Source organism: Klebsiella sp. 1SOBk10mer, assembly GCF_046602535.1.
Taxonomy (GTDB): domain Bacteria; phylum Pseudomonadota; class Gammaproteobacteria; order Enterobacterales; family Enterobacteriaceae; genus Klebsiella; species Klebsiella quasipneumoniae.
This window is the reverse complement of record NZ_JBKIUP010000017.1, coordinates 1-53,034: the sequence shown is the minus strand read 5'-3', so window position 1 is coordinate 53,034 and position 53,034 is coordinate 1. Positions and strand designations below refer to the sequence as shown.

Annotated in this window: 47 protein-coding genes and 11 pseudogenes; 33 read left to right on the top strand and 25 right to left on the bottom strand. The window is 49.9% G+C overall.

Going from position 1 to position 53,034, the window contains the following annotated elements; translation table 11 throughout:
- Together ACLH1I_RS24625 and ACLH1I_RS24620 are read left to right on the top strand one after the other, a co-directional pair.
- Positions 1-108: pseudogene (locus ACLH1I_RS24625) on the top strand (IS481 family transposase); the annotation flags it as partial.
- 718 nt (positions 109-826) lie between these two features.
- Positions 827-1,087 (top strand): hypothetical protein, encoded by a 261-nt coding sequence (locus ACLH1I_RS24620; RefSeq protein WP_017901409.1) that lies wholly within the window; start codon positions 827-829, stop codon positions 1,085-1,087.
- A 109-nt stretch (positions 1,088-1,196) separates the two neighbouring features.
- Here the strand turns inward: ACLH1I_RS24620 and ACLH1I_RS24615 are convergent, their stop codons facing one another.
- The 4 genes and pseudogenes from ACLH1I_RS24615 to ACLH1I_RS24600 form a co-directional block, all read right to left on the bottom strand.
- Complete coding sequence (locus ACLH1I_RS24615; protein ID WP_032413375.1) at positions 1,197-1,667, bottom strand: RES family NAD+ phosphorylase; 471 nt, start codon at positions 1,665-1,667, stop codon at positions 1,197-1,199.
- Positions 1,664-2,107 carry an antitoxin Xre/MbcA/ParS toxin-binding domain-containing protein gene (locus tag ACLH1I_RS24610; RefSeq protein WP_032413443.1) on the bottom strand — a complete coding sequence of 148 codons (444 nt, stop codon included), beginning with the start codon at positions 2,105-2,107 and terminating at the stop codon, positions 1,664-1,666. The genes ACLH1I_RS24615 and ACLH1I_RS24610 overlap by 4 nt, the downstream gene beginning before the upstream one ends.
- 99 nt (positions 2,108-2,206) lie before the next feature.
- Positions 2,207-2,719, bottom strand: a pseudogene (locus tag ACLH1I_RS24605) (DUF4113 domain-containing protein); the annotation flags it as partial.
- A 100-nt stretch (positions 2,720-2,819) separates the two neighbouring features.
- On the bottom strand, positions 2,820-3,005 hold the full coding sequence (locus ACLH1I_RS24600) for a DUF2188 domain-containing protein (protein WP_071571073.1): 186 nt from the start codon (positions 3,003-3,005) through the stop codon (positions 2,820-2,822).
- A 19-nt stretch (positions 3,006-3,024) separates the two neighbouring features.
- Between ACLH1I_RS24600 and ACLH1I_RS24595 the strand changes: the two are divergent.
- Positions 3,025-3,249: pseudogene (locus ACLH1I_RS24595) on the top strand (transposase); the annotation flags it as partial.
- 133 nt (positions 3,250-3,382) lie between these two features.
- Here the strand turns inward: ACLH1I_RS24595 and ACLH1I_RS24590 are convergent.
- The 6 genes and pseudogenes from ACLH1I_RS24590 to ACLH1I_RS24565 all read right to left on the bottom strand — a co-directional run.
- Positions 3,383-3,508, bottom strand: a pseudogene (locus tag ACLH1I_RS24590) (transposase); the annotation flags it as partial.
- A 57-nt stretch (positions 3,509-3,565) separates the two neighbouring features.
- On the bottom strand, positions 3,566-3,913 hold the full coding sequence (locus ACLH1I_RS24585; RefSeq protein WP_032413377.1) for a hypothetical protein: 348 nt from the start codon (positions 3,911-3,913) through the stop codon (positions 3,566-3,568).
- A 136-nt stretch (positions 3,914-4,049) separates the two neighbouring features.
- On the bottom strand, positions 4,050-5,228 hold the full coding sequence (locus ACLH1I_RS24580; RefSeq protein WP_032413379.1) for a cystathionine gamma-synthase family protein: 1,179 nt from the start codon (positions 5,226-5,228) through the stop codon (positions 4,050-4,052).
- 46 nt (positions 5,229-5,274) lie between these two features.
- Positions 5,275-6,273, bottom strand: a complete 999-nt coding sequence (gene doeB, locus ACLH1I_RS24575; RefSeq protein ID WP_032413381.1) for a N(2)-acetyl-L-2,4-diaminobutanoate deacetylase DoeB — start codon at positions 6,271-6,273, stop codon at positions 5,275-5,277.
- Positions 6,274-6,285: 12 nt separating this feature from the next.
- Entirely contained in the window at positions 6,286-7,476 is a 1,191-nt protein-coding gene (gene doeA / locus ACLH1I_RS24570; protein ID WP_032413383.1) for an ectoine hydrolase DoeA, read from the bottom strand.
- 493 nt (positions 7,477-7,969) lie between these two features.
- Positions 7,970-9,379, bottom strand: a complete 1,410-nt coding sequence (locus tag ACLH1I_RS24565; protein ID WP_032413385.1) for a PLP-dependent aminotransferase family protein — start codon at positions 9,377-9,379, stop codon at positions 7,970-7,972.
- Between the two features lie 191 nt (positions 9,380-9,570).
- Here ACLH1I_RS24565 and ehuB point away from each other — a divergent pair, with 191 nt between their 5' ends.
- The 8 genes and pseudogenes from ehuB to ACLH1I_RS24525 form a co-directional block, all read left to right on the top strand.
- Positions 9,571-10,425 carry an ectoine/hydroxyectoine ABC transporter substrate-binding protein EhuB gene (gene ehuB, locus ACLH1I_RS24560; RefSeq protein ID WP_032413386.1) on the top strand — a complete coding sequence of 285 codons (855 nt, stop codon included), beginning with the start codon at positions 9,571-9,573 and terminating at the stop codon, positions 10,423-10,425.
- A gap of 124 nt (positions 10,426-10,549) precedes the next feature.
- On the top strand, positions 10,550-11,209 hold the full coding sequence (gene ehuC, locus ACLH1I_RS24555) for an ectoine/hydroxyectoine ABC transporter permease subunit EhuC (protein WP_032413447.1): 660 nt from the start codon (positions 10,550-10,552) through the stop codon (positions 11,207-11,209).
- Positions 11,206-11,862, top strand: coding sequence for an ectoine/hydroxyectoine ABC transporter permease subunit EhuD (ehuD, locus tag ACLH1I_RS24550; protein WP_048281129.1), 657 nt, complete (start codon positions 11,206-11,208; stop codon positions 11,860-11,862). Before ehuC ends, ehuD begins: the two co-directional genes overlap by 4 nt.
- 14 nt (positions 11,863-11,876) lie before the next feature.
- Complete coding sequence (gene ehuA, locus ACLH1I_RS24545) at positions 11,877-12,659, top strand: ectoine/hydroxyectoine ABC transporter ATP-binding protein EhuA (protein WP_032413390.1); 783 nt, start codon at positions 11,877-11,879, stop codon at positions 12,657-12,659.
- A gap of 71 nt (positions 12,660-12,730) precedes the next feature.
- Entirely contained in the window at positions 12,731-13,489 is a 759-nt protein-coding gene (locus tag ACLH1I_RS24540; protein WP_032413392.1) for an amino acid ABC transporter ATP-binding protein, read from the top strand.
- Positions 13,490-13,583: 94 nt separating this feature from the next.
- On the top strand, positions 13,584-14,603 hold the full coding sequence (locus ACLH1I_RS24535) for a pyridoxal-phosphate dependent enzyme (protein WP_032731846.1): 1,020 nt from the start codon (positions 13,584-13,586) through the stop codon (positions 14,601-14,603).
- Positions 14,600-15,544, top strand: a complete 945-nt coding sequence (locus ACLH1I_RS24530; protein ID WP_032413397.1) for an ectoine utilization protein EutC — start codon at positions 14,600-14,602, stop codon at positions 15,542-15,544. Before ACLH1I_RS24535 ends, ACLH1I_RS24530 begins: the two co-directional genes overlap by 4 nt.
- A 352-nt stretch (positions 15,545-15,896) precedes the next feature.
- Positions 15,897-16,016: pseudogene (locus tag ACLH1I_RS24525) on the top strand (transposase); the annotation flags it as partial.
- Between the two features lie 219 nt (positions 16,017-16,235).
- Here the strand turns inward: ACLH1I_RS24525 and ACLH1I_RS24520 are convergent.
- Positions 16,236-17,251 (bottom strand): annotated as a pseudogene (locus ACLH1I_RS24520) (IS110 family transposase).
- Between the two features lie 66 nt (positions 17,252-17,317).
- Here ACLH1I_RS24520 and ACLH1I_RS24515 point away from each other — a divergent pair.
- Together ACLH1I_RS24515 and ACLH1I_RS24510 are read left to right on the top strand one after the other, a co-directional pair.
- Positions 17,318-18,291 (top strand): annotated as a pseudogene (locus ACLH1I_RS24515) (IS3 family transposase); the annotation flags it as partial.
- A 210-nt stretch (positions 18,292-18,501) separates the two neighbouring features.
- A complete protein-coding gene (locus ACLH1I_RS24510; RefSeq protein ID WP_023288364.1) occupies positions 18,502-19,038 on the top strand; it encodes a hypothetical protein in 537 nt (178 codons plus the stop codon).
- Between the two features lie 137 nt (positions 19,039-19,175).
- Here ACLH1I_RS24510 and ACLH1I_RS24505 read toward each other — a convergent pair.
- Positions 19,176-19,452, bottom strand: a pseudogene (locus ACLH1I_RS24505) (IS3 family transposase); the annotation flags it as partial.
- Between the two features lie 344 nt (positions 19,453-19,796).
- Here ACLH1I_RS24505 and ACLH1I_RS24500 point away from each other — a divergent pair.
- Positions 19,797-20,537: pseudogene (locus tag ACLH1I_RS24500) on the top strand (tyrosine-type recombinase/integrase).
- An 821-nt stretch (positions 20,538-21,358) separates the two neighbouring features.
- On the opposite strand, the gene ACLH1I_RS24495 reads toward ACLH1I_RS24500, so the two are convergent.
- A complete protein-coding gene (locus ACLH1I_RS24495) occupies positions 21,359-22,369 on the bottom strand; it encodes a RepB family plasmid replication initiator protein (RefSeq protein ID WP_017900946.1) in 1,011 nt (336 codons plus the stop codon).
- A 729-nt stretch (positions 22,370-23,098) separates the two neighbouring features.
- Between ACLH1I_RS24495 and sopA the strand changes: the two genes are divergently transcribed.
- Together sopA and ACLH1I_RS24485 are read left to right on the top strand one after the other, a co-directional pair.
- Positions 23,099-24,265, top strand: coding sequence for a plasmid-partitioning protein SopA (gene sopA, locus ACLH1I_RS24490; RefSeq protein ID WP_023287153.1), 1,167 nt, complete (start codon positions 23,099-23,101; stop codon positions 24,263-24,265).
- A complete protein-coding gene (locus ACLH1I_RS24485; protein ID WP_004117790.1) occupies positions 24,265-25,236 on the top strand; it encodes a ParB/RepB/Spo0J family plasmid partition protein in 972 nt (323 codons plus the stop codon). Before sopA ends, ACLH1I_RS24485 begins: the two co-directional genes overlap by 1 nt.
- 942 nt (positions 25,237-26,178) lie before the next feature.
- On the opposite strand, the pseudogene ACLH1I_RS24480 reads toward ACLH1I_RS24485, so the two are convergent.
- Both ACLH1I_RS24480 and ACLH1I_RS24475 read right to left on the bottom strand, forming a co-directional pair.
- Positions 26,179-26,407: pseudogene (locus ACLH1I_RS24480) on the bottom strand (type II toxin-antitoxin system Phd/YefM family antitoxin).
- Between the two features lie 78 nt (positions 26,408-26,485).
- A pseudogene (locus ACLH1I_RS24475) lies at positions 26,486-26,779 on the bottom strand (DUF4113 domain-containing protein); the annotation flags it as partial.
- An 84-nt stretch (positions 26,780-26,863) separates the two neighbouring features.
- On the opposite strand from ACLH1I_RS24475, the gene ACLH1I_RS24470 reads away from it, so the two are divergent.
- The 10 genes from ACLH1I_RS24470 (at position 26,864) to ACLH1I_RS24425 (ending at position 33,975) form a co-directional block, all read left to right on the top strand.
- Positions 26,864-27,304, top strand: coding sequence for a transposase (locus ACLH1I_RS24470; RefSeq protein ID WP_048298755.1), 441 nt, complete (start codon positions 26,864-26,866; stop codon positions 27,302-27,304).
- A complete protein-coding gene (tnpB, locus tag ACLH1I_RS24465) occupies positions 27,301-27,651 on the top strand; it encodes an IS66 family insertion sequence element accessory protein TnpB (RefSeq protein WP_048298754.1) in 351 nt (116 codons plus the stop codon). Before ACLH1I_RS24470 ends, tnpB begins: the two co-directional genes overlap by 4 nt.
- Positions 27,652-27,681: 30 nt before the next feature.
- On the top strand, positions 27,682-29,274 hold the full coding sequence (locus tag ACLH1I_RS24460) for an IS66-like element ISKox1 family transposase (protein WP_048298753.1): 1,593 nt from the start codon (positions 27,682-27,684) through the stop codon (positions 29,272-29,274).
- A gap of 46 nt (positions 29,275-29,320) precedes the next feature.
- Positions 29,321-30,549 (top strand): IS3 family transposase gene (locus tag ACLH1I_RS24455; protein ID WP_093515582.1). Its coding sequence is split into 2 segments (ribosomal slippage): positions 29,321-29,636 and positions 29,636-30,549, totalling 1,230 coding nucleotides; the frame shifts between segments, so codons are not numbered across the junction.
- Positions 30,550-30,569: 20 nt separating this feature from the next.
- Positions 30,570-31,013, top strand: a complete 444-nt coding sequence (locus tag ACLH1I_RS24450; RefSeq protein WP_020477096.1) for a hypothetical protein — start codon at positions 30,570-30,572, stop codon at positions 31,011-31,013.
- 9 nt (positions 31,014-31,022) lie between these two features.
- Positions 31,023-31,430, top strand: a complete 408-nt coding sequence (locus tag ACLH1I_RS24445; RefSeq protein WP_004186937.1) for a hypothetical protein — start codon at positions 31,023-31,025, stop codon at positions 31,428-31,430.
- Between the two features lie 42 nt (positions 31,431-31,472).
- A complete protein-coding gene (locus ACLH1I_RS24440; protein WP_048298752.1) occupies positions 31,473-32,432 on the top strand; it encodes a DNA replication terminus site-binding protein in 960 nt (319 codons plus the stop codon).
- Positions 32,429-33,187: a hypothetical protein gene (locus ACLH1I_RS24435; RefSeq protein ID WP_048298751.1), complete on the top strand. Its 759-nt coding sequence runs from the start codon at positions 32,429-32,431 to the stop codon at positions 33,185-33,187. Before ACLH1I_RS24440 ends, ACLH1I_RS24435 begins: the two co-directional genes overlap by 4 nt.
- Positions 33,184-33,507 (top strand): hypothetical protein, encoded by a 324-nt coding sequence (locus ACLH1I_RS24430; protein ID WP_004197568.1) that lies wholly within the window; start codon positions 33,184-33,186, stop codon positions 33,505-33,507. The genes ACLH1I_RS24435 and ACLH1I_RS24430 overlap by 4 nt, the downstream gene beginning before the upstream one ends.
- Before the next feature lie 150 nt (positions 33,508-33,657).
- Complete coding sequence (locus tag ACLH1I_RS24425; RefSeq protein ID WP_004026552.1) at positions 33,658-33,975, top strand: hypothetical protein; 318 nt, start codon at positions 33,658-33,660, stop codon at positions 33,973-33,975.
- A 65-nt stretch (positions 33,976-34,040) separates the two neighbouring features.
- Here ACLH1I_RS24425 and ACLH1I_RS24420 read toward each other — a convergent pair whose 3' ends face one another.
- On the bottom strand, positions 34,041-35,177 hold the full coding sequence (locus ACLH1I_RS24420) for a tyrosine-type recombinase/integrase (RefSeq protein WP_014386529.1): 1,137 nt from the start codon (positions 35,175-35,177) through the stop codon (positions 34,041-34,043).
- Positions 35,178-35,353: 176 nt separating this feature from the next.
- Between ACLH1I_RS24420 and ACLH1I_RS24415 the strand changes: the two genes are divergently transcribed.
- On the top strand, positions 35,354-35,608 hold the full coding sequence (locus tag ACLH1I_RS24415) for an Hha/YmoA family nucleoid-associated regulatory protein (protein ID WP_016946352.1): 255 nt from the start codon (positions 35,354-35,356) through the stop codon (positions 35,606-35,608).
- 85 nt (positions 35,609-35,693) lie between these two features.
- A complete protein-coding gene (locus tag ACLH1I_RS24410) occupies positions 35,694-36,761 on the top strand; it encodes a hypothetical protein (protein ID WP_016946353.1) in 1,068 nt (355 codons plus the stop codon).
- Positions 36,762-36,910: 149 nt separating this feature from the next.
- On the opposite strand, the gene ACLH1I_RS24405 is transcribed toward ACLH1I_RS24410, so the two are convergent.
- On the bottom strand, positions 36,911-37,936 hold the full coding sequence (locus ACLH1I_RS24405; protein ID WP_177952218.1) for a hypothetical protein: 1,026 nt from the start codon (positions 37,934-37,936) through the stop codon (positions 36,911-36,913).
- 160 nt (positions 37,937-38,096) lie between these two features.
- Positions 38,097-38,981, bottom strand: coding sequence for a RepB family plasmid replication initiator protein (locus ACLH1I_RS24400; RefSeq protein WP_004186900.1), 885 nt, complete (start codon positions 38,979-38,981; stop codon positions 38,097-38,099).
- A 1,227-nt stretch (positions 38,982-40,208) separates the two neighbouring features.
- On the opposite strand from ACLH1I_RS24400, the gene ACLH1I_RS24395 reads away from it, so the two are divergent.
- Positions 40,209-40,691, top strand: coding sequence for a hypothetical protein (locus tag ACLH1I_RS24395; RefSeq protein WP_169510637.1), 483 nt, complete (start codon positions 40,209-40,211; stop codon positions 40,689-40,691).
- Positions 40,692-40,934: 243 nt separating this feature from the next.
- Here ACLH1I_RS24395 and ACLH1I_RS24390 read toward each other — a convergent pair whose 3' ends face one another.
- The 6 genes from ACLH1I_RS24390 to ACLH1I_RS24365 all read right to left on the bottom strand — a co-directional run bounded on the left by ACLH1I_RS24390 (position 40,935) and on the right by ACLH1I_RS24365 (position 46,164).
- Positions 40,935-41,249 carry a hypothetical protein gene (locus ACLH1I_RS24390; RefSeq protein WP_058837182.1) on the bottom strand — a complete coding sequence of 105 codons (315 nt, stop codon included), beginning with the start codon at positions 41,247-41,249 and terminating at the stop codon, positions 40,935-40,937.
- A 1,117-nt stretch (positions 41,250-42,366) separates the two neighbouring features.
- Positions 42,367-42,672: a chorismate mutase gene (locus tag ACLH1I_RS24385; RefSeq protein ID WP_023328947.1), complete on the bottom strand. Its 306-nt coding sequence runs from the start codon at positions 42,670-42,672 to the stop codon at positions 42,367-42,369.
- Positions 42,673-42,847: 175 nt separating this feature from the next.
- Positions 42,848-43,816 (bottom strand): IS5 family transposase, encoded by a 969-nt coding sequence (locus ACLH1I_RS24380; RefSeq protein WP_077263866.1) that lies wholly within the window; start codon positions 43,814-43,816, stop codon positions 42,848-42,850.
- Positions 43,817-43,857: 41 nt separating this feature from the next.
- The gene (locus ACLH1I_RS24375) at positions 43,858-44,505 is read right to left on the bottom strand and encodes an isochorismatase family cysteine hydrolase (protein WP_023328945.1); all 648 of its coding nucleotides are present in this window, start codon (positions 44,503-44,505) and stop codon (positions 43,858-43,860) included.
- Positions 44,506-44,508: 3 nt separating this feature from the next.
- Positions 44,509-45,300 (bottom strand): N-formylglutamate amidohydrolase, encoded by a 792-nt coding sequence (locus tag ACLH1I_RS24370; protein WP_040217067.1) that lies wholly within the window; start codon positions 45,298-45,300, stop codon positions 44,509-44,511.
- A gap of 12 nt (positions 45,301-45,312) precedes the next feature.
- The gene (locus tag ACLH1I_RS24365) at positions 45,313-46,164 is read right to left on the bottom strand and encodes a MurR/RpiR family transcriptional regulator (protein ID WP_043875152.1); all 852 of its coding nucleotides are present in this window, start codon (positions 46,162-46,164) and stop codon (positions 45,313-45,315) included.
- A 171-nt stretch (positions 46,165-46,335) separates the two neighbouring features.
- Here ACLH1I_RS24365 and ACLH1I_RS24360 point away from each other — a divergent pair, with 171 nt between their 5' ends.
- From ACLH1I_RS24360 to ACLH1I_RS24350, 3 genes are all read left to right on the top strand, one after another.
- Complete coding sequence (locus ACLH1I_RS24360) at positions 46,336-47,706, top strand: glutamine synthetase family protein (protein ID WP_043875145.1); 1,371 nt, start codon at positions 46,336-46,338, stop codon at positions 47,704-47,706.
- A 68-nt stretch (positions 47,707-47,774) separates the two neighbouring features.
- Entirely contained in the window at positions 47,775-49,241 is a 1,467-nt protein-coding gene (locus ACLH1I_RS24355; protein ID WP_049165011.1) for an APC family permease, read from the top strand.
- Positions 49,238-50,560, top strand: coding sequence for an aspartate aminotransferase family protein (locus tag ACLH1I_RS24350; protein ID WP_040217071.1), 1,323 nt, complete (start codon positions 49,238-49,240; stop codon positions 50,558-50,560). The genes ACLH1I_RS24355 and ACLH1I_RS24350 overlap by 4 nt, the downstream gene beginning before the upstream one ends.
- Before the next feature lie 66 nt (positions 50,561-50,626).
- On the opposite strand, the gene ACLH1I_RS24345 is transcribed toward ACLH1I_RS24350, so the two are convergent.
- Positions 50,627-51,346 (bottom strand): SDR family oxidoreductase, encoded by a 720-nt coding sequence (locus ACLH1I_RS24345; protein WP_040217073.1) that lies wholly within the window; start codon positions 51,344-51,346, stop codon positions 50,627-50,629.
- A 292-nt stretch (positions 51,347-51,638) separates the two neighbouring features.
- Here ACLH1I_RS24345 and ACLH1I_RS24340 point away from each other — a divergent pair, with 292 nt between their 5' ends.
- On the top strand, positions 51,639-52,541 hold the full coding sequence (locus ACLH1I_RS24340) for a LysR family transcriptional regulator (RefSeq protein ID WP_004181695.1): 903 nt from the start codon (positions 51,639-51,641) through the stop codon (positions 52,539-52,541).
- Positions 52,542-53,034 lie beyond the last annotated feature (493 nt).

The window sequence follows — 53,034 nt, the reverse complement described above, 5'->3', positions numbered from 1 at the left end:
TATCTGGTGCTGTATAACAGCAAAAGGCCACATAAATCACTCGAACTGATGACGCCAGTGGACTATATTTTACGTGAGAGTAAAAATTGCAATATGTGGTGGACCCATACATCTCCTTGCCTTACGGCAGCTAAGAGGCTACTCTGTTGGTGTCTAGTCAAGCAGATGGCCTCGTGTGGTTGGTTAATGAAAATTAACGTCCTACGGGGCTTTCTTCTTTCTGCCTCACAACATCAAAACACTCAAACATCATGAGGCAAAAAGCCTCAAGCGCCGACACCATTATACCGTGTTTACTCCCATCCTCCCAGGGCTAATAAGCTGGTAAGTTAATAACTTTTAAGATGGTTTCCGCCGTGTTTCTGCCCTGCATCCCGGCATCTGCTGGAGTTCAGTCATGAATTTTCCCCTCTGTCGATATGCTCCGGTTACCACTTCTGCGCCGACCAATGTAACGGTTCTGTGCAGACGCAATGCAGTGCCAGGACAACCCCCTTGTTCGCCAGCTGCGCCCATGTCTGATGTTAACCAAACGACTCAGCTACCTGTTTGAAGATTTACGCCAAAATAGAGGTCTACGCTTATGACAAAATTCTCCAGGCAATATCAGATATCAGTAGCGTCATATCCGAAAGAGATTTTTAAAGTCACTTTTCCTGATTGTATTTCTTTCAAAATTTAATGAAGGTAAGGTTATTTAGCCAATTGACGCGCCACTTGAATAAGTTATTATTACTTACAGTCACTCTGAACTATCAGCAATTTTACAGGCTCAACAATGCCTGTAGAAATATCTTTGTATCGGTATTATTTTAAGGAATCAATTATGACACTCACTGCATATTACCAGCTAAGGAATACAAAGGCCGCAGGTCTTGGTTTCGAATTGCTGACCAGTGAACCGGGAGCCTTTATTGTGCTGGAAGAAAGCAGTTATGAGAAACCGTATGAAATTGCCCGCTATGGGCATAACGGGAGTGCAGGCGATCGTTCGAATGCGTTCAGTTGCGCGATGAATAAAGCCCGTAGCCTGCAGAATTACAGTGGAGCAAAGCTGGATTACAACGTTTACGAAGAAACTGCCTGAATCATCCTGTAATAGCTGTGTGTAGTCTTTGCCCGCCGCTGACGGGCTTTTTTATGTGACACCGGACAGGAGCGCCAGGCATCATGACAACGCCCTCTCCTCCTTTGCTTCACTTCCTGTCAGGTTTAAGACGACTATCAAACCGGAACGCTATCTGTTGAGCCTTCTGCACGATCCCGTAAAACTCAGGGTGCTCAGGATTTAACAGATAGTTGAACTCTACCGGCGATAAGGCTGAGGGAACACGCAGTGCAACCGAGCTCCTGGTAAATGACCAGGCATCTCCGTAATCAGCCAGTTCCTGAGGCGCATCCTCATCAGCCCAGTTGTCCGGTAATTCATCCATGTTTGCGCTTTGGATCAGTTCATCAGGCACATCGATACTCAGTAGCGTGAAAGAGTCCATTATCTGTGCCGCATGCAGGTGTACCAGCGTCTCCAGCATCGTTAGTGATGCTGTTTCGGAGACATATACCATTGACACCCCCACGCTATTCCAGCGCCCACCAGCCTCTTTCGCACCATATCCGGTCCAGGCCGTAGAAAGATACTTTGTTTTCGTCAGCCTGTAGAGGATCACGAGTACACCCCATGCTCCAGACGCGTAATCAGCTTAATGACCTCATAGGCTCCCGTTTCGGATGCCATCAGGTCTGCTGGCACTTTCCAGCTCAATGCCCGGTTAGGTTCGTTCAACCACTTCTGTGCGGCTTCCCTGTCGCCTTCAAACAAATCTACCGCCCGATCAATGACGCGGATAATACGTACCAGACGTTCACTTTGTTCCGGGTTAAAACGTGCCTTCACACTGCGGCTAAATGTGGTTGACGGGATACCGGACATTTTTCTCAGGTCATTCTGGGTTATTCTGGCCCAGTCAGTTATCCGGTTCGCCACCTTCCCGTCCAGACCTTCATTTATTTGGCCCAGAAGCGCTACGCCATCAGCATTATTTAACCCGGCAACCTGCCAGAGGCGCTGTGGTCTGGCTGGAGTTGAGGACAAACTAAATGTTTTCATAGCAAACCTCCATTTGGTCTTCTCATTATACCCAAATAGTAGCACCAGAGCAAATATCAACCACCAGCAGACGGAAGGCATTTTTCCTGATTGCGATACTCAGAGTGTAGCGATCGGTATCGAGTCCCACCTCGTTGTATAGGCTGGAGAGAGCATATCTCTCTTCATTGACCACGCCGGTGCGATGCCCCGACCGGCAAACCATACTTTGCCTTTGCCTGAGTTGTTTATCGTATCCAGTACGTTCATGAGCGCGTCACTGTTTGCATACGACCTCCCTTCATCAAATAACGATAGCTGGGTAACTCCGCAGGGACGGAAATCGTTGAGCATGACTCCCGCCTTTGCATAGTTATGTCCGTCTTTCCAGATTTTATCCAGAGCCCGGCCCGCCGCCGCGATAATGTCCCGCGTATCACGTGATGGAATGCAGAGCTGTTCGCTGGAGACTTTGCTGTAATAGGGTTCATGTTTTGAAAAAGTCGAGGTTTTTATGAAAGCTGATACCTGACCGCAGTACTGACGTTCCTGGCGCAATTTTTCCGCAGCACGTTCAGCATACTGGCAAATTGCCTGCCGCATGGATTCATACGTTGTTATACGCTGCCCGAAACATCAAGAAAAAGATTGTGCTCATTAAATGAATAGATTAGGCTTTCTATTGAAATTGATAGAAAAAAGAGGCTGCATAGCCTTTTTTTTTCCTCACTTCTCATCCTTTATGGGGGAATGGATCTTTTCCATGGGAGTCTCTATCTCTGATTTGTCCATTTGGTCGATGAATAACCAGTTCACTTTCCTGATTGCGGGAGATTGAACGAGCCGCATCTATTGCTTCCTGTTGTGTACGATGGGTAGATGTTACCCGTTCATTACCCTCTCCACGGCTTTGTTGAATAAATCGAACTTTTGCTGAGTTGAAGGATCAGATCACGCATCTTCCCGACAACGCAGACCGTTCCGTGGCAAAGCAAAAGTTCAAAATCACCAACTGGCCCACCTACAATAAAGCCCTCATCAACCGTGGCTCCATAACTTTCTGGCTGGATGATGAAGCTATTCAGGCCTGGTATGAGTCGGCAACGCCTTCATCACGGGGAAGACCTCAGCGCTATTCTGATCTCGCCATCACCACCGGGTTGCGGAGGCTATGGCCCTGGTACGAGCGCTGAACAAAATGACGAAAGCAGGTATGCCTGAAAGCGTGCGTATTGCCTGAAAACACAACCCGCTACGGGGGAGACTTACCCGAAATCTGATTTATTCAACAAAGCCTATCGCAAGGTAAATCACCTTCCGAACTGAATCGTCCGTTGGGAATATTTTCCGCTTTTTTATCGCCTGTCGGATCACGCTGTTGAGTGATTCTATGGCGTTAGTCGTGTAGATCGCCTTGCGGATATATTGGCGGGAGCCCTGAACCCTGAGCATCTTTACCAATCCCGGCATCATTGACGTTTAAAACAGGCAGATTTTCCTGGACATTAACAGAAGTCTGAATATATCAGCAGTAGATAAGTAAATGATTTTGGTTTTAAAATCTAACGCTCGCATCGTGTGATCTTGATGCGTTGCTGCCCACTGATGTAAGCATTCGGCAATGCTTGCCAATAGATCGTTATCAGGTTCTATGGTAATCGCAACGGCTACCAACTGATTCACGCTGGTTTCCTTTCCTGAGTATTTTTCTTTTAATATGCGTTTTGCCGATATGCCTCTTTTATCATCTTTCGCGTAAAAAATAGGCAGAATTGTGTTGGCGATGTGTGTCGAGGTGATAATGGATATTTTACAATCTGGTTCCATAAGATGACTCCTGATTACAGTGACCAGTATCATACTTCAGGTTGCGTACTTGTTAGCCCTGTGCCCGGCCCATCCATGGGCCTTGTTTTTTTACCGATACTGAGGAAATTACCCTTCGGCATGTTTTTCCCGGAAACTAAACCCGATCCAGTGCCTGGCGCAGATCCTCAATCAAGTCTTCGAGATTTTCAATCCCGGCGGAATAGCGGATCAATCCCTCGGGAATGCCGGCGTTAGCCCGTTCCTCGGCCGTTAATTCCACGTGACTGGTTGTACAGGGAGGGCCAACCAGCGTGCCAACCGAGCCAAGACTGGCGGCTTTATGAGCCAGCTTCATGTTTTCCAGAACGGTAATCACGGCGGGAAATCCCCCTTTAAGAGAGAAGCTCATCATCCCGCCAAAACCGTGCATCTGCTTTTTCGCGATATCATAATGCGGGTGCGTCGGCAGTCCGGGATAAAAGACCTGTTCGACTTTCGGATGCGCCGACAGCCAGCTGGCGATCTTCATGCCGTTTTCGTTATGTCTCTGCATACGTAATTCCAGCGTTTTCATGCCGCGCAGGATCATATAGGCCGAATGGGCGTGGAGCGTGGCGCCGGTAATTTCCCGATAATGAAAGATGGTGCGGATCAGAGATTTTTTGCCGACCACCAGCCCGCCCATGACATCCGAATGGCCATTCAGATATTTCGTGGCGCTGTAGACCACTAAATCCGCACCCAACGTCAACGGACGTTGATTGATAGGCGTGGCGAACGTGTTATCGACGATAACGATACCCCCGTGTTCATGGGCGACGTTTGCCAGACGTTGGATATCGACAATTTTTAACGTCGGGTTAGTCGGCGATTCTAGATACAGAACCTGACAGCCTTTTTTAATTTCATTTTCAATGGTATCAAAATCCGTGGTATCGCACAGGCTTACGTCAATATTCTGCCGTGGCAGGAATTCGATAAAAATTTTATTGCTGCCGCCGTAAGTATCTTTAATCGCTACGACACGATCATGCGCTTTTAATAAGGAAAATAAGGTGTTGCTGATTGCAGCCATACCGGTAGAAAAACTGGTGGCATCTTCTCCGCCATCGAGCAGGGCAATTTTTTCCTCTAAGGGACGAACGGTTGGGTTAGTATTCCGGGAATAAATATGGCCGGCTTTTTTGCCAAGGGCAACGTCGAACCATTCGGCCATATCATCGTAATTGAAGGTAACGGAGTTGAAAACCGGAACGCAAATTGCGCCTTCGGCAAAGGCTTCGGCTTCGCCGCCCCAGATGGCGGTGGTTCCTTTATGAATATTATCTTGCATAATAGACTCCTTATCACAGTCTAATACATGAGTATCGGGTAAATTTTTACGCGCTGACGATTTCACTAATAACCAGCATATTATCGCCGCTGTGGATCACCCCGGGGAAATGCCTACCGGTTACCAGCCCTGAGCATTTTGCTGTATATTCGATTGGCTTAACGCCGGTACGTTTCATATCATGAACACGAGCCACGACATCACCTTTCTTCACCATGGCGCCAAGGTCATGACAAATCTCAAATAATCCGTCATGTTCGCTGGTAATGAAACAAGCGCTATCATCTTGTTTCAAATATACGGTAGGCGATAATTGTAATTCGCCATTCAGAATTCCCGCACGGATAAGCACATTGGTAATCCCACGTTCCGCAATCGCGACGGTTTTCGCGGAACTGGAGCCGCCGCCGCCAAGTTCGGTGGTGACAAAAATTTTCCCGGCGTCTTCAACGGCGGTGTCAAACATACCGACGGAATCCAGTTCCAGCATTTGCAACGAATAGGGCGCCGAGAACGCCGCAACTAATTGTTCGGTTTCCTGTTGCAGCGCTTTATCTTGCAGAATATGGCTGGCGGCAAACGGCAGAAAATCGAGGGTTTTACCGCCGGAATGAATATCAATGACGATATCGGCTAACGGCAATAAAGTATGCTGGAAATAATCAGCAATTTTTTGTGTGACGGTACCGTTAGGGACGCCAGGGAAACTGCGGTTCATATTGCCATGATCAATCGGCGATGTGCGGGTTGCCGCCAAAAATGCCGGTGTATTCATGAACGGCACAATAATAATGCGGCCGTTAACATTCTGAATATCGATAGTATTGGCAAGTTTACTTAATGCAACCGGTCCTTCATATTCATCGCCATGATTGGCACCGGTTAATAAGGCCGTTTTCCCCTGACCATGATTAATGACGGTGATGGGGATCATAATCGCACCCCAGGCCGATTGGTCACAGGAATAAGGCAGTTTTAAATAACCGTGATGAATACCATCAGCAGCAAAGTCGATGGTCGAAGATATTGGATTTTTAGCTGACATAGTCAATACCCATTAATCTTTAATAAAGAGTTTACGCGGATAATTGCAGAAAGTTTCGACACCAGTATCGGTAATTAAAATACTTTCAGTAATTTCTAAACCCCAGCTATCCATCCACAGTCCTGTCATGAAATGGAAGGTCATTCCTGGCTGAAGTTCTGTATGATCATCACTACGTAAGCTCATGGTCCGTTCGCCCCAATCAGGAGGATAACTGATGCCGATCGGATAACCGCAACGGTTATCTTTATGAATGCCATATTTTTCTAAGACGGAAAAGAATGTCCGCGCGATATCCCCGGTGGTATTGCCAGCTCTGGCGACGTCGAGAGCGCATTCAGTACCTTCGAGAACCGCTTTTTCCGCATCAAGGAAAAATTGCGGCGGCTTGCCAAGATAAATGGTGCGCGACATCGGGCAATGGTAGCGTTTATAACAACCGGCGATCTCGAAAAAGGTGCTGGTATTATTCAGGATCGGCGAATCATCCCAGGTCAAATGAGGTGCGGAGGCATCTTTTCCCGATGGCAATAGCGGGACGATGGCCGGATAGTCGCCGCCAAAATTGCCGACGCCGCGGATACCGCTATCATAAATTTCAGCCACCAGGTCGCATTTACGCATGCCCGGCTCGATACGTTCATAAATCCGGGTATGCATACTTTCGACAATACGCGCGGCGACCCGCATATATTCGATTTCCTGTGCCGATTTCACTGCCCGTTGCCAGTTTACCAGCGCCGTCGCATCCACAAAGCGAGCTGCAGGAAGATGCGCTTGCAGAGAGGCAAAAGCTTTCGCGCTGAAATAGTAGTTATCCATTTCTACGCCAATGGTCATTTTCTCCCAGCCGTGGGCCGCAATCACCTCTTTGGACAGATAATCCATGGGATGGCGGACAGGCGACTGAACATAGAAATCGGGATAGCCAATCAGGTGATCTTCCTGCATATAAACGGTGCGTTTCGCACCATTAACATCCTGCCCCCGCCCGTACCAATAGGGGTCGCCTTCCAGCGGCAACAGCACGCACTGGTGAACGTAGAAGCTCCAGCCGTCATAACCGGTCAGCCAGGCCATGTTCGATGGGTCCGTTACGATCAGTAATTCGATTCCCTTATCCTGCATAGCTGCACGGGTTTTGGCTAAGCGCCGCTGGTATTCTTCGCGGGTAAAGGGAAGCTGGATGTTAGCCTCGGTCATAGTCATCTCTCTTATAAACAACTACTTAAATTAATAGTCAGGCTATTTGTCGTACTGCATAACCTGCCGTTTGAAAAATCCGTAAGCGTTCACCCCGACGTCTGTCGCCAGCATCTGCCCCATTAAGGTGCATGACGGACGTTTCTCCGTCGTAACACGATGACCGTTTTTCTGCTGTCGCCGTTTAGGGCAGAGTAGAGGTTCAGTAACCTGCTGTTCATCAACAATCTTTTTTATGCGGCACGAAAATGCGCCGTATCCCGCACTATCGGTTTTTTTGGCACGATAGATGCTTATATTTGATTACCTATGGCTTGCCGCACAAGATAGTCAGTGTTGAACAGAGCGGGAGCGGCAATGTCGAGAACAACATTTATTGCGTTTCCCTTCTCTGTAAACATGACAATAGGATATTTATGATTGGCAATGAATTGCATTGTACTAGTGCATTTTATTTGTCATGGTTTTTCATATGAAAAAAATATGATTGTCATTATACAACGTCGGCAGGTTGTATCTGCGGATATTGGTTGAACAAGTCGTAAATCGTCAATAGCCCTTGCTCGAATTGCGCATCGCTGCAGTCTGCACCAATACATACCCGAATGGCATGAGTGATGGCGGTTTTATCGGCCGAAAAGGGCGAGGATGACGAAACGGCGACCTGTCTTTTGCGTAGTTCTGCCGTGAGATGATCGGGCTGCCAGTGTTCGGGGATGTTTATCCAGCAACTCAATGCCTGAGGGCTGCCGCCTGACAAATATTTAGCAAAATATTTCCTGACCAGCGCCTGCCGTTTACTGATTAATTTCTTTTGTCCTTCAATAAGATGGTTTGCCGTGCCATCCATTACCCAACGCGATGCGATTTCCGCCAGTATCGGCGAGGCCATCCAGCTGGTTACGCGCAATATACTTTCGGTGCGTAAGGCCAGTTTCGGCGGCATGACGAGGTAGCCAATGCGTAATCCGGTAAGGACCGTTTTGGTGAAGCTGGTGCAATAAAAAGTGAGATCAGGCGCCCAGGTGGCGATGGGGCGCGGGCGTTGTTGCTGGCTTAATAGCGCGCCGTAGACATCGTCTTCAATGATATAAACATTGTAACGTGCGGCAATTTCAGCAATTTGCCGCCGGCGGTGCTCCGGCATAATCGCTCCGGTGGGGTTATTGAGGTTTGGCGTGCAGACCAAAGCGGTCACTTTCTGGTCGTCGCACAGCTCTTCAAAATGATCGGGAATAATGCCGTGTTCATCTATTTCCAAACCCTTTAATTTAAATCCCAACACCTGCGACATACCGATAACGCCATGATCGGTAAGCCTTTCGCACAGCACAAGATCATTCGGCCCCGCCAGCGATGACAGCGCCAGATCGATAGCTTCTGCGCAACCGTTGGTGATGAGTAGGGATTTGGTTTCGACATCAAGCCCGGTTTTCTCCTTTAACCACTGGGTGGCGGCTTGCCGGTGAGGCTCAAGACCGGCGATGGGCCTGAACGTATGAATCCAGGGTTGAAACTGTTCCTGGCTCAGTTGCAGGCAGGTGTCTCGCCATGCCTTTTCCTGCTCGGCATTGCGGATAAGACAAGCATTGGAAAAGTCCAGCATGGTTTGCTGTTGCTGATCCAATATGTCGTAATTGACATTATCGGTAGCCCGCCGGGTGACAAAACTGCCTCTGCCGGTTTCTCCACGAATCAATCCCTGTCTTTTTAATTCCTTATAAACATTAGTGATCGTTTGAATACCAATGTTCAGATCATCCGCTACTTTCCTTTGCGGGGGAAGGCGTTGCCCATCGACAAGCTTCCCGGTCTCAATTTCATGGATGATGGTGTCGACAAGCACCTTAAATTTGAACTCGCCAGGACGAATTTTGCTGAGCGCCGTACCCCATGATTTCATTGTCAATCCTCAAGCTTTGTTTATTTATATGCACTAGTACAACGTAGCAATTTTTTTTGGCTTGGTATACTTTGTTTTGTGTGATAAGGATAAAACACGCTCTCATCAACAACATTGGCAATGACAATTTTCTTTGTCGGATTATGGTTTATCAGCACAAGAATCACTCATCATTTTGGAGGCTCGGGTAAATGAAAAAATGGCTTAAGAAAACACAACGAACCGCCTTGGGGATTGGGGCGCTGGCTTTATTCATCAACTTTTCCTGTCATGCAGATACGGCCCTCGACAAGCTAAACAAGACAGGCGAAATCTCCATCGGTTATTCCAATGAAGAGCCATTCGCCTATGCGGATGCGTCAGGAAAGGTGACTGGCGAGTCTCCGGAAATCGCGAGGATCATTTTCAAAAAACTCGGCGCCAAAAAAGTCGATTCCGTGCTCACGGAATGGGGGGCGTTGATTCCGGGCTTGCATGCCGGACGCTTTGATGTGATCGCGGCAGGGATGTATATCACTCCGGAACGTTGCAAACAGGTGCTGTTCACCGACCCGCAATATCAGCTTGGCGATACGTTGTTGGTTAAACCCGGCAATCCAAAGAAACTGCATAGTTATGCTGATTTTGCCAAAAACCACGACCTGCGTCTTGCGGTGACCGCCGGTACGGTTGAGCTGAAATATGCCCGGGACAGCGGTATTGCTGATGATCAGATTATTCAGGTGCCAAATACCACGGCGCAGTTGCAGGCCGTCAAGGCGGGCCGGGCTGATGCGGCGATAGGTACCGCGCTGACCATGAAGGATCTCGCGAAAAAAGGCGGATCGTCGGTAGAGGCGACCACGGATTTTGTGGACGATCCTTCGCACATCGGCTATGGCGCGTTGGCATTCCGTCCGCAGGATAAGGAATTAAGAGATAAGGTGAATGCGGAATTGAAAAAATGGTTGGGTTCGGAAGAACACCTGCGGACCGTGGCGCCATTTGGCTTTGATAAAAGCAACATCACCCATAAAACCGCCGCTGAAATTTGTAAGGGCTCGTGACAGCCGCAGCGGCGCAATAGCGCAAGGAAGAGGGGGAAACAACCTCTTCCTTATCATTTGATGTTTTATCATTATGCGCAGAAGCCATTGCATAATGATTTTAGTGAAATCAGCGGGTGTGTTTATGCATGAATTATTGCCTTTGCTATGGGATGGCACCTTAGTTACTTTGCAAATCACCGTGTTTGGATCGCTGCTGGCGGTGGTGGTGGCGCTCGTCGCGGCATTAGGCAAACTCTCCCGGTGGCCGGGAGTGAAATGGCTGGCTATCGGCTTTATCGAACTGTTTCGCGGCACCTCGTTGCTGGTCCAACTGTTCTGGCTGTTTTATGTTTTGCCGCTGCCGCCGTTTAATATCACGTTGACGCCGTATGTCGTCGCTATTATTGGTCTTGGCTTGCATATTGGCGCCTATGGCGCGGAAATTCTTCGCGGCGCGATTCTTGCGGTCCCCAAAGGCCAGACCGAGGCGGCATTATCGCTGAATATTTCTCCGTTACAGTGCTTTACCCATGTCGTTTTACCGCAGGCTATCATCCATGCGATTCCGCCGGGGACCAATCTTCTTATCGAACTGTTAAAAAATACCTCGTTGGTTTCATTAATTACCCTGTCGGATCTCACTTTTCGCGCCGGGCAACTCGATCAGCTCACCGGCAATACGCTGCAAATTATGGGGCTGACGCTGCTGTTCTATTTTGTCATGGCGCAAATACTGGTGGCGGTGATGCGCCTGGTTGACCGGCGGTTTCAGCCCGGGCGTAAAAAGAGGAAGGCGGCATGAACTTTTTTGACTGGCAATACACATGGGAAATTTTCCCGCTGATGATGCAGGCGTCGATCAAGACAATTTATATCACCCTCATCGGCTATGTCATCGCGTTAGTGCTGGGGTTATTTCTGGCGATGGCGCGGCGTAGCGCTTACCGCTGGCTGGCATTCCCGGCGACCGGGGTGATTGAGTTTATTCGTAGTACGCCCTTATTAATTCAGGTTTACTTTATATTCTATGTTCTGCCTAACTATGGCCTGAATATTTCGGCAACCCAGGCTGGGATCATCGGTATCGGGCTGCATTATGCCTGTTATACCGCCGAGGTCTATCGTTCAGGATTTAATGGCATCCCGACCGGGCAATGGGAAGCGATTAAAGCGCTGAATATCCCGGGGCGAGCCGCCTATCTGGATATCATTTTCCCGCAAGTTATCAGGCCGGTAGTGCCGGCGCTGGGTAACTATTTTATTGCGATGTTTAAAGATACCCCGGTGTTATCAGCAATAACCGTTGTGGAAATTATGCAAGAAGCAAAAAACATTGGTTCAGAGAATTTCCGTTACCTCGAACCGATAACCCTGGTGGGGTGCTTCTTCCTGACCATTAGCATCGTGCTGGCCATTCTTTTTAATAAGATAGAAAAGAAAGTCGCCTTACCATAAAGCGGAGCGTAACGATGAATGTTGCACAAAAACCAGACAGCCAACCGTTAGTTCGCTTTAATCATGTCGATAAATATTTTGGCGACCTGCGGGTATTAAACGATCTCAATCTGGCGGTTGCCCCGGCGGAAAAACTGGCGATTATTGGCCCCAGCGGTTCGGGGAAATCCACCGTATTGCGCGCCTTGATGACCCTGGAAAAAATAAACTCCGGAACCATTGAGGTGGAGGGGGAGTTACTGACGCATATCCACAAAAATGGGCAACTGGTGACCGCGCCGGAAAAGCATATTCGGCAGATAAGAAAAAAGATCGGCATGGTGTTTCAGAGCTTCAATCTGTTTCCGCATATGACCGTTATGAAAAACGTCATCGAAGCGCCGATCAAAGCGTTGGGCTTATCGAAAGCGGAAGCGGAAGAACGCGCCGTCAGTTTGCTGCAAATGGTCGGGTTGATGGGTAAAGCCGATTTGTATCCTTCGCAGCTTTCCGGCGGGCAACAGCAACGGGTGGCGATCGCCCGGGCGCTGGTCATGCGCCCGAAAATCATGTTGTTTGACGAAGTGACATCGGCGCTGGACCCGGAATTATGCAACGAAGTGCTGAATGTCATTCGGCAATTAGGCGAACAACATAAGTTGACGATGATTATGGTGACGCATCAGATGGGGTTCGTGAAAGAGTTTGCCGATCGAGTCTGTTTTTTTTGCCATGGCAATATTCTGGAACAGGGAACGCCGGATGACCTATTCAATCGCCCGCAAAGCGAACGGTTACAGCAATTTCTAAATGAATAATATCCGCACGCTAACCATCGCGGTAACTTTCTGAGTAAGTTAATTATTTTCAATATGAGGATATTATGCAAATGGCGGCGAATCAGCAGGAAAATAAATTCTCTATTGTCGATATTCGCAACTTACATAAACATTTCGGCCAGAATCATGTGCTTAACGGCGTGGATCTGCAGATTGCGCGCGGTGAAATTGTCAGCATCATCGGGCAGAGCGGCTCCGGGAAGAGTACTTTACTACGGTGCATCAATGGCCTGGAGAGTTATCAGTCCGGCGAACTGCGGGTAGAAAGCGAACTGGTGGACTGCAGCAATAAACGGGCTTTGCAGCAATTACGCAGTAACGTCGGGATGATTTTTCAGAATTTTAATTTATTCCCGCATTTGACCGTCGCCGAAAACATTATGCTGGCCCCGCGCCTGACGAATTATCTGACGAAAGAAAAAGCGCAAGAGCAAGCTTTACGGCTACTACAACGGGTGAGCCTCGCGGATAAGTTTGATGAATATCCCGATCAATTATCTGGCGGGCAAAAACAACGTGTCGCCATTGCCCGCGCGTTAGCGATAAACCCGGAAATTTTATTATGTGATGAAATCACCTCCGCCCTCGATCCCCAATTAGTTAACGAGGTGTTATTAGTGATTGAAGCATTAGCCAAAGAAGGGATGACGATTATCATGGTTACCCATGAAATGGCCTTTGCCAGAAAAATTAGCGATAAAGTCGTGTTTATGTATAGCGGTAAAGTACATGAGATGGGTAGCCCGGAAATGTTATTTAATCATCCATCGACGCCTGAACTCCAGCGCTTCCTGTCGATGGTATTGTAATTTTTGGCGTGGACAAAAAACGCTGTTGCAAATGGCCGTTTTTTCTCTTAGCTTAATTCGTATAGCGTCGGCGTGATTGCCGACGGGAGTTGATATGGCAAATAACGTCTCTTCAGACATTGATATCGCGGAGTTTTATGCTGCCCGGGAACGTATTTATCCTCTGGCGCTGGCCACCCCGTTGATCTATTCCCGCAGTTTATCCGATCTGTTTTCTGCGCAAATTTATCTGAAATGCGAACAATTTCAGCCGACGGGGGCGTTTAAAATTCGCGGCGCCGCCAATACGATTCTCGGCGAGCTGCAAAAAAATGAGCAACGGATCAGGCGCAATGGCGTGGTCACCGCGTCGACTGGCAACCACGGGCGAGCCGTTTCTTATGTGGCGAAAAAGCTGGGGATCCCGGCGACGGTCTATCTTTCTTCTCTGGTGCCGGAAAATAAAGTCCGCAATATCGAACTGGAAGGCAGCCGGGTAGTGCGTGTTGGCGCCAGCCAGGATGATGCGATGGCCGAAGTGAAACGCGCGGTGGCGGAATTCGGCATGATAGAAATTCCGCCCTTTGATCATCCGTCGATTATTGCCGGACAGGGAACCATCGCCTTTGAACTGAATGAACAGCTCAACGACATTGATTATATCTTTAGCGGACTTTCCGGCGGCGGATTGCTTGGTGGCATCGGTCTGGCGATGAAACACCTTGCTCCACAAACCCATATCGTCGGCGTGAGCCTGGCGCAGGGCGCGGCGATGTGGGAAAGCCTGAAGGCGGGCAAACCGGTGATGGTTGAAGAGGTCGCCAGCGTGGCAGATTCGCTGGGCGGCGGCATTGGCATGGATAACCGCTGGACGTTGCCGGCTGTGAAACAGGTGATGGATCAGCATTTCCAGGTGAGCGACGATTATATCGCCGCCGCGCTGCTGTTGCTGTTCGAAAAAGAGAAAATTTTGGTCGAAGGGGCGGCGGCGGTGGGTCTTGCGGCGCTATTGCAATATCGTCCGGACATCAAAGGCCGTAAGGTCGTCCTGATTTTAAGCGGCAATAGTATTGCCACCGCGACGTTGCCGGCTTTACGGCAACGGGCAGTGAATGTGGATGAGGTAGGGCAATGAAACTTGTTGATCAGGCAGCCATCTCCCGGTCGGTCGCCATCGATATGGATGCTGCGGCAGTGATCGAATCTGCCATGCGCGCGTTAGGCAAGGGCGAAGTGATTCAGCCGGATATTCTTTCCATGAGTTTTCCGCAATATCACGGCGAAGTTGATATTAAAACCGCCTATATCCATGGCGCGCATAATTTCGCCGTTAAAATCAGCACCGGGTTCTTTAATAATCATACGTATGGTCTGCCCAGCCTGAGCGGGATGATGATCGTGTTCGACGCTGAAACGGGCCGTGCGGAGGCCATTCTGGCTGATAATGGCTATCTGACGGCCGTCAGAACGGCGTTATCCGGCCTTATCGCCGCGAAATATCTGGCCCGCGCCGACAGCACACGGGTTGCCGTCATCGGTTCCGGGGAACAGGCCCGGTTGCAGGTCAGAGCATTAAAACTGCTATTTCCGCTTGAACAGGTTAATGTCTGGTCGCGCAACGATGACCATGCTGTGGAATATGCGCAGGAGATGCAGGATGTGGCCCCTCAGGTACGGGCATACGAGAGGATAGAAGATGCCTGTCGCGATGCTGATATTATTGTCACGACAACGCCGGCGATCGAGCCGGTGTTACTGGCGGAGCACGTGAGTCGCGGCAGCCATATTACGGCGATCGGATCGGATAATGAATTCAAACGGGAAATTAGCGGCGAGTTGCTCACTATGGTGGATATCTTTTGCTGCGACCTGCAGTCGCAAAGCGAAAGCCATGGCGAACTGAAATATTTCAAAAACAGACATCAGGAAACGCCCTGGCCGGTATACGAAATTGGCAAAATCATTGCCGGGGAAATCGCCTGCCAGAGAAAACCAACGGATATATCATTGTGCTGCTTATCCGGCACTGGCGTATTAGATAGCGCTATTGCGGAATATGCGCTTTCACGACTTTGAGCACCGGCTACGCCGTTGCGGCAGGATCTGCCATGCGGCATAGCCCGACTACGCGCTTCGACGGTTAAATAACCCATGTCTGGCGGTTCGCTGACGCTACCGGACTACGACGGCGATTTTTGCCATGCTTTTAACTTTCCCCCCGCCTTCTCCGAAGACTTTCGGGCCTGTGTAGCCAACCACTATAGGGCTGATTTCACCCCGGGTGGGTGTTTTAAAACGGACATTAACCGGCTTCGCTGACTTGCTGATGCTGCTGTAACGGCAGCATGAAGCGTCGTTGACCTGCTCCCCGTTGATTAATACACCGCGATGTTAGTAATGTCTTCATAAGCCACATGAGGACATCCCCATGAAGAAGCGTTTTTCCGACGAACAGATCATCAGTATCCTCCGCGAGGCTGAAGCCGGGGTTTCTGCCCGTGAGCTCTGCCGTAAGCACGCTATTTCCGACGCCACCTTTTATATCTATGGACTACCTCCGTTTTGCAAGTACTGAACCTGGTTTTGGGTTGTTGCTTACATCTATCCGGCATCAGGAAAATCTGTGCCCAAATGGGTAATTCGCACACAATCGCCTCAACAACTGGACGGCCTCTGAGGCCAGTATAAAAATCAGGTTCCGATTGTGCAGGTGCAACCTGTCACCATTTCTCAGTACGCTGCAACTTTTTCTGGCAGGGGATTAATTTCACACTACCTGATACTCGGTCTCATTTCTCAGCATCGACCAGATTATTCGCGCGTTTTTGTTAGCGACCGCCACGGTCGTTTTATTAAATCCGCGCCGTTCCTTTAACTGGTTAACCCACTGATTCATATGGCCATCATTGTTATTCGTGGCAACCCTGACGACAGCGCGGGCACCATGAATAAAAAGTGTCCGCAGATGCTTGTCGCCTTTTTTCGTCATATTCATCAGCACCTGTCTGTCACCACGCGAATGCTGGCGTGGAACCAGACCCAGCCATGCAGCAAAGTGGCGGCCATTCTTAAATTCAGTTCTTTGCCAATAGCAGCAACAACGGCCGTGGCCGTTTTAGGGCCAATGCCTTTAACTCTGGCGATACGCTGACAGGCTTCTGATTGCCTGAATACTGTTTCAATTTCCTTATCAAAAAAATGGATCCGACGCCCGAGATCGTTAAAGAGCTCATAGAGCTCGGCAATTGTTCTGCGCATACGGGAACTTAGACCGTTTTCTGCATCTTCAAGGATAAGAGGAATAGCCCGGCGAACTCTGGAGACAGCACTGCCAATGGGGATCCCCCGGTCAAGTAACAGCCCTCTTATTTGACAAACTGTAGCAGTGCGGTGATTGACAATACGCTGCCTTGCCCGGTGTAAAGCCTGGATATCCTGCTGTTCGGGGCTTTTTGGTGGCACGAACTGCATTGTCGGTTGCATCAGAGCCACTGCGATGGCCTGTGCATCATTACCATCATTTTTTTGCCCGCGGACAAAGGGTTTTACATACTGAGGACTGATGACCTTTACTTTGTGCCCCAGTTTCTCAAACTCACGCTGCCAGTAAAATGCCCCGGTGGACACTTCGATCCCAATCAGACATGCAGGAATATTTGCCAGCGTCTGGAGCAATTCTTTTCGGCCAGTTCGTTTCGTATAAACCGGTTTGCCGGCCTGGTTTAACCCACAGAGCTGAAAAACATTTTTAGCCAGATCAATACCCAGAAATACGATATTCATGGTGATTCTCCTGGTGAGCACATTTCGTACAGTTAACCGCAGCGGGAGGAGGTAGTCCATCCCATTAACTGGAAGAAAAAGTTTGGCGGCATGGGCGTGACCGAACTGCGGCGTCTGCGGCAACTGGAGGATGAAAATCAGCGGCTGAAGAAACTGGTGGCAGACCTGAGTCTGGACAAGGAGATGCTGCAGGAGGTACTGTTCTGAGGCCGGCTCAGAAGCGTCAGGCGGTGCATTTTCTGCGGGAGGCTTACCGTATCAGTGTCCGGCGGGGATGCGAACTGCTGATGCAGAGCAGAACCGTTTACCACTGGCAGAGCTGGCGGGATGATCGGGCGATAACCCTGCGTATCCGGGAAATAGCGGAAACCCGGATCCGCTACGGTTGCCCGCGTATTCATATTCAGCTGCGGCGGGAAGGCTGGCCTGTTAACCACAAGAAAACACACCGGATTTACTGTCTGGAAGGCCTCAACCTGCGCAGAAAGCGCCCCCGCAGGCATGTCAGTGCAGCACATCGTCAGCAACGTCCGGTCCTGAGCGGAGTCGATCAGTGCTGGAGTATGGATTTCGTGTCGGATAACCTGTTTAACGGACGACGTTTCCGGGCGCTGACTGTAGTGGATAATTTTAGTCGGGAGTGTGTGGCGATCCATGCCGGAAAGTCGCTGAAAGGTGAGGATGTGGTCGGTGTGATGGAAAGGTTGCGGGTGCCGGGCAAGCGCCTGCCGGTACGTATTCAGACAGATAACGGCAGCGAGTTTATCTCGAAAAGTCTGGATAAATGGGCGTATGAGCACGGTGTTACAATGGACTTCTCCCGCCCCGGAAAACCAACGGATAACCCGTTTATTGAATCATTTAACGGCAGTTTGCGGGATGAATGCCTGAACATTCACTGGTTCCTGTCGCTGGAAGATGCGCAGGACAAACTCGACAACTGGCGCAGGGAATATAATCATGAGAGAACGCATTCATCATTAAATGACATGACTCCGGCTGAATTCATCCGAAGTCTCCGGAAAGACGAAGCTCTCTGATTTAGCACTGCACTGAATTTGGGCCAGGGTCAAAGTTAAAAAGGAGCACACTAAAAGCTTTAGCTCTACAGAGGTTCCTCCTGGTGCTCCCTCGGGAGACTATCTAATGCTGGAGACCAGTGCTTATATTTTTGCGATGAAGCAACCTAGAGGGTATACCTACATTGGTCTGGTGAAGAATTTAATCAACGAAGGTGAAGGACATATTTGGTGGAAAATATAAATAACGATGTACCACAGCATCAACCTTACCGAAATGAAAAGGTATTTAATTCCGGTAAGACAGCACTTGAGCTCAATTTTTCTGAGACAAATGGCAGTGTGAATCTTATCCTTGCGGGGCCTTTAGTATCGAAGCCGGGAAGTTTTGACTGGACTGGTCAAAAGGCCTTTTCAACAAAGCTGAGTGATGATGAAGTGATCACCTTGTGTATGGCGTTTCTTCGCCTTACTCATGAGGCTGTTCTGAAACATAAAAAAACAAAGCACCATAATAAGCAAGTCTACAAAAACGTAAAAGTTACTTTTGATGGTAAATCCACAGCAATGATGGAGGGGGGAGTTGTAGCTATCAACAAAGACGAGAGAGACATTAATTTTATACATAAAATTATTATTGATCCTGCCGCTTGCCTTCGCTTAGGTCTTTTCCTCTTGTCCGTCATACTGGCCCGAAATCCAGGGGTCCCATCTGACGCGGTTCTAACGTGCATGCGTCTTAATGCAAATGCTCAACTACAAAAGTAACTTTTCTATCTTATCATTCCCGTTTTACGGGAATTTCAAAAAAAGATACTTCCCTTAATGGGGAAAATACGCTCGGTTCATAGGATACATTAGATGTAACTATGGACTGACCCCATGCCTGTAGACAAATTCTGTCCTCACGACGAGGCCTGTTCGAAGGCCTCCGGACTGACGCCGCCGGGATGACTGTGGCGCCAGGTCCGATTGTAGAACACTTCAATGTAATCGAAGACATCCGCCCGGGCCAGATCCCGGTTTGGTATGTTCTCTTACTAATGCGTTCTTTTTTCAGTGAACTGAAGAACAATTCGGCCACCGCATTATCCTGGCAGTTGCCACGCCGGCTCAAGCTCGGTGCCAGGTTATTGGCCCGCAGAAGCGGTGCCAGTCGTCACTGCCGTACTGGCTGCCCTTACACAACCACAGACGGAACATGTTAAAGATCATTCCTGCCGATCGCATCTGGAAGGTAGCCGTTTCTCGTCTCCATTAATGCCAGTGTCAACATAGCTGTTTGTCCTGGCATTACCCCATTTCTCCCAAAAACGACGAAAGTGCCTGCAGGCCGCGTCATAACTGGCTTAAACATAGATCTTAACCGCAAAAGGATCCTTTACGCATTTGGTTTTACCCGCAATAATGTGGGATAAGACAACAAAAGGATCCGCGCGCTGCGATTTATTGTCATGGCAGGATCAGCCGCTTCAGGCCAGAATAGCTGTATCCAAACCCGTTGTGCGCTACGTGAAAAATAACTCATGAACAGCATCATTCCCCTGCAGAATTCACCAGATCGCGTCTCCCTGCTGCCGATCCGCCCCGGGCGTTGATTTTGCGACCGCTGTGGCACTCCGGCGGATGGCCACCTCAACAGGTGCCACGCCGGCTTACCTCCTGGCGCCGGAAGTGAGCGCCCTCCTCTGGTATATGCCGGACCAGCGTCACCACATGTTGTTCGCCACCATGTGGAATACCGGGAGCCGTATCGGTGAAGCCCGGACGCTCACCCCGGAATCCTTCGACCTGGATGGTCTGCGCCCTTTTGTTAAGGTGCTTTCGGAGAAAGTGCGGGCGCGCCGCGGGCGGCCGCCAAAAGATGAAGTGCGCCTGGTGCCGCTGACGGATGGCAGTTTTGTGCGTCAGATGGAAAGCTGGATGGTCACCACCCGCCCCGCCGGCGGGAGCCGTTATGGCCGGTCACGGATGAGACAATGCGCAACTGGCTGAAACAGGCGGTGAAGCGGACTGAAGCTGATGGCGTGCATTTTTCGATCGCCGTGACGCCGCATACCTTCCGGCACAGCTATATCATGCACATGCTTTATCACCGGCAGCTTAGGAAGGTCATCCAGGCGCTGGCCGGGCATAAGGATCCGCGCTCGATGGAAGTCTATACCCGGGTATTTGCGCTGGACATGGCTGCCACCCTGGCCGTTCCCTTTACCGCTGACGGTCGAGATGCCGCGGAGATCCTTCGCTCCCTGCCACCGGCCGGCTGAGATTGTCGGGCAGGCGGCCGGGGCTTTGCCACTTAGTGAAGGAGATAAAGACAAACGCATTCCAGACGAGGCAGAGTCAGTCAGTCGCTTCTGAGTCTCTCACCGTGCCGGCTGCAGAAGCGTTACGCTTATCCAGTATGACCCAGGCATCATTCCGTCCGGGTCTGGAGAGAAATATTCATACCGCATCCCGTGTCCCCTCACCTTCTCATTGCACCATGACATCATTCGTATTAAGGAGCCCCGGTCCTCTGGTGACCAGCTGACATCTTCATACCGCAGACAATAAAACTTACTGCGATCCGGATATCAGCAAGTTACAGGGGATATACCTGAGGGCCTTTCCAACCGGGTAAGCCAGGTCGTTATTCAGTATATCGTCGGTGACTGCGTCCCGGGCCATTTCTGACAGCCATCAGGTTTCCTCTTCATGATTGCAGATATCAGTGCGAAGCTGGCTGAGGGTACGATAGGATTAACGAACTTCGGAGGACTGGTTTTAGCAGCTCTTGTATGGCAATGCCGGAATCAACGCTCTGCTGAGTGGCTTCATTCAGTGCGCACCGGGGATTTACTGAAATATTGACTGCGGGATGCAGTCACGTGGAGAGCTCTCAATTGGTCGGGTAACACCCTCGTCAAACTTGCATGCTTCAGTCAATATCAGCATATTCTGGCCATAAATGACATACCGCAGTCAATATTGTCCGATCTTTACCTGCAGGAAGGAGAGCGAATATTGACTGTAGTATGCGTGATGCACCTCACAGTCAATAACTAATTGCGTATGCATACGGCAGTCATGGTAATGCATATCGCAGTCAATTTTCCGGCTTCATCGCCGATAGCGCTTCAGCAAGTTTCTGCGGATCGATGCCTGCAGCCTTCAGTGCCTTGATGACTTCGTCATAATTCTGCTCCGGCGCCTTCTCTTCTTCCTCCTTGCGCGGTACCTTCACCGTCCCGCTGATGAGTTTGGGATTGCGATAATGAACGCTAAAGTAAGTCGCCCGGCCACGTTTAAACTCGGTGTAATCCAGATAGCCGATATCCCGAAGTTGCTCCATAGCCTTTCGGACCGTGTGGTTCTGCGTATAGACATTTGAGGTAAGATTCAGCCGGTCCCGCATACGTTTCATGGAGATAGGTGCGGGATTCTGGGGAAGGCTCTCGATGTAGGTATACAGCGCCTGGGCAGATTCCTTCCGCTGCAGGGCGTCAATGGCTTTCAGCCGAAGCAGGACCCGCCTGTCCATATGGTAAAGCTCAAAGAGCTTGGGTTCAGCCTTGATCTCCACGATATCCTCGTTGATGTCATAATAGGCTGACTGCACCAGATGGGTGGTCCATCCTTTGGTCTCGCTCTGGAACTTCAGGGTAACCGAGGCGAGTTTAAACAGGGAATTGCTGATGCGATCCCGCATTTTCTTGTTTGAGCGCCGTGAGTCAAATCCACACATCTTAACGAATTCAACGAACGACAGCTCCAGAGTGTCACTTTTTACCCCATACTCAGACATCGAGCGAATGATCCCGAGCCAGACTTTAAAATCCGTGTCCATATCAAGACGCGAACCGGTGATCTTAACGTCGGTGTACCCTTCGCTTTTGGCGATGGACAGCTGTACGAGCTCCTCAGTGGCATCTGTGACGTTTTTACGGTTTGCCTTACTCCTGGAGGTTGATTTCAGGGTTGGAACGAAGAGACCGAGCCTCATGAGCGCTACCGGCTGCACAGTACTGGTACTGTTGACATCCAGCTTAACAACTTCGCCGGTTGTCTTGTCCACTTCCTGAAGATTGAGAGGTAAGCTGTTATTTTCGCTCGTCATCTTGATCCTCAACGGTTATCCACAAAAGAATGTCGTTATACGTATCGCAGTCAACGGATATACATACCTCAGTAAATACCGTTGCATATCACAGTATTAGATTTCGCATACAGCAGTCAACTTTTTACATTCCACAGTCGATCCAGTATGACGTTCAAGCCAGTTACAGCGCCTGCTGCAGCGATCCGGGGATCTCTTTAGGATCTCAATATGATCTCTTTGGGATCAATTACTGGATCGAAGCAATGAATAACGTTAATCCCCAGCCAGATCTACCCCACCACATTCAGGGTTCTGCAAGGGTAATCTGAATGCCGCATGAGTAACTCTCCCTGATTTAACATTAAATATTGACTGCGATATGTAGAATCTTCTTTTGTTGTTGACCAGCCCTCGGCTTTTAGTTTCATACCATAGTCAATTTTTCACATATCACAGTCAACTTCATGAAGATAGACTAATCCGGAGAAGTATCCGGCATCGTAGCGTTCGTGCTTTGTGCAGTCTCTGTGCTTTTCCACTTCCTCACTGCGTGAGATCGCTTACTGCGGCGAGCGGCAGTGAGAAATATTGACTGCGGTATGTGATTGAGCCTCTCTTCTCCGGTTTACAGCTTTCATTACAGTCAGCTTTGCAATTTTCAGATGACTTTGCGATTTTATTGTTGCTTTGCAAATAATCCCAAGATTTAATAAAATGATGCAAAGTGATGATTAAAGGATGCTCAGAATGGGACTGATGGATATACTTAACCAGTGCATTACTGCTGGACATGAGATGACGAAGGCTATCGCCATTGCGCAGTTTAATGACGACAGTCCGGAAGCAAGGAAGATCACCCGCCGCTGGAGAATTGGTGAAGCGGCGGATCTGGTTGGCGTTTCTTCTCAGGCAATCAGGGATGCAGAGAAAGCCGGCCGGTTACCTCACCCTGATATGGAAACCCGTGGCAGAGTTGAACAACGTGTTGGTTATACCATCGAACAAATCAATCATATGCGGGATGTGTTCGGTACCCGACTGCGGCGTGCAGAAGATGCTTTCCCTCCGGTGATCGGGGTTGCGGCTCATAAAGGGGGGGTTTACAAAACCTCCGTTTCTGTTCACCTAGCTCAGGACCTAGCCCTGAAAGGACTCCGTGTTCTTCTCGTTGAAGGCAATGACCCACAGGGAACGGCTTCTATGTATCACGGATGGGTGCCCGATCTTCATATTCATGCTGAGGACACTCTCCTGCCCTTTTATCTTGGGGAAAAGGATGATGCCAGCTACGCTATAAAGCCCACCTGCTGGCCTGGCCTTGATATCATCCCGTCCTGTCTGGCACTGCACCGCATTGAAACTGAGCTGATGGGGAAATTTGACGAAGGCAAATTACCTGCTGACCCGCACCTGATGCTCCGTCTGGCCATTGAAACGGTCGCTCATGATTATGACGTGATTGTTATCGACAGTGCACCCAACCTTGGTATCGGTACGATAAATGTTGTATGCGCTGCTGATGTATTGATTGTCCCTACTCCGGCAGAGCTGTTCGACTACACCTCCGCACTGCAGTTTTTCGATATGCTTCGTGACCTGCTTAAGAACGTGGATCTTAAAGGCTTCGAGCCAGATGTCCGTATTCTGCTTACCAAATACAGTAATAATAACGGCTCGCAGTCCCCGTGGATGGAAGAACAAATTCGGGATGCCTGGGGAAGCATGGTCCTTAAAAATGTTGTGCGCGAAACGGATGAAGTCGGTAAAGGTCAGATCCGTATGAGAACCGTTTTTGAACAGGCTATCGATCAACGTTCTTCAACAGGTGCCTGGCGTAATGCCCTCTCTATCTGGGAGCCTGTTTGCGATGAGATTTTTGATCGTCTGATTAAACCACGCTGGGAGATTAGATAATGAAGCGTGCCCCTGTCATTCCAAGACATACCACACATACTCAATCGACTGAAGATACCTCATCACCGGCGCCGGCTGCGCCGATGGTGGATTCATTAATTGCGCGCGTGGGTGCTATGGCCCGCGGTAATGCCATCTCTCTTCCGGTATGTGGACGGGAAGTAAAATTTACCCTTGAAGTGCTCCGGGGAGACTCTGTTGAGAGCGCTTCACGCGTATGGTCAGGCAATGAGCGCGATCAGGAACTACTTACCGAAGATGCCCTGGATGATCTCATTCCTTCATTTTTACTGACTGGTCAGCAGACTCCAGCTTTCGGCCGCCGGGTTTCCGATGTCATTGAAATTGCAGACGGCAGCCGTCGCCGTAAAGCCGCAATCCTGACGGAAAGTGATTATCGCATTCTGGTTGGTGAACTGGACGATGAGCAGATGGCAGCATTGTCCCGACTGGGTAACGATTATCGGCCGACGAGTGCTTATGAACGTGGTCTGCGTTATACAAGCCGGCTGCAGAATGAGTTTGCTGGAAATATTTCTGCACTTGCCGATGCGGAAAACATCTCTCGTAAGATCATTACCCGCTGTATCAATACGGCCAAACTGCCTAAATCCGTTGTTGCCCTGTTTGCACATCCTGGAGAACTGTCTGCCCGGTCAGGTGAAGCCCTTCAGAAGGCTTTTGCAGATAAAGAAGAATTACTGAAGCAGCAGGCTGAGACTCTCCACGATCAGAAGAAAGCGGGACTAATCTTCGAAGCTGAAGAGGTCATTAGTCTTTTAACATCCGTACTGAAACAATCTTCCGCATCAAGAGTTAATCTGAGCTCACGTCATCAGTTTGCTCCAGGGGCAACAGCATTGTACAAGGGCGATAAAATGGTGCTTAACCTGGATAGGTCCCGCATTCCTGCGGAGTGTATAGAGAAAATAGAAGCCATTCTTAAGGAGCTTGAGAAACTAGGAGTTTGATGCGGACACGCTTTAGTCTACGGTTATCTCCCTTTACTTCATTTCCTTTCTCACAGGCCAGAAAAAAATAACTGGCCTGAATACTCTCTATGGGACCACGGTCCCACCTGCATCGTCGTTTAGGTTTTCAGCCTGGGGCCACGGTCCCACCTGCATCGTCGTTTAGGTTTTCAGCCTGGGGCCACGGTCCCACCTGTATCGTCGTATAGGTTTCAGCCTGGGACCACGGTCCCACCTGTATCGTCGTTTAGGTTTTCAGCCTGGAACCACGGTCCCACCTGCATCGCCGTTTAGGTTTTCAGCCTGGGACCACGGTCCCACCTGCATCGCCGTTTAGGTTTTCAGCCTGGGACCACGGTCCCACCTGCATCGTCGTTTAGGTTTTCAGCCTGGGACCACGGTCCCACCTGCATCGTCGTTTAGGCTTCCAGCCTGGGACCACGGTCCCACCTGCATCGTCGTTTAGGTTTTCAGCCTGGGACCACGGTCCCACCTGCATCGTCATTTAGGTTTTCAGCCTGGGACCACGGTCCCACCTGTATCGTCGTTTAGGTTTTCAGCCTGGGACCACGGTCCCACCTGCATCGTCGTTACATTATTAGTTTGGGATCGCAGTTCCATCAATGCCTGTCACGAACAGGTATTGGCATGGCGCCGGTGACCCGTTGAGCGGAGTAATCACGCAGCAGGACTGCTATTACAGGCGATGGTGAGAGCTCTGTTGGGAAATGAACGAAGCATGCATGTTGAGTGAAATCTGCAAAATTTCGCAGGGTATGCGGCTTAATTTTAAATTTCCGCCAGCATTTTTAAAGCCAGTTGCCGCCGCTGCGCGTAGGCCGGTCCTTCGTTCGGCCGGTAACCAGTTCCGGCCGTTTTACGACCTTGGGATCACCTCGTCAGCAGTGTCTCCACTGTGATGTCGTTTGTCACGTTGTCCGATCACAAAATATATTGGTTTTGACGTTCTGTTATCAATTGCGCCAGGTCTTTTTCGTCCAGAAGATCGAGCATTTTTTCATACAGAACCGCGGGCACACAATAAAAAAACAGGCCGGTTGCTGTCAATAATAGCGACCGGGTAGCCGCAGCCGGCACCGGCGCTGGCCACCGGATCGTTTTTAAGTTCGCTGACGCTGGCAGTTACATCACACAGAATGATATTTGTCATGGTTCCCCCCTGAGACAAGTCATCTGCATGATCGGTAAAGTATGATCTGGCAGCAAGTTCCGTCTGTCATTTCGCCGGTCAGAAACGGGCAACCGGCAGCTCCTTCCTGCGGGTGGTATATGCCGATGAAGGCATCTCACGTTTCATCGGCCATTCCTGGCAATTCCTCTACCGGCAAACCATACTTTACCCAGCCCTGAGTTGTTGATCCCGTCCAGAACCATCATCAGCTCAGCACTGTGAGGCCGTGGCGGCAGCAATGATGTCCCTGGTGTCCTGAGTGGGTGTAAGCAGTTTCTCCGTGGCCACGTTGCCGTAGTAAGGCTCTTTAACGGCGAACGGAGACGTTTTGATGGAAACGGAAATATGCCGTAAGCGTCAAGTCACTGCCGCCTGTGATTCCAGTCCCGGGATCGCTAGCTTAGAGCTCCGTCTAATTTAGAAGGAGTTCTGTTCATGGAAAATGCTGCCAACTGGCGAACTGAATCGAGTACCGTCTATTCCAGTGACTTCAAACTTCGGATGGTCGAACTGGCTTCACGACCAGATGCCAACGTCGCACAACTGGCGCGGGAACATGGCGTTGATAATAATCTCATTTTTAAGTGGCTACGCCTCTGGCAGAGAGAGGGGCGAATCTCTCGTCGAATGCCTGCAACTATCGTGGGGCCGGTGGTACCTCAATCTCTTCCGGCTTCTCCGACTCTGTTGTCCGTCGACGTTATCAACGACCCGTTGCCCGCAGCAGAGAATGACACTCTGTGTACGTTCTCCTCCGCTCACGCCAGCGCCACTTCCTGTCATGTTGAGTTCCGCCACGGCAAAATGACGCTGGAGAACCCGTCGTCAGAGTTGCTGACTGTGCTGATCCGCGAACTGACCGGGAGGACACAATGATATCCCTCCCGTCAGGCACCCGCATCTGGCTGGTCGCCGGCGCCACGGATATGCGTAAATCCTTCAACGGGCTGGGCGAACAGATACACCACGTTCTGGATGAGGATCCCTTCTCCGGCCATCTGTTTATCTTCCGGGGACGCCGTGGCGATACCGTGAAAATACTCTGGGCTGATGCTGATGGTCTGTGCCTGTTTATCAAACGCCTGGAAGAGGGACAGTTCGTCTGGCCTGCTGTACGCGACGGCAAAATCGCGATCACCCGCTCACAACTTGCCATGCTCCTTGATAAGCTGGACTGGCGCCAGCCAAAAATATCCCGCCTTAACGCACTGACAATGTTGTAAAAAAATCATAACCGCATTATAAAAGCGGTTATGAATCACGACTATCTCGCCCGTATCGCTGCGCTGGAAGACGCGCTTCGCCAGAAAGACAGTCAGCTCAGTCTCGTTGCAGAGACTGAGTCGTTCCTGCGTTCTGCACTGGCCCGCGCAGAAGAGAAAATAGAGAACGAAGAGCGCGAGATAGAGCATCTGCGGGCACAGATAGAAAAACTGCGTCGAATGTTGTTCGGTACCCGCTCCGAAAAACTTCGCCGACAGGTTGAAGAAGCCGAAGCCCTGCTGAAACAGCAGGAGCAGCAAAGCGATCGCTACAACGGACGGGAAGACGATCCGCAGGTACCTCGCCAGTTACGTCAGTCCCGCCATCGTCGCCCGTTACCGGCACACCTTCCCCGCGAGATACATCGGCTGGATCCTGCGGAAACCAGCTGTCCGGAATGCGGCAGCGGTATGGCGTACCTCAGCGAAGTCAGCGTGGAGCAGCTGGAACTGGTCTCCAGCGCCCTGAAAGTGATCCGCACGGTCAGGGTGAAAAAGGCCTGCACCCGATGTGACTGTATCGTTGAAGCACCTGCGCCATCACGTCCCATCGATCGGGGTATCGCCGGGCCGGGTCTGCTGGCCCGCGTGTTAACGGCCAAATACTGCGAACACCTGCCGCTGTATCGCCAGTGCGAAATCTTTGCCCGTCAGGGCGTGGATCTGAGCCGGGCTCTGCTCTCCAACTGGGTGGATGCATGTTGCCGGTTAATGGCCCCGCTGGATGAGGCCCTTTATCACTACGTGATGGACTGCCGCAAACTGCATACGGATGACACTCCGGTTCCGGTGCTTGCACCGGGCAGAAAGAAGACGAAAACCGGGCGTATCTGGACGTATGTACGTGACGACAGAAGCGCAGGTTCATCAGATCCGCCAGCGGCATGGTTCGCCTTCTCGCCAGACCGGCAGGGAAAACATCCTCAGCAACACCTTCGCCACTATCATGGTGTGCTGCAGGCGGATGCCTTCGCAGGCTACGATCGGTTGTTCAGTCCGGAACGTGAAGGAGGGCCGCTGACAGAAGCCGCATGCTGGGCGCATGCCCGCCGAAAAATCCATGATGTCTATATAAGCACTCACACAGCGACAGCAGAAGAAGCCCTGAAACGTATCGGTGAGCTGTACGCGATAGAAGAAGAAATACGCGGCCTCACGACAGAAGAGCGTCTGGCAGCCAGACAATCGCAAAGCAAACCACTGCTGGCATCGCTGCATGAATGGCTGGTAGAAAAAAATGAGACGCTGTCGAAAAAGTCCCGTCTGGGCGAAGCGTTCGCTTATGTCCTGAACCAGTGGGATGCGCTGTGCTACGACTGTGAAGATGGCCTGGCAGAGCCTGATAACAACGCTGCCGAACGAGCCCTTCGTGCCGTCTGTCTTGGGAAAAAGAATTTTATCTTCTTCGGCAGCGACCACGGTGGTGAGCGCGGAGCCCTGCTGTACGGACTGATCGGGACGTGCAGGCTGAATGGTATCGATCCGGAAGCCTACCTTCGCCATATCCTGAGCGTACTGCCGGAGTGGCCCAGCAACAAAGTGGCCGAACTGCTGCCATGGAACGTGGTTCTTACCGATAAATAACCGTCAATACGGCGCTCACTTAACGCTTACAGTCGTTGGAGTCCGGATGATTGATGTTTTAGGTCCAGAGAAGCGCAGGCGGCGAAGTGTTCAGGAAAAAATCGCCATTGTTCAGCAGAGCTTTGAACCCGGAATGACCGTGTCGCTGGTCGCCCGTCAGCATGGTGTTGCTGCCAGTCAGCTGTTCCTGTGGCGTAAGCAATATCAGGAAGGCAGTCTCACTGCGGTTGCCGCGGGTGAACAGGTTGTACCCGCGTCGGAGCTGGCATCTGCGATGAAGCAGATTAAAGAGCTGCAGCGCCTGTTGGGCAAGAAAACCATGGAAAACGAGCTGCTGAAAGAAGCCGTTGAATATGGCCGACAAAAAAAGTGGATAGCGCACGTGCCCTTGTTGCCGGAGGATGGCGAATAGGCCTCGTCAGTCGTTGCCTTCGGATCTCACGTGCGCAACTGCATGCCATAGTCAGTAGGTCGAAGAACTGGCAGGATCGCCGACGCAAGCGCAAGCCTGATGATACTGAAGCGCTGGCACGTATCCATACCGTTATCGGCGATCTGCCCACCTATGGTTATCGTCGGGTATGGGCACTGCTGCGCAGACAATCAGAAACTGACGACATGGCGGTGATCAATGCCAAACGTGTATACCGCATCATGCGTCAGAATGCGCTGCTGCTTGAGCGTAAACCGGAAATACCGCCATCGAAGCGGGCGCATACAGGGAAAGTGGCCGTTGTAGAAAGTAACCAGCGGTGGTGCTCTGACGGCTTCGAGTTCAGCTGTGATAACGGTAAAAAACTGCGGGTCACGTTCGCGCTGGACTGTTGCGATCGCGAGGCACTTTACTGGGCGGCCAGTAACGGTGGATATGACAGTGAAACCGTGCAGGACGTCATGCTGGGTGCCGTGGAGCGTCGTTTCGGTAACAGCCTGCCGACATCCCCAGTTGAGCGGCTGACAGACTACGGTTCAGCCTACCGTTCTTATCAGACGCGTCAGTTCGCCAGAATGGTAGGACTGGAGCCTGAACATACGGCGGTACGTAGCCCGGAAAGCAACGGGATGGCAGAGAGCTTCGTGAAAACGATGAAGCGCGATTACATCAGCATCATGCCAAAACCTGACGGGTTAACAGCGGTAAAGAACCTTGCGGAGGCCTTCGAACATTACAACGAATGGCATCCGCACAGTGCACTGGGGTATCGTTCGCCACGGGAATATCTGCGGCGGCGAACCAGTAATAGGTTAAGTGATAAAAAGTGTATGGAAATATAGGGGCCAATCCAAAATTGAATATGATTTTAAAAGAAGAAATTGTTTTGGGTATCTACAGCTGGCTTCATATGACTCCGGTCAGCATGCTGGTAAGAAACATAACCAGCGATCAGGGAGGGGATTACGCGATCGTCCGCTTTACCGTCGATAGCCGGGGGGTCCAGATGGGGCCTAAGGCACAGGGCCAGCTTCTTTGTTCATTCGGGTTTAATGTAAAGGAATCCTGTGAGGCCGACCCTAAAGACGGTCCAGGCCTCATAAAGGCCGAAATGATGAACGGTGTTATGCAGCTGGTACCGGAATGCATTGAGCTCACAGACAGCCAAACCCAGGCAATCAGGAAAGAAGTAACCGTGTTTAACAGGGTTTGTGCAATGCAACTCCTGGGGGGGCATGGGAATGCAAGGTCTCTGTGGGAGAAAGAAATTCTTCCCCGGATGAAAGTGCGCAGACAACTACATTGAGGCAAGGCGATGAGCAAAGTGCATTGTATTAGTGGTATTACCTGGAAAAACTCCGATAGCGCGTCTTTCAAAGTATATGCCAGCATTGCTGCTGTATTCAGCCTTGGCCTGGTCACAGCTACCGTCAGGAACTATGAAATTCTACAACTGACTGTTCCGTATACCTGGTATGTTTTCTTCACTGCATTCTGGCTTCTGTTCCCGTCCTTTACGGTCTCTTTCCGGGAGCGGGAAGGGCGTCTGTTTACCTCGATGGGTTTTTACGGGTTAAAACTGTTCACTCTCGATCGCCCTGTCTCCGATGGGTACTGGCTGGTCACGATGGAGAAAAACCGTTATCGCCTCGTCAGAGTATGCAGGGACGGGCGACGCCAGCCTGTATGGCTGACGTTTAAGTCTTTACCAGAGTTTGTTTAACGATTACCGTCGCACGTTCAGGAATACGATACGGGAGACGATATGAATACTGACTTTGCCCATTACAACGAAGAGCAACTACGCAAACTCGGTGAGCTGCACAGTTTACTCCGTCACAGCGATATCGGCTCATCTTACCTTGCCACGCTCCCGGAGCCCCGTAGTGTTGAGGAGTTGAATCCTCCACAGGAAATCAATGTGACTCATTCGGTACCCGACGTCGACACCCTGGTGGATATTTATCGGCAGCAGCGGGTTGATAAAGTCCATGTCAGAGATGAGCATTATTCAACCAAAATCACCCGAAAATATCCCGGGTTCGTTGTGGTCAGAAACAATCATGATCAGGTGATGTCGCTGGTGGGCGAAATCAACCGGCTTCGCGACAAATTTGCTGATGCTGTAAAAGCTATCACTCATTACCAGGACTCCCGGTCAGAAATTCTGCACCAGGTTTACCCGTGGCTGGTGACTTTACAGGTGTCCCGTAATATCCGGATCGTTACTGAGCAAATTCGCTCCCTGGGGTTCACCTGGCAAATCCCTGTCATTCATAAATTTACCCGTCTGGAAACGGTTATCGACCGCTTACGCAGGGAGATAATTGAGCTCCAGCCGGATATCAGTCTGACAAAACAGGATGTTGAACGGCTGAAACAGGAACGAACCGAAGAAATCATGATGCTGTCGTTGCTCAATGACGAAGTGAGTCATGACGATGAAAATTTGAGAAAATTTCGGCTCATCCGGGAAAGTAACTTTCCGGCTGTTAACGTCAATATCCGGTACACCAGTCCTGAAGATCCAGATGATGTTCATGGGCCGTACAAACTCAACTTTCGCGCGCCTTTACCATTAATTTTGTTCAGCGAACCGGGCCGGTTTAATCCGTTAAAAAATTACGTAAAAGGTGAAAGGCAGAAGCGCGGCGATTTTAATGAAAAATATCGTTCTGTCCTGCCCCGTATAGGGCTGGTGGAAGTTATCAGGGAGTCAAAATGAGCCGGATTCTAACCGGGATTTGTGAAACTGATCCGGCCAGGAGGTTATACAAAGTGGCCGTCAGTAGGGGAAACACTTTTCTGTCTGCAAAAGAACGTTTCCGTGTACAGGTCTGTTTCAAAAATGCCATAACACATCCAGATGAAGATCGGCTGCTGGCCGAGCTGTTGACTGTTCATCACTTCCTGGCTGACACCTCTATTTTATGGCATATGGAGCAAAAAACTTATGCATGCACCACGACATGGGCCACCACGTCCACATGGCTGCCAGAGATATATCAGCGTCAGGCCAGCACGCCCAATGTGGTAAAGATTATCAAATTTATGCACGCCCGGTTTCCAGGCCTTAAAACGGTTGCAGAAACAAATGAGCAGGGTTACGAACAGGCGCTTACCAGTGTGGATTTTGAAATTCCTTACAGGCCGGTGCTGCCGAAATTCGAATCTGATATAGGAACGATACAGGTAACGATTGCCGGGATGATCCGTTACACAGAAACGATGAGCAATAAAGATTGTAAAACCCCTCTCGACTTAATGATAAAAAGTTTTAAGTCAGCGTTGATCCCGATAGAGAAAATGCCGTTGAGCAAGACCGAAAGGCTTATGCCTCTGAATATCAACACCGCTGGTAAGATATTTACACACGCAACATGGCCGAGATGTCGTTACATTTTCGTACCGGATGAGGCGGGAATAATGAAACTGGTTAACGTGGTCAAATTAAGATTAAAACCTCTGGAGGAAAAATGACTTACGCGATTTTCTTGTTAGTAACTGCTGTTTGTGCATTCGGATTAAATTATCTGACAAACAAAATCTGTTCCGGTACGGGTATGATTAACCAGAGTGGAGGCTCTAATGTACACGCCTTACGGTGTATCACATCGTTCCTCCTTCTCCTTGTCTCACTCTGGCTTCCTGTCAAACCTGCCGTGATCAATCTGGCAGTAGAGTTTGCTGCACTGGTGAATTTTATTGCATCTGTCACTCTCTATACCGTTGCAAATTTCCGGGAAAAACGGAGATTAAAAAAACAAAGAAAAGAAGAAAAAGCTGCTCAAAAAGGATAATCTATGATATCGCCTCTCATTTTCCTTCGTGAGACGCACCAGAACTGATTCAGGCACAGGGTAACGTATTTTCCGGTTTCCTGGCTGCCTTCGCAATTATTCCGAGCAGGGAGCAATGTCAACCGTTTTTAAATATCATCCGGAGTTTTCATGAATAATAAAAGAACGATTACCACTCGAGAGCAGATTAAAATTAATGGGGAAATTCGTGAGAGAACAGCAACCCATATTGTTACCGGTGCTCATGGGTACGAAACCCTTTGCATAAGTGGTTATATTGTCGAACATAACGAGATGGGTGAGGTTATCCATAACAGCGAAAAGTTAGCGGAAGATTTGTTACCTGTTACCTGCCCCACATGCAGGGTCATTTGGTATCACACCCATGAATTTACACTCGATGATTTTGACAGTCTTTCAGGAAAAGGGGATTTTGTTGTGACAGATTTGAAAGAACTGAATATCTGAAAAGTTCATAAGTGACCAGCGCTCAGAAACATGTTGCTGAGTGCTGGCGTTTCTCTCAGTAAAATCTATATGTCGTCCAGATGATTACGCATAAAGCTTACCATGGCTTTTTCACTGGCAAGATATCCACGGATATAACGGAAGACCATCTTTGGATCAGACCAGTTCCCCATCTCGGTAATCTTTTCCAGGGAGTACCCGGCCTTAAACAGCTCTATGGCTCCCCCCACACGCACACTGTGTCCTGTCCATGTCCGGTACCGCCCGGACTGTCGGTTACTGTCGCCGACCTTCCCGGCAATCCCCCAGAGGCGTGCAAATGCCTGGTTCAGTGAATTAGAGGACAGCATACCAACATCTTCCCGTGATACCTTTGATTCATTCTGTAGCTGCGTCAGTAACCCCTCACTGAATCCTGCTTTGACCAGCATCCTGTCTATGGATTTTCCCCGTGATAGCTTACTGCTGGTGGACGGGAAATATCGGTTTGTATGGATGTTTACAGGCTGAAAAAGAAAACGGTGCCCGAAGGTTTCGGTATCGGTGTATTCCACCGTCTCAATCAACCGTCTGACATGCTGACTGCATTGTGGTGAGAGCTGAAATGTCAGGTTACTTGAAAGGCTTGTCTTGGTCCGCATGACGTCCAGAAGGTAACAGGACGTGTCATTTTGCCATTTCAGGTCGCCGGTTTTAATCCTTCGAATTTCCACGTTACGCAGCAGGGTTTCAAACCCAACCCATATCATTGCAAGGTCCCGTATGTCTCTCAGGTCATCGCTTTTATGCAGCGACCGGCGAAGAATATTGAGATCGGATATAAGAAATGGAAGGGCCTGACCGGTGACGATTTTTTTCTCATTCTCCCGCGCCCGCCATACCTGAACCAGTGCTTTTATCAGAACGTTGCGGAAGTCTGGAAAACCCAGGCTGCTGTTAACGCTTGAAAGGCATGCAATAAAATGAGAGATAGTCGCCATTTTAACGGATCCATTCAGCCCATTAATATAGCGCTCGACATCAACCGCTGTGACCGGGAAGGGGGTCAGACCGTGCCTGGCGCACCATGCAGACCAGACACTCGTGACCCTTAACTGACTTCTGGCCGTATTGTACCGGCGAAACCGCAACAGCTTGAGTGCATCCAGAGCACTCATGTCATCGGTTCGTGAGATAGCAACCAGTTTGGTTTTATCTGTCATGGGAAGATCTCATGTCTTTTCACTGATACTGTTTTTATAACCAGTATAGTAACATTGTTTTTTTTCAAATCCAGGCAGAACGTGAATTAATCAAATGGCTTCTCTTGCCTGTGCGTGGAACTTCGTTTACTGTTTTCGAAAATACCCAGTGTTTTTGAACATGCCCCGGAGCGTCGTTGTTGAAAAGCCCAAATGCGCACAGTAGCCTGAGAGAAACCTATCTCCTGAAGTTCAGAAAGTGCAGTACGACTGAAACCCTTGACCGAGTGTTTGAGCGTATCCTGGATAAATTAAATGATGAAGGTGGGGATATAAATAAGATAACCAGCCTGAACGGAGCTTATGATCACCGCAGGGCTGAGATCTACATGAAAAAAAACTATGACAAAATACCTGCTTCCGTGTGGCATCTCATCCCCGATGAGATATGAATAATGTAATTAGAAGCTGTTATTCCAGGTTTGATAAAAACGGATGATGTAGAATTCCTTTACTCATTTTTAACGAGGAATATACATGCGACGTAATGCACAAAAATGGATCCCGTTTGGATTTGATACGGATTCAAATAAAATTGTTGATATCGCCAGCGTTGAAAATGGGCTTTCGTGTAACTGTATCTGCCTCATCTGTGGGACCTCCCTGATTGCCAGGCAGGGTCAAAATAAAAAATGGCATTTTAGCCACAGCACAGAAGTAAAAGGGGTTTGTAGTGAGCTCACACTACAACATATAAAAAAATACATAAAGGTGAAAATACAGGAAAAAAAATACCTTGCTCTCCCTCATCTTCTGCAGGGTAAGGAGAAAGGGATAGTTAACCTCAAAAATCTCGCTGGTGGTGGGATTGTTTGTGGCCTTAATGCTGACCTCACAGGGATATGTAACGATACGACAATCGGGATATTTATTAATGATACGTCGGAGGATATCCAGCCCAATCCAGACCTGTTAGCGCAAACAGACCAGCTGGCGCTGGTGGAGATCGATGCCGTTCGGATTGAAAGTATCATCGCTCCATATCGTGAGAATGGGGAAGGCATAAAGATGATGGATGCGATAGAAAAGTTACTTTTCGTTTCTGAGGAAGCGAAAAAATGGATCTACCATCCTATGATGAAGAAGGTTAAACACCATACTTTACACCAGTACCGGCGTGAGCTGTCTACCAGTGGAAATCAGATCCTTGCTTTAATTCCTCATGAACTTCCGATAAGCATGAACGCCCTCCCATCCTCCCCGGCACAGCAGTGGCATCACCTTCGAGCCACGATTAACCTTCTTTGTCGCCTGAGCCGTTCTGATATCCCTCAAGGCAGTATTGCCTTTGAAGAACTGGTTTATTATATCCCCCGGCTTCTGGAAGCATCTGAATCTATCAATGTTGCCGCCTACGAACGATGGTATGACTTCTATATACGGAAAAAAGGAGAGGGTGTACTGAATGAGGCTGAAATTGAATTTTTGTCTTTTATAGTGAAAATCATTAACTGGAACTTGTCCATACATAACCTTCCCACCTTCGATAGCAAGCAGGCCTTTCGGGATTGGTTTTTGCTAAATGATCCTAACAAGTCGCTATAGATCAATCTGTTTCTGCCCCGGGTTAAATCTGGCCTCCTGTACCGCTGGATGTGTGCTGTTTGGTTAAGATTCTTTTGATGCCAGCCGGGCGTATATCACGCTGCAGCAGGTCACGGCGATTTTAATGTCGACTGTAGTCGCTGGTAGTGTCAAAGCTGGCGTGTTAACGGGGTCGGTGGAGGGGAATCATTCTCAACGTTGGCGGGTAAGCGGGACTGCTGACGGTGCTCATCCTCAACGCTGGCGGGCAAACAGGGCCGCTGCCGGTGCTCATCCTCAACGCTGGCGGGTAAACGTGACCGCTGACGGTAGCTATCCTCAACGCTGGCGGGTATGCGTGGCCGCTGACGGTGGCTATCCTCAACGCTGGCGGGTAAACGTGGCCGCTGCCGGTGCTTATCCTCAACGCTGGCGGGCAAACGGGGGCGCTGACGGTGCTTATCCTCAACGTTGGCGGGTAAGCGGGACTGCTGACGGTGCTCATCCTCAACGCTGGCGGGTAAGCGGGGCCGCTGCAGGTGCTCATCCTCAACGCTGGCGGGCAAACGTGACCGCTGACGGATAAACGGGACCGCCGCGGTGCTTATCCTCAACGCTGGCGGGCAAACGGGGCCGCTGACGGTGGCTATCCTCAACGCTGGCGGGTAAGAGGGGCCGCTGCAGGTGCTCATCCTCAACGCTGGCGGGTAAACGTGGCCGCTGACGGTGGCTATCCTCAACGCTGGCGGGTAAACGGGGGCGCTGACGGTGGCTATCCTCAACGCTGGCGGGTAAGCGTGGCCGCTGACGGTAGCTATCCTCAACGCTGGCGGGTAAGCGTGGCCGCTGACGGTGGCTATCCTCAACGCTGGCGGGTAAACGTGGCCGCTGCCGGTGCTCATCCTCAACGCTGGCGGGCAAACGGGGCCGCTGACGGTGGCTATCCTCAACGCTGGCGGGTAAGAGGGGCCGCTGCCGGTGCTCATCCTCAACGCTGGCGGGTAAACGTGGCCGCTGACGGTGGCTATCCTCAACGCTGGCGGGTAAACGTGGCCGCTGACGGTGGCTATCCTCAACGCTGGCGGGTAAGCGTGGCCGCTGTCGGTGGTCACCGTCAACGCTGGCGGGTAAACAGGGGCGATACCAGTGACCATCCTCAACGCTGACGGGTAAGCGTGGTCGCTGCTGGTGGTCATCCTCAACGCTGGCGGGTAAACAGGGTGCTGCTGGTGTAAAGCCTCATCCCTGGAGCGTAATTACCTGGTGCGGTTTGCTGCGTTAGCTAAAAACCCGAACTCTTGAAACTACACTCTGGAGTCAGTGTGTAATGTAAATGACTGATTTTACCTAAATAACTCAGGTAACTTTTTTGTTTCGACTAAGAATGACCAGTACATAATCCCCACGATTTTTTTCTATCGTGTATTTTAAAAAACCAGCTTCATCCAGTTGCTCTAACGCTTTTTTTATCGTCGCATTCTGAGCACCTTTGTGTGAAGTCAGCTGCAACCGTTCTCTTAAGCGGTCGAATCCAATGCGATAAAAATGGTCAGGTAATTCAACTAGATAAAGATACAGTGCCTGGGCTGATTCTTTTCGAGACAGGGTCTTCAATATTTTTAAGTAAAGTCGGGTCTTCCCGTCGACACGATACAGAGTATTCAAATCCGGATTTGGCCTGATAATGACCTCATCGGTTCCCTCATCATAGTAAGAAGTAGACACCAGGCTCATGTCGATCTTTACTTTTTTCCCTTCTACTGTTGAGTTTTTGATGAACTGGAAATGGGTGTGCTGGATCCGTGTCAGTGAGTCGCTAAAACGTTTCCTTAACCTTGAATCAACTCGTTTTGTAGCAAGCCCACAACTGAAAGCAAAATCAATAAAATTGACCCTAACAGTCCCATCAGGCTCAAGAAACGTGTTGGCGAGTGTGTCCACGATCCCTAGCCAGACTTTGAAATCCGTATCCATATCAAGCCTGGGCCCAAAAATACTAATCTTTTCGTACCCCTCTCCAGCGATAGAAGAAAGACGACACAACTCAGTCGTTGCATCGATGACATGACCTCGTGCCATAGGGTCGCTGCCATCCTTGACTGTCGGAACAAAGACCCCCAATCGCAGTAGCGATTTAGGTTGAATACTCTGTTTTGAGTTAGGAACCAAATGTATAACTTCACCAGAACTTTTATCTTGCTCAGTGATAATTAGCGCTAACTGATTGTTATCATTGGCCATTTTATAAAATCCCGGATGTGGATATTTTTACCAGATTACCCGCTGGCGTTGATAAAATCTACCCTCTGGCGATGATAATTGCCCCGTTAGCGTTGATGGTATACCCTCTGGCGATGATGGTTCACCCGCCAGCAATGATAGAATACCCGCCAGCGTTGACAGAGATGGCCTGAGATCCCCGTAGTTCAAGGCCTCACTAAAACGTTATTCTTTTATTAGTCTTTTTTGTCCTTTTCTTAGCTTTAGTTAAGCTTCTGTTATTATTCTAAGCTGTGGATAAACACCATCATCAATAGTCAACAATCCGGGCAAGACAGAATCACCAGACAGCAAGGGAGAAACTTACCAGAAGTCGGTCAGACACTGTTTGAAACCGGCCGAAGCACCGCCTGAAACCAACCCATTCTTTCTCCATACGACGCTGCAACTGTTTCAGTTCGGTCGTTGTTCACTCCTCTGCCCGGCATGCAGTATGCAGTGACAAACAGAATTCGTCTGGCCCGACAATAAATTCACCAGCACGCTGTTGGCTGACATTATCATGCTGCCATTTGCCGAAACTGAATCACCCGATCGTCAAGGTTCTCGACTGAGCAGATAATTCAGAGGAGGGGAGACAGGTATCGTTTGATACTCTTCAGGCAGGCACAATTTTCCGGAATGCCCGGATTAATATGTGGTAATTATGATTTTCGGGCATCAAATGTAACGACAGAGTTACCTGACTGACAGGTATTCACCTGACGGCCAAAGGCATCAACAATAACCGCAACCGTCGTCTCCGACACAGTCAAAACAGACGGAAAGGTGAGGACTGACGTCCTTCCATACCGTGTCTACTGGATGCTCTGCCATGATCCGGGAACGTGTCAGTATTGGATGCACCAGAGTCGATACCAGGAATGTCTTCTGCAGGCGACAACGATCTAAATTTTACATCGAGCGTTATTCTGGCTGCGTTGTGTCTACTGTATGCGATACCCTCTGCTTCGTGATTAAAACTCAAACAATATTATCAGGACATACCGCAGTTCCTGTCTTTTGTGTCGACTACAGTAGACCAGCGGGAAAAGAGGGGGGAGGGGTAACCTGTATACCAGAACGCAAAAGCTATAATTCAAAAGAGACAGCCACATGCACTAAATCAGATCGGTTTCCTGGTTTTTGTTTAACCTGATACTTAATGCTAATGTATGCGTACATTAGCTTTGGCTGGGGAAAAGATACGTGAGAGCTGAAACGCAAGAAGCTATGCGGATGTTTTTGGGGGGACGTTGCTACACGGCTAAACAGCTCGAAAAGGACTATCTCTCTGAAGTGGCAGGTTACAGCGACGACCGCTGGGAAGCGCCGCAAAGAGCTGCCCGGCTGGCGGCAGCGGTAAAACGCTACAAAACCTCTGAGATGCTGCGTTTTATTTTTGCAACCATCGCGTATGATCCCGACCCGGATCTGACCCCGCTTGCCGTGAGGCGGCTGTGTCAGGCCTTGTTCGGCAGAACCGGTAGCCAGTGGCTTATAGTGGAAATTTTCGGGGTGAAGGGACGGCAGCACCGCAGCGATGACAGCACTCCGGAGGCCGTTGAAAAAATGGCAACCAGATATCGTCACGCCGCAGGGCTGCACTGGGCGGCAACTCTGGCGGAAATTGAGCGGGTAAAGCGCGACTATCAGACCCAGGTTAAGGCATCCAGGAAGGGAGAAGGGTAAATAACATAAATTTAAAGCTAATGTACGCATACATTAGCATTAAGCTAAAGTGGCTATACCACCAGTTTTTGTATCCAGATGGCTTACTGAAATGTTTCCTTGCACGGTAATTCAGGCCTGAATGCGACAGGGGCCTACAGCACAGAACGGGATTGAGAACTGGAATGCGCTGGTCTGTTTTGCACCAGCGCTACGGGGTTTTTTATACCACACACAGGTTTCAGCTGGTGGGCATCACGGCAGCTACTTGAGCTTACTGTAGTGTTTTTGCCCAGCCCGATACTGTTTTATTGCAGCCTGTTGGCAGGCTACGGAGTCAGCCGGGGCGATGTCTGGATTTTCTTTCAGTGCGTCAATTGTGGCCTGCACCATGCCCTTGTCCAAACCCCATGTGGGGGAGGAGGGATTATTGGCTTCTAAAGGGACTTTCAGTTCCAGTACATCTCGTTTAGCACACGTTTTATTTGCCTGGTTAGTAAGGTCTGGCCCTGCAAGGATTTTCGCGGATACACCAAAACTCGCCAAAACCAGACACAGGGTGATACTTGTCGTTCGCATGTTTTATCCTTATTAATCGTCACTGATAATCAGAGTGGTCTGGGATGCTTCTTTCTCCACGCCATCCACATTCTGTGTTCTGTCCTGATGTTTCCTTCAGAAGTTACTTTATTGTGCTTCGTGGTCGGTGGAGAGGCTAAAACGCTTTCAAGCGTTTCACCAGCATCGAATCGCGCGTACAGCTTGTAATCGGCGGCATTCGTGTTTGTCGGCTCACATTTGCCATGGCTCATTTTTATCATCCTTTGCGATAAGAACTTAACTCTGCCAGGTACCAGCTGCTGGCGCCATAAACGAATTTTTACTCCCGGTGGTAAATCACCTCAGGCATCGTCATCCCGGAGTTCCAGGTTTTAATACGTAGTGAAGGTCTTGCTCAATACTCGCCGGACGGAATTATTCATCATCACCGGCAGGGGCTGCAGTGCTGGTATGCACTTTATAGCAGTCCACCCGGCGGGACAATTCATGAAAGCTGGTGGGAACGGACCATCACACTCAAAACGTAAGACAACATGCCCTATAGCCCTACAAAGCCTTTGCTCCGGAGTGCCACGCTCTGCGTGGGTCGCGACTGTGCACATTTTCGGCATATTCTTTTTTTCTTTTTTTTATTTTTTCTCTTTTTTTCGTCCGCGCGGCGGGGGCCGGGTCGGGCACGTTGAAGGTCAAGACCCTCAAGGGTATGTTGTCTTACGCATGTTCTTTTGCTGCCTGTGAGAGGAACCTCTTATCAGAATGGTGATGCTGGCCATCCTCTTCGTCGTCTCATTCAAATCCTGTGAGGATGCTCCCCACTCTGATGGTAGAGGGGGGAGCAGAATAAAACCCACCAGAAAAAAAGACGAAGATCCAACTTGCTGTGCCTGTGGAGGCTGAAGAATGCTGACACGTCCGTTCTCCGGGTTAAAAGGGATGAGCTGGTTTTCTACTGTGCGGAACAGGGGGAGTGGAAGGTACCCGCCTACGCCTGAGTTACGGCACGATGTAGCTACACAGCAACATGCTGTGTAGCCTGGCACCGGAATGCTGCCTAAGCGATACTCCGCTGGACTTCACAGCCGTCACGTGCTGGACAGCGATGGAGAAGAAAACGTTGGTTATGTGAAGGGGCGGGTTATTCAGGGCCGGATTTCGTCTTCTGCAGCTGCTGGTGTTGCCCGAGTTCATAATCAATGAATGCGCCAATCATCGCCCGATAGGTTTTTTCAATAATCGTTTCGGGAAGTCCTGCTTCAGTGGCCTGCTTACGTACCCGGTCGATGATCTGTTGTACTCTGTCAGGTGCACGCACGGATGCCTGATCAGTTTTAAACGCCGCTGCAGCTTTAACGCATTGAGCACGCTGAGCTATGAGTTTGACCAGCTCACTGTCTATCTGATCGATATGATTTCTGACATCAGTTATAGAGCTATATTCCACGAAATCGATCCTATAAACTAGTACAAAAGACCAATATATTATAATAAACACAACGGAAAGCAAAACAGATTCCCCCGTCCCGTGGATGGGGGTAATAGAACAGGAAAATTCGACGAGGCTTTGTTGTTGAATAAATCAGATTTCGGGTAAGTCTCCCCCGTAGCGGGTTGTGTTTTCAGGCAATACGCACGCTTTCAGGCATACCTGCTTTCGTCATTTTGTTCAGCGCTCGTACCAGGGCCATAGCCTCCGCAACCTGACCATCGTAGTCACGCAGTGTCAGTGAACCTCCGAACAGCTGTTTTACCCGGTACATCGCCGTTTCCGCTATCGAGCGACGGTTATAATCTGTTGTCCATTTCCACCGCGCATTACTCCCGGTCAGCCGCTGATTCGCAACAGCACGGTTACGGTCTGCATATTCACCGGGCCAGTAACCCGCGCCTTTTCGGGGCGGGATAAGCGCGCTGATTTTCTTACGCCGCAGTTCATCGTGACAGAGCCGGGTGTCGTAAGCGCCGTCTGCCGATGCTGCCCTGATTTTTCTGTGAGTCTGCCGGATAAGACCCGGGAAGGCTTCTGAGTCCGTCACATTGTTCAGCGACAGGTCTGCACAGATGATTTCATGTGTGTTGCTGTCAACTGCCAGATGCAACTTTCGCCATATACGACGGCGCTCTTTGCCGTGCTTTCTGACTTTCCATTCGCCTTCACCAAAGACCTTCAGCCCGGTGGAATCAATCACCAGGTGTGCGATTTCACCCCGGGTGAACGTTTTGAAACTGACATTAACCGACTTTGCCCGCTTACTGACACTGGTGTAATCCGGGCAGCGCAACGGAACGTTCATCAGGGCAAAAATGGAATCAATAAAACCCTGCGCAGCCCGCAGGGTCAGCCGGAATACGCGTTTAATCACCAGAACGGTGGTGATGGCGAGATCAGAATAGCGCTGGGGCCTTCCTCGTGATGAAGGCGTTGCCGACTCATACCAGGCCTGAATCGCCCCATCATCCAGCCAGAAAGTGAGGGAGCCACGGTTGATGAGAGCTTTGTTGTAGGTGGACCAGTTGGTGATTCTGAACTTTTGCTTTGCCACGGAACGGTCTGCGTTGTCGGGAAGATGCGTGATCTGATCCTTCAACTCAGCAAAAGTTCGATTTATTCAACAAAGCCGGCTGCCGCTTATCCAGCGGAGAGTTCATTGAGAAACTCCTGTGTAGTGATTTGCCTGCAATAACCTTTTATAGCGTTGAGAGAGTTTTGATGGCGTTCAGCCGACAGTGTCGCGCAAGCATCAGTCACTAAGGTTACCAAGTATCCCAGATCACAGGCGTCACGTACTGCGCTTTCAATACACTGGTCGGTAAGAAAACCCGCAACCACAAGATAACGGGTACCAAGGTTACGTAGTACATAATCAATGTTGGTCGAGATAAATACGCTGGAAGAGGTTTTCGACAGAACAATTTCATCATCACCAGGAGCAATAGCTTCCAGAACCTGCGCGTCCCAGGAGTCACGCGGCACGTTAAAGCCGGTAATTTTGTAGTCTAGGCTGCGGTCACGGCCATCTTTGGTCAGACTTTCTATAACGGTATACATCACTTCAATCTGACTTGCACGACATGCAGTCTGGATTTTTTGCATATTAGAAATTGTTTCGCGTTCAATTATATCAAAGAAGTAGCCGAACCTCTCATTCAGTTCGGTTGTCGACATCCCGACATATTCCCCACCATCACGGCGAGCATTGTAATTTTGTACATCAATAAATAACAGCGTTGCGGCTTGCTTCTCAATTGGGATCTCACGGCTGGACGGTTTAAACATTCGTTATGCCTCTTTTTTATATTGTTGACTGGTGAGAATGTCCCAGCTATCTGTAAATATTTGAGCCAGATCTTCAGCCCAGGTTCGTTGTCCTTCTGGTTCTGTAATCAAATCCTGACGAATTTCGATTTCAACATAGGGGAGTTCATTTTTAATGGCGTGCTGAGGAACAGCATAGTCAGTCACATCTGAAACGGAGTAAGGCAGATTATCTCCAACACACCATCGCCGGGTTTGTTTTAATCGCTCCAGTACCGTCAGAGCATATTCAGCCTGATGCTGGTACAGAACACCGATCTCCCATGGCCGCGATTCACCATGATATACCGGTGTAAAGCTGTGCATCGCGAGGATACAGGTCGGAATACCGTGTTTCTTCCTTTCAGTCAGTATCGCGCGTATAGCATCATGATAAGGAGTGAAAATTTCGTCACGCCTCTGGTCACGCTCCTGCTGGGTCAAGCCGATATTTCCCGGAATGGTAGTGGCTTCAGATACCTCCGGGATGGAACTGGGGATACCTGGTTGCCGGTTACAGTCAATCACCAGTCGGGAATATATCTGATGCACCAGTGGGGCGTTGAGTAAACGACTCATATGTCGGGACACAGTCAGCACGCCCAAATCCCAGCCGATATGTCGATCTATTTCATGCTGCGGTAAACCTAAATCGCCAAGCTGGCGCGGGATACGTTTTCCACCATGGTCACAAAGGATCAAAAAAGGAGAAATGCCCGATTGGTTTTCCACCATTACCGGAGCAGGTTCATCTGAAAAAAGAAGGGGGGCGCTCACGTCTCTATTACCTCATTTGGATTTTGCATTTAAAGATAGGGGGCCAAGTGCTTCCCACTGCTGCAGGCGCTGCACGGTTTTATCACCCTGGCTTTCCATAATGCTGGCGATAATGGCATCAATGAGGACAATACCGGCGGCGTACCCATCAAAAAGCCATGGCGTTTCGACATGGATAGCCAGAACGACTTTAGCGAGAGAAGCTATAGGGGAAAGTTGGGTATCCGTTACGGCTATGAGTGTGGCACCGCGTGCCACAATCTCCTGTGCCAGTTGATACATATCCTGCTGGTAACGACGAAAATCGAACAACACGAATACGTCATTTTTATTAACGTCGATGATCTGCTGAATACGATCGTGATGGTTTTCGGCGAGCACTTCAACACCGCGTCTCACCTGTTGCAGGTTGCGGCCAAAATACATTGCCAGAGACTGGCTGATACGACCGCCACCGAGGATTATATGATGTTCTTTAGCACCGATGAGACGGGTGGCTTCAGCGATCTCATATTCCGCTATGTCACGTAAGGAACACTGTATCGCCAGTGTCGAGGATGTTATGGCGGCCTCTATCAACGACGATGCGCTTTCTGTCGTTACCCAGTTATCCAGGCGCTGTAAAGGGCCTTTAGCCTGTTCCGATATTTCATCCCTCAGCGCCTGCTGAAAATCAACGAAACCACCATATCCCATTCGACGTGCAAAACGCACCACGGAAGGCAGACTGACGCCAGCTCGATCGGCCAGCATTTGCACCGAACCTAAACCAGCACCGGGATAGTCAGCCAGCATGGCCCTGGCAATTTTACGCTCTACAGGACTTAGCTCCGCCATGTTGTCTTTTATCTGTTGTGCCAGCACCTGGCTCTCCTTCATTCCACTTCAGGCAAATAACATTACCACAAGCGTTACGTCTGAATCATACGGATTTAATATATATTACACATCTTGCTTTTTTTCAACGAATGTAACATACATAAAAAGAATCAAGCGGTGTTTTTTATTCCAACTTTAACGGGAGTTTTCGATTTAATGGGCAAGCAATCTGTAGGTGTCGATGATGAAGTCATTGATTTACAAAGCATAAGTGAAAACCTCAGAGCTCTGGGGATCACGACCCTTTTTACCTCGCTGGTCGACTCTGCGGGCGTAATCCGAGGCAAATCTGTCCCGGTAAACCGGCTCAAAACCCTTTGTCAGTCAGGGGTGGGAGCATCGCCTTCCTGGGCTCTGTTCTGTGCCGATAACGCGATTGCCTGGATCCCGGCATTCACGGCTGTTGGTGATCATCGCCTGCGCGCCGATATCAGTTCACTGGTGACATTCCAGGATGGTTTTTGCTGGGCTCCGGTGGATGTTTTTGAACAGGAAGGACAGCACGCCGCCTGGTGCAGCCGTCATTTTCTACGCCAGCAGGTCGCAGCGCTGCAAAAACAGGGTATCGAAACTCTGGCAGCCGGTGAGCTTGAATTCTATTTGTTACCAGAGCAGGACGTACCGGGGCATAGCGGATGGCACGCTTACGGTATAGGGGGGCTACTGGCTCATGAGTCGATGATCAATGATCTCGTCAGAACGCTTGAAGAAGCGAATGTCGGCCTGGAACAATTTCATGCTGAATATGGCTCCTGTCAGTTTGAGCTTTCACTGGCACCGGCCGATCCCGTGACGATGGTGGATCGCCTGGTGCTGACACGTATTTTACTGGGCCGCATTGCACGCAAACACCATTTACGTGTCAGTTTCTCCCCAAGGCCATTTGCGAATGAAGCAGGTAACGGTGCTCATCTGCATTACTCCTTTACACGTGAGGGGCAACCTCTGCTGGCCGGCGGTACCGGTATCTACGGTATTACCGCTGAGGGCGGGAGCCTGATAGCGGGGATCGTACGATATCTGCCGGAATTGGTGGCATTACTTGCCCCGTCAGTATTGTCTGCCGAACGCCTGCAACCCGGCCACTGGTCGGGCGCGTATGCCTGCTGGGGACTGGAAAACAGGGAAGCCGCAGTACGTTACTGTGCGGCAAATCGGGGCAACCCTTATGGCGCACATCTTGAAGTTAAGTGTATAGATCCTGCTGCCAACCCCTACATTGCCTGTGGGGCAGTGCTTGGGATGGCGCTGGCTGGTCTGAAAGACGAACTTCCCCTACCGCAGCCTACACAATCTGCTCCAGCCGATCTCTCAGAAGCTGAACGCAATGAGCAGAATATCCAGCGACTTATAACAAACCACAGCGAGGCCTTAACCCGTCTCGCACAAAGCTCACTGGCGCAGTCAATGTTACCTCCGGAGCTACTGGGCGCGCTGATCGCCGTACGCCAGCATGAACAGGATACCTGGGGACATCTACCGCTGGAAACCATCACGGAGACATTCCGCTTCGCATGGTCGGTTTAAGTCTGAACAACTTCGGGGCAACCCATAACACATCTCGCTAATTAATTGCGCTTATGAGGGTGATGAAGATGAGTCATGCATCAAATAAAAAGCGAAGTTTAAAACTCTGGGAGGCTCTGGCGCTCTCTTTGGGAATGGTTGGACCAACACTGGCTATGTCAGGTAATGCGCAGGGGTTGATCGACTCAGTTGGCAAGGCATTGCCGATTGTGTTTGTATTAGGTCTGATCGGGGTAGCATTAATTGCCTATGGTTTTATCCGTTTGACCCGATTTTATAATCACGCTGGTAGTGCCTACGGTTTGGTCGGAAAAACTGTCGGTCCTCGCGCCGGGTTCTTTTCCGGTTTTGCCATTATGGGAACGTATCTTTTCTTTTCGATTGGCACACTTGCGGCACTGGGTGCATTTACCAATGCTTTTCTGGCCGCATTATTCCCCTCCTCTGGTTTTCAGATCCCATGGATTATCACTGCGACAGTTGGAGTGATATCTAGCTGGATCCTGAATTCTCATGATGGAAAGACGGTCGCTCGCGTACTGATGGTGATTGAGGGGCTCGGCATTGTATTGATGCTGGTACTGGCTGCAGTGATTGTCGTACATCAACCGGCGACAGGGGCAGAACATGCTTCATTGTTCAGTTTGAATGGCGTCAGTTTTCAGGCGGTAATGGCTGGCGTCGTCGCCGCTTTCCTCTCCTGGGCTGGCTTTGAAGCCTGTGCCACCCTCGGGGAAGAGACAGAAAACCCCAAGCGCAATATTCCGCTGGCACTGCTGGGTTCCATTCTGCTAACCGGTGTGCTGTTTGTGGGGATGATGTATGTGCAAACCCTTGGTTTTGGCCTTAGTGAGTCGGGCCTGAATGCCTTCAAAAATTCAGCGAACTCCCTGGGTACATTATCACAAACATACGTTGGCACCGCATTTACCTTAGCGATGTTGTTTACCGCCATGATGTCTGCTTTCGCGGCAAATTTATCTGCCGCCGCCACCTCCAGCCGTCTGTTATTTGCGCTCGCTCGCGATGGGTTTGGTCCAGCGTGTTTTGCGAAAATGTCAGATAAAAATCATCAACCTCGTAACGCCCTAACTCTGATACTTATTCTCAGTCTGCTGGTTGATGTTGTGGCCTGGCTGAGTGGTAAACCGGCAATGGGAACGGGTAACAGCGCGATAGATGCATACTTTTATTTTGCGATCATCGGCTCCGTTTGCCTGATGGTTGCCTATCTGATGATCGAGATTGGAGTGATTAATTTTATCGCCCGCATGGGTCAGAACATCCCTAAATGGGAGCTGATCATGCCAGCGCTGGGCATCGTCATTATGGTGATGTCGTTATATTTCAATGTGGCAGGCCAGGAAGAGCTCTTTAGTCCGGCACTGGTGGCGTTTTACTGGTGCATCGCCGGCCTGATCACCATCATTTCGGCACCCAAGCTCGTACGAAATATCGGATTGTCCCTGGCGTCAGAGTTTGCAACCCCAGGTGATAAAGTGGCAACCAGGACAGTACAAAAGGAGTGGATATGAGCAAGCAGATCTTTCCTGACGAAGCAGCCAGTTTGTATCAGCGTGACACCCGGTCCGTAGCTGGGATTGAGAAGTTACGCTTCTTCCCGTTAGCCGTTACCGCTGGCAAGGGATGCTGGTTAACTGAAGCAGGTGGCCGGAAATTGCTCGATCTGTCAGCCACCTGGACCGCGGCAGGACTGGGTCATGGTCACCCGGAAATCGCCGCGGCCATCACCAGGGCTGCACAGAATCCAGCCGGGGCCGGTGGCCTTTCAGCGGTACACCCGGATTCGGTCGGACTTGCAGAGGAGCTGCTGGCCATTACCCCGGGCAACGGGGATCGCTGCGTCTATCTCGGACATGCCGGTAGCGATGCCAATGACGTGGCGCTTCGCGCCTGCCGGCTCGCCAGCGGAAAACGTAAGGTGGTGGCTTTTGCGCATGGGTATCATGGAGGTATCGGGCTGGCGATGGAAGTATCCGGAGTACATATATCGGCAGGTAACGCAGCTGATCCAGACCTCTACCTGGCAACTTATCCAAATCCATTCAGAACCAATGATGAAGGCGCTGCGGCAGTCAGCGCAAGCCTTCACGAAGTTAAAGAACAGCTCGATCAAGGTGATGTGGCTTGTGTGATTGTTGAACCCATCCTGTCGGATGGTGGAATGGTCGTGCCACCAAAAGGTTTTTTAGGTGGGTTACATCGATTATGCGTAAAGGCGGGTGTGCCGCTGATATGCGATGAAGTCAAAATGGGTCTGGGGCGCCCCGGGCTGATGCACGCCTTCCAGCATGAGAACATCGTTCCGGAAATCGTCACTTTTGGCAAAGTGTTAGGTGGAGGTTTGCCGCTTTCTGCCACTGTGGGCCCCAAAGAGATCCTTGGTGGTCCCGCAGCGCATGCATTGCTTACCACCGCAGGAAATCCTATTTGTACAGCCGTAGGCCGTTCTGTGTTGCGTGTGCTGCAGCACGAAGAACTGCCTGAACGAGCGGCTCAGGCTGGGCTTTACTTCATTCAACTTCTGCGTGAGCTGGCGAAGGACTTACCCGAGATCGGCGATGTTCGTGGGCATGGTCTGGCTATTGGCATCGAGTTAGTCGTTCCTGACGGCAGCAAAAATCCGGACCGGGCGCTCGCGCAAAAAGTCGTATATCAGGCATGGAAAGAGGGCCTGGTGGTGTACTACGTCGGGGGGAATGTGCTGGAAATAACGCCACCGTTAATTATTACCCGGGATGAGATAACCTGCGCGGTAGAAAAACTATCGCTCGCAATACGGAATGCCCCGAAGGTCACACGTGAAGAAATACAGCCTTATGCTGGCTGGTGAGTCTTCCTCACTATAAATTACCTCGCCAGCCAGTCTGGCGAGGCCTGCTTTTAGTGATGTGTGGCCTTATGCAATCGCCCCACCACCATCGATGAGAACAGTGGAACCTGTGGCATAAGGGTTTCCTGCAACATAGAGGATGGCATCTGCCACGTGTTCAGGCAGCCCCATTGTTCTGGCTGGAAGTGTTGAGGCGGCTTTTTCATACATAGACTGACGTGCTGAACTCTCCAGAGTGTCCCACAGGGGAGTGGCAATCAGCCCGGGTGATACGGTATTAACCCTGACGTTAGATGAGGCAAGTTCTAAGGCAAGACCGCGGCTCAGTGATTCAATTGCTGCATTAATGGCTCCCTGTAACACTGGCTTGGAAGGACGAACGCTGAGAAATCCGGAGACAAAAGTCAGGGAGCCACCTTTATTTATGCGTGCGTGTCTTGCGACGTTATAGGCACCCCAGAATTTACTGTTCATAGCCTGCCGCGCATCCTCAAGCGCCATCTCCCGCACGGGCCCGGAAGTCGTCTGGGCAGCGCTGACAACAACGTGGTCGAATCCACTGGCTCCCTCGAAAAAACGCTGTACTGATTCATCATTGGTAGTATTCAGTTCTGCCACTTCGATATCCAATCCAATCCGTGTAGCTGCAGCCTGAAGCTTCGGCATATTACGTGACGCAATGGTCACTCGTCCACCGACGTCAGCAAAGGCCCGGGCCGTTGCCTCTCCAATTCCGGAACTTCCTCCAATGACCAGAATTTTTTTATCAGTGAAGTGATTTTTCATGAGGTTACCTCGTTAATATTGAATTCGTCGTCGCCTTGCCTTCCCTCATACATGGCAACAACCAGTTAAAATCTGAGTCAGTCTGACTAGGTATACTTTCAGAGGTACAGCCGTAATCTGCCCGGACTGTTTACCCCGATGTACTCACTTTTTTTAAATCGATGACCCACGCTGAGACGGTTCCTGAATGAAGAACACCGGTTCCGGCTGGTCTTCTCAATTTAATAGTTACCTCTATGAATAACAATTGACCTACAATGCAATAGATTATTAACAAAAATGGTAACCACAAATGAACTTCGGAAATTTCGCTCTGCTACGATTTTTTATTGATGTGATTGATGAAGGTTCGATTTCCGGAGCAGCACGCACTCACAATATTTCGATACCAGCGGCAAGCCGAAAAATGCGGCAGCTTGAACATCTCTTTGGAGTCAGGTTGTTACAGCGGACAACGAGACGGCAATCACTGACGGAGGAAGGTGTAATACTTTATGAACAGGCTGTTCGTATCCTGGGGGATCTTGAAACACTGGAAGATATGCTCAGACAAAATAGCAGGGAAGTGGCCGGTGTTTTACGTGTAACCGCACCTGTGTCGCTGGGGCGTCGAAGAATAGCCCCGTTGCTGGCGCAGTTTGGGGCAATGTATCCAAGGTTATCAGTTCATTTAAAACTTACCGATACGGTGCTTGATCTTGTGGCCTCGGGTATGGATGTTGCTATCCGCTACGGAGCGACTGAGGATTCATCTTATATTTCCAGACCGCTGGCCAACAATTATCGTATCCTTTGCGCTTCACCAGACTATGTGCAAATTCATGGCGTTCCCGAAACACCTCAAGACCTTATCAGGCATCGATGTCTCCATTCTGGCACAGAGTCATCCGTTGACTGGTCACTGGGAGACCTCTCAGTGCGGATTAACTCCCCCTTCACTTCAAATGACGGGGAGGTTATTCGACAACTGGCTCTAGATGGTTACGGTATTGCATTAAAATCAATCTGGGACGTGGCGGATGATATTGAAAGCGGAAGGCTATGCCAGATCCTCAAGCAATATCAGTCACAAGCTGCCCCCTTGCATGCCATTTATCCTCACAGGCAACATGTGGCCCCCAGGGTAAAGGTTTTCATTGAATTTTTGATAAAAAACATCCGGGAGCCAGATATTTACGCAAAATCACCTTCCTGAGATGTTTAGAGTAATGAGCTCATTCAAGGGGCGTCAGACAATATGCATGAACCAGTAGGGTTTATTCGTTCAGTCATGCTTATCTCAATCAGTTTCATCTTACTGGCCAAAACGCCAAGCAGCGTTCTGATTCACTGACGATAGTCTTGAAGACTGGATATCATAATGTTAGTTTTTTTTTGTGGTGAATCCCCCTGAGCGGAGGGGCAATGTAACCAAATAATGTTCAATCATTATCGGCTGACAACATGCGGACCGTAGCTGGTTACACTGCAGTTCACCGGGAGGCACCCGGCACCACACATTCCACTTAATAGGTAATCACTTTCCTGTTCCAGCTTTTCCTACTACTGTTAATGAAGTGGTTTACTGAATTTGGCGGCCTGAACAGAGGTGATATGCTCACCTCAGAACAACACAGGTGTCATAATGAAAAAAAGAAATTTCAGCGCAGAGTTTAAACGCGAATCCGCTCAACTGGTCGTTGACCAGA

Coding starts and splice junctions, on each gene's coding strand:
- ACLH1I_RS24620 (WP_017901409.1), top strand. CDS start 827: ATGACACTCACTGCATATTACCAGCTAAGGAATACAAAGGCCGCAGGT.
- ACLH1I_RS24610 (WP_032413443.1), bottom strand. CDS start 2,107: ATGAAAACATTTAGTTTGTCCTCAACTCCAGCCAGACCACAGCGCCTC.
- ACLH1I_RS24585 (WP_032413377.1), bottom strand. CDS start 3,913: ATGGAACCAGATTGTAAAATATCCATTATCACCTCGACACACATCGCC.
- ACLH1I_RS24580 (WP_032413379.1), bottom strand. CDS start 5,228: ATGCAAGATAATATTCATAAAGGAACCACCGCCATCTGGGGCGGCGAA.
- doeB (WP_032413381.1), bottom strand. CDS start 6,273: ATGTCAGCTAAAAATCCAATATCTTCGACCATCGACTTTGCTGCTGAT.
- doeA (WP_032413383.1), bottom strand. CDS start 7,476: ATGACCGAGGCTAACATCCAGCTTCCCTTTACCCGCGAAGAATACCAG.
- ACLH1I_RS24565 (WP_032413385.1), bottom strand. CDS start 9,379: ATGAAATCATGGGGTACGGCGCTCAGCAAAATTCGTCCTGGCGAGTTC.
- ehuB (WP_032413386.1), top strand. CDS start 9,571: ATGAAAAAATGGCTTAAGAAAACACAACGAACCGCCTTGGGGATTGGG.
- ehuC (WP_032413447.1), top strand. CDS start 10,550: ATGCATGAATTATTGCCTTTGCTATGGGATGGCACCTTAGTTACTTTG.
- ehuD (WP_048281129.1), top strand. CDS start 11,206: ATGAACTTTTTTGACTGGCAATACACATGGGAAATTTTCCCGCTGATG.
- ehuA (WP_032413390.1), top strand. CDS start 11,877: ATGAATGTTGCACAAAAACCAGACAGCCAACCGTTAGTTCGCTTTAAT.
- ACLH1I_RS24540 (WP_032413392.1), top strand. CDS start 12,731: ATGGCGGCGAATCAGCAGGAAAATAAATTCTCTATTGTCGATATTCGC.
- ACLH1I_RS24535 (WP_032731846.1), top strand. CDS start 13,584: ATGGCAAATAACGTCTCTTCAGACATTGATATCGCGGAGTTTTATGCT.
- ACLH1I_RS24530 (WP_032413397.1), top strand. CDS start 14,600: ATGAAACTTGTTGATCAGGCAGCCATCTCCCGGTCGGTCGCCATCGAT.
- ACLH1I_RS24495 (WP_017900946.1), bottom strand. CDS start 22,369: ATGACGAGCGAAAATAACAGCTTACCTCTCAATCTTCAGGAAGTGGAC.
- sopA (WP_023287153.1), top strand. CDS start 23,099: ATGGGACTGATGGATATACTTAACCAGTGCATTACTGCTGGACATGAG.
- ACLH1I_RS24485 (WP_004117790.1), top strand. CDS start 24,265: ATGAAGCGTGCCCCTGTCATTCCAAGACATACCACACATACTCAATCG.
- ACLH1I_RS24470 (WP_048298755.1), top strand. CDS start 26,864: ATGGAAAATGCTGCCAACTGGCGAACTGAATCGAGTACCGTCTATTCC.
- tnpB (WP_048298754.1), top strand. CDS start 27,301: ATGATATCCCTCCCGTCAGGCACCCGCATCTGGCTGGTCGCCGGCGCC.
- ACLH1I_RS24460 (WP_048298753.1), top strand. CDS start 27,682: ATGAATCACGACTATCTCGCCCGTATCGCTGCGCTGGAAGACGCGCTT.
- ACLH1I_RS24450 (WP_020477096.1), top strand. CDS start 30,570: ATGATTTTAAAAGAAGAAATTGTTTTGGGTATCTACAGCTGGCTTCAT.
- ACLH1I_RS24445 (WP_004186937.1), top strand. CDS start 31,023: ATGAGCAAAGTGCATTGTATTAGTGGTATTACCTGGAAAAACTCCGAT.
- ACLH1I_RS24440 (WP_048298752.1), top strand. CDS start 31,473: ATGAATACTGACTTTGCCCATTACAACGAAGAGCAACTACGCAAACTC.
- ACLH1I_RS24435 (WP_048298751.1), top strand. CDS start 32,429: ATGAGCCGGATTCTAACCGGGATTTGTGAAACTGATCCGGCCAGGAGG.
- ACLH1I_RS24430 (WP_004197568.1), top strand. CDS start 33,184: ATGACTTACGCGATTTTCTTGTTAGTAACTGCTGTTTGTGCATTCGGA.
- ACLH1I_RS24425 (WP_004026552.1), top strand. CDS start 33,658: ATGAATAATAAAAGAACGATTACCACTCGAGAGCAGATTAAAATTAAT.
- ACLH1I_RS24420 (WP_014386529.1), bottom strand. CDS start 35,177: ATGACAGATAAAACCAAACTGGTTGCTATCTCACGAACCGATGACATG.
- ACLH1I_RS24410 (WP_016946353.1), top strand. CDS start 35,694: ATGCGACGTAATGCACAAAAATGGATCCCGTTTGGATTTGATACGGAT.
- ACLH1I_RS24405 (WP_177952218.1), bottom strand. CDS start 37,936: ATGACCACCAGCAGCGACCACGCTTACCCGTCAGCGTTGAGGATGGTC.
- ACLH1I_RS24400 (WP_004186900.1), bottom strand. CDS start 38,981: ATGGCCAATGATAACAATCAGTTAGCGCTAATTATCACTGAGCAAGAT.
- ACLH1I_RS24390 (WP_058837182.1), bottom strand. CDS start 41,249: ATGCGAACGACAAGTATCACCCTGTGTCTGGTTTTGGCGAGTTTTGGT.
- ACLH1I_RS24375 (WP_023328945.1), bottom strand. CDS start 44,505: ATGTTTAAACCGTCCAGCCGTGAGATCCCAATTGAGAAGCAAGCCGCA.
- ACLH1I_RS24360 (WP_043875145.1), top strand. CDS start 46,336: ATGGGCAAGCAATCTGTAGGTGTCGATGATGAAGTCATTGATTTACAA.
- ACLH1I_RS24355 (WP_049165011.1), top strand. CDS start 47,775: ATGAGTCATGCATCAAATAAAAAGCGAAGTTTAAAACTCTGGGAGGCT.
- ACLH1I_RS24350 (WP_040217071.1), top strand. CDS start 49,238: ATGAGCAAGCAGATCTTTCCTGACGAAGCAGCCAGTTTGTATCAGCGT.
- ACLH1I_RS24345 (WP_040217073.1), bottom strand. CDS start 51,346: ATGAAAAATCACTTCACTGATAAAAAAATTCTGGTCATTGGAGGAAGT.
- ACLH1I_RS24340 (WP_004181695.1), top strand. CDS start 51,639: ATGAACTTCGGAAATTTCGCTCTGCTACGATTTTTTATTGATGTGATT.